This window comes from Aquitalea aquatica, from assembly GCF_013911085.1.
In the GTDB taxonomy this organism is placed as follows: Bacteria; Pseudomonadota; Gammaproteobacteria; order Burkholderiales; family Chromobacteriaceae; genus Aquitalea; species Aquitalea aquatica.
The window spans coordinates 1-55,683 of the sequence record NZ_JACERN010000041.1; the positions used below are offsets into that span (position 1 = coordinate 1).

A 55,683-nucleotide genomic window follows, 5' to 3' on the forward strand; every position below is an offset into this window, starting at 1 on the left:
AGGGTCAAAGCGCTGCATGAAATCACGGCGCAGCTTAAATAAGTGGCTCATCTGGGTGCTTATTGGTTTTTGGTACGACATATTGTGTTTTCAGATGATGCCGATGGCAAGCTTAGTGTGGAGAGTGCGGCGGCAGCTTGTCGATGGCTTGCAGCAGCTGCCGGATATGGGCAGCGTGTTCGGCGTTGTCGCGTTCTTGTTGATAGGCCTGCTCCAATAGCGTGCGGGCCTGCTGCTGCTTGCCATTGCCCAGCAGTTGCTGCGCCAGCAGTACTTGCAGCGCGCTGTTGTGGGGTGTGCGGTCCAAGGTGGCTTGCAAGACGGGAATAGGGTCGGCCGGTTTGGGCTCCAGGCTGCTCAGGCTGAGTGCTACCGCATATTCGGTCAGCACCGTTTCGGATTCGCTGATGGCGCTGCCCAGCCGTGCATAGGCGCTGGCCGCGCCGTTGTAATTACCCTGCAGATAGTAGGCATGTCCCAGTTTGCGCCAGCCGGTCAGGTCGTATGGACGTTCCACCAGGTGTCTGGCCAGCCTGTTGATCATTGCCTCATTGCTGTCGCTTGATTGCGGCAGGAGCGGCTGCCGTAGCAGATCGGGTCTGCCCAGTGCCAGATAAGTCGTGGCGGTGAGCAGAATCACCATGGCCATGCCCAGATAGATGCCGTGTGCCCGGTAAGGCGTGGCAAGGGGCGGGATGGGGGAGCTTGCTTCGCTCAACAGCCGGCGCGCCAGTTCCTGCTGCAGTGCCTGGTATTGGGCGGCATCCAGTTCACCTTGTTGCTGCTGGTGATTTAGTTGTTGCCACTGTTCTGCCAGTACTTCTTCTGGCAGCAAGGGCGGACTGGGCTTGTTGCGTCCGCTGCCAAGCAATGGCCAGCTGAAACACAGCAGGATCAGCAACACCAGTACACCGCTGCATAGCAGCAAGCCGGTCATGTGTGGTCCTCGGTTTTATTCTGTTGCAGCAGCGCTGCCACGCGCGCCGCTTCGGCCGGGTCCAGTGGCGGGCTTGCGCTGGCAGGGCGGCGGCTGAGTTGCCACCAGAGCACGGTACCAGCCGCCAACAGCAGGCCAGGGCCGCCCCATAGCAACCAGGTATACGGTTTGACCGGTGGTTCATACAGAATGAAATCGCCATAGCGCTGGGTGAGAAAATCAATCACCTCGTCCTCGCTACGGCCTTGGGCCAGCATGGCATGTATTTCGCGGCGCAGATTGACTGCCAGCTGGGCCTGGGAGTCGGCCAGGGTTTCGTTCTGACAAACCAGGCAGCGCAGGCCCTGGGTCAGTGCCTGTTGCCGCTGCAGCAGCCTGGCATCGTCTGCCATGAGTGGTGCGGCGGCCAGCCAGCCTGAGCAGGCCAGCAGCAGGGCGGGAAGGTATCTGATCATGCTTGCAGTTTCCGGATCAGCGGCAGCAGGATGTCGCGTGCGTCTTGCGGGCTGATGCTGCCCAGATGTCGATAGCGCACGATGCCCGCCTGGTCGATGACAAAGGTTTCCGGCACGCCATAAACACCGTAGTCGATGCTGACGCGGGCATCGCGGTCCATCACCGACCACAGATAGGGATTGCCCGCCTTGGCAAGCCAGGCGCGGGCGGCATCCGGTACGTCCTGTTGGTTCAGGCCGACGATGGCCAGGCCGTCATGTTGTGCCAGCTGCATCAGGGTGGGGTGTTCGGTGTGACAGCTCTCGCACCATGAGGCCCAGACATTGAGCAGCCATACCCGGCCACGCAGCATGGCCGGGGAAAATGTTTGTGCTGGTGCATCCAGCCGCGGCAGCACGAATAGTGGTGCGGGGCGGCCTATCCAGCTGGATGGCAGTGCGTGCGGATCGCGCTGCAGCCCGTGCAGGAAAACCCATAACAGGCCGAGAAAGCCCAGCAGCGGCAAGACAAGCAGCCAGCTTTTGCCGTGTTTGGGCTTCATGATGCTGTACCTGCTCTGCGGTAGCGACGGTCGACCGCCGCCAGCAAGCCACCCAAGGCCATCAGCGCGGCACCGGCCCAGATCCAGCTGACCATGGGTTTGTAATACAGGCGTACCCCCCAGCTGCCATTGTCGATGGGATCGGCCAGCGTGGCGTAAAGATGGCTGAATGGTCCGGCTGCAATGGCGGCCTCACTGATCGGCATGTCCGGCTGTGATTGATAGCGGCGTTTTTCCGGCATCAGCACCCGCAGCGGCTTGCCTTGCTGCCACACCTGAATGCGGGCAGTGCTTGTCAAATAGTTGGGGCCCAGGCCCTGCTCGACGCTCAGCAGGCTGAACTGATAGTCGCCCAGTCGTACCGATTGGCCTATCCCGAGCTGGGTGTCGGTTTCCAATGAATAGGCAGCAGACAAGGCAATGCCGGCGGTGGTCACGGCCAGCCCGAGATGGGCCAGATGCATGCCTGCGGTCGCCATGCTCAAGCGTTTGCCACCACGCAGACGCTGCTGCAGCGCATGGACAATGCTGCTTGCTATCCACAGCGCGGAGAACACGCCTAGTACCGTTAGCACGGATGGTGGCGAAAACAGGCCGCTCCACAGCAGGGTCAGCCCGCCGCAACAGAGCAGTATCCTGCCTAGCGCGGGTAGCAGTGCTGCCAGCTTTTGCTGCTTCCAGCGCAATTGCGGGCCGAGCCCGGTACATAACAGCAGTGGCAGGAAAATGGGTAGCAATACCTGGTTGAAGTAAGGTGGGCCGACGGACAGCTTGCCCAAGTCCAGGGCATCCAGCAGCAGTGGGTACAGCGTGCCCAGCAGTACCGAGGCGGTGGCAACGCATAGCAGGATGTTATTGGCCAGCAGCAGGGCTTCGCGCGACAAGGGGGCAAACTGGCTGTCGCCGTGCAGTCTGTCCGCCCGCAGCGCATACAACAGCAAGGAGGCAGCAATGATCAGCGCCGTCAGCAGCAGAATCAGCAAGCCGCGCCGTGGGTCGCTGGTAAAGGCATGTACCGAACTGAGCACGCCGGAGCGCACCAGAAAGGCCCCGATCAGCGCGAAGGAAAAAGTGAGAATGGCCAGCAGCACGGTCCAGCGCTTGAATACGCCGCGCTTTTCTGTGGCGGCCAGCGAGTGCAGCAAGGCGGTGCCAAGCAACCACGGCATGATGGAGGCATTCTCGACCGGGTCCCAGAACCACCATCCTCCCCAGCCCAGCTCGTAGTAGGCCCAGAGGCTGCCCAGGGCAATGCCTGCTGTCAGAAACATCCAGGCGCAGATGGTCCACGGTCTGGCCCAGCGCGCCCAGGCGGCGTCGATGCGCCCGCTGAGAAGCCCGGTGATGGCAATGGCAAACACCACAGCGAAACCGGCATAGCCCATATAGAGCAAGGGAGGGTGAAAGATCAGCCCTGGGTCTTGCAACAGCGGGTTCAGCTCCCGGCCATCGACCGGAATGACCTCCAGCCGTGCAAACGGGTTGGCCGAGGCAGCCAGCAGCAGGGTGAAGCCGGCGTTGATCAAACCCATGGTGGCCAGGATCTGCGCACGCGTGACGGCAGGCAGACGCCGTGAGCACACCGCCACGACCAACGTCCACAGGCTCAGCAGCAGTGTCCACAATTGCAGTGAGCCTTCATGGCCGCCCCAGGCCGCACCCAGGCGGTAGGGGAGCGGCATGGCAGTATTGGCATTGTGTGCGACATAACGCACGGAAAAATCATTGCCGGCGAAAAGTAGCAGCAAGCAGGCAAAGCTGCCGCTCATGGCCAGCCATTGCAATAGTGCCAGCGGCCGGGCCAGCGCCAGCAGCAAGGCGTGACGGTGGTGTGCTGCATAAAACAGCAGCAGGGCCATGACCAGCGAGCACGATGCGCCGGTCAGCAATAACAGCAGGCCAAATTCGGGCAGAAACGGTGGCATCATCATTGCGGCCTCTGCTGGCTGGCAGCAGCCTGTGTCATCGCTTTCTGGGCTTCGGGTGGCAGGTATTTTTCATCATGCTTGGCCAGTACCTGCTCGGCCTGCAGCACGCCGTGTGCATCCAGCCGGCCTTGCACCACCACGCCACGTCCCTCGCGAAACAGGTCGGGCAGGATGCCACGATAGTTCACCGGCACGGCATGGGCGGTATCGCTGATGCTGAAGCTGACATTCAGGCCGCCTTCCTTGCGGCTGAGGCTGCCCTGTTCCACCAGCCCGCCCACACGAATCAACGACATGCCACTTGCCAGCCCCTGCCGTAGCTCGCTTGGCGTATGAAAAAACACCAGGCTTGCTGCGCAAGGCGTTGAGTATCAATGCGGCCGCCAGTGCGCTGACCAGCAGGCCACCGAGCAGCAGTATGAGTTTTTGCTTGCGCTTGGGATGCATGGTGTCCTATTGCCCGGTGTGCCAGCCACGGTCAGGTGCTGTGTTGGGCTGCTGGCGCAGCCTGTGGTGTAGGCTGTGCTGGCTGTGGCGCAGCCAGCACAGTTCGCCCAGTACCATGAGCAGCGCCAGCGCAACGGCACTCCACACATAAAAGCCGTAGCCGCCCATGGCCATGAAGGCGGAGAGGGAATCCCACTTCATCTGCATGCTCCTGTCAGTTGCTTCACCCAGCCGGTGTCGGCCTGCCGCTGCAGAATCAGCAGGCGCAAGCGACTGAAACTCATCGCCAGGCTATAAGCCCAGGCGGCCAGCGTCATCAGCACCAGGCCCAGCAAGACCTGATCGGACATGGCCGGTGCTTGACCCATGGTGATGGAAGGACCCTGGTGCAGGGTGTTCCACCAGCGCACCGAGAAGTAAATGATGGGAATGTTGATGACGCTGAACAGTGCAAACAGTGCGCAGGCCCGATCAGCACGGCGTGGATCGTCGATGGCGGCACGTAGCGCCAGCAGCGCCAGATAGAGAAACAGCAGAATCAGTTCGGAAGTCAGGCGGGCATCCCATACCCACCAGGCCCCCCACATCGGTTTGCCCCACAGTGCACCGCTGAGCAGCGACAGTGCCGTCATGGCGGCTCCGGTGGGGGCCAGTGCCGTCATCAGCATGAAGGACAGGCTGGTGTTGAGCACCAGACCGACGGCTGCCCAGAGTGCGATGGCCAGGTAGATGATCATCGACATCCAGGAGGCCGGTACATGGATAAAGATGATGCGATAGCCCTCGCCCTGCTGGACATCACCCGGTGCCAGCAGCAAGCCGGTAAGCAGCCCGGCCACGCCCAGCAGCAAGCTGATAGCCCACAGCGCGGGCAGGATGCGACTGATCAGCCGGTAGCAGTGTGGTGGAGAGGCATAACGTCGCCAGTTGAAAGTCATGCTGTCACTCGCAAGCCAGCCGCAGGCAGGCTGCGGTGGCTAGGGGAGAGAAGAAAACAGTCAGCAGGGTCAGCGCCAGCAGGATGGACAGCTCGGCCTCCACGCTGCGGCCGGCCTGTGCACCGGCTACCGCCAGTGCGCCAAAAATCAATACCGGCAGAAATAGCGGCAGAATCAGCAGCCCCAGCAGCATGCCGCCATTGCGCGTTCCCAGGATCAGGGCCGCACCCGGTGCACCAATGAATAGCAGTGCCAGCGTACCCAGTGCCAGCGTGCCGGCCAGCATGGGCAGTACGCTGGCCGGTAGCTCCAGCTGCAGGCCCAAGAGCGGTGAGACGATGACCAGCGGTAATGCTCCGCACAACCAGCGCGCGACGATTTTGGCACTCAAGGCCAGTGGCAAATTGAGTGGCATGAATAACAAGGCTTCCAGCGCACCATCCCGCCAGTCGCTTTCCAGCAGTTCACCCAGCAGCAATAGGCAGGCCAGTACGGCGCATACCCACAGCACGCCAGGGCCGATGGCCTGCAGCGTGGTGGCAGAGGGCGAGCTGGCCAGTGGAAACAGCGTGACGGTCATGATGAAGAAGAACAGCACATGCAGGGTTTCACCTGGACGGCGCATGGCCAGCCGGATGTCGCGCAGGCATAGTGTGCGCCACTGCTGCCAGTTCATGCGGCAGACCCCAGCCATAGTTGTGCGGTGCAGGCCGGTAGCGCTGCGTGGTGGCTCAGGATGGCGATGCCGCCGTGCCGTACATGCTGCTGCAGCATGTCCCACAGCAAGGTGCAGCCTGGTTCATCCAGTGCATTGAATGGTTCGTCCAGTACCCAGAGCGGTGCCGCACGTAGCTGCAGCAAAGCCAGTGACAGGCGCTGGCGCTGGCCTTGCGACAGGTCGGCAGAGGCTTGTGCAGCACTGGCTTGTAGTCCCCAGTGTTGCAGTAGCAAACGGATTGCCCCGGCCGATGGTGGCTGCTGATGGAGTGCCTGGCAGTCGGCAAGGTTTTCTGCCGCGCTCAAGGCATCCTTGAAGCCGGGGCGCTGGCCCAGCCAGCCAACCCGTTGGCGCTGTTCCGCACCATCTGCCGCTTGGGCTACACCTTGCCACCACAGGCTGCCGTGTTCTGCACGGGCTAATCCGGCGAGAATGCGCAGCAGCGAGGTTTTGCCGCTGCCGTTATGGCCGCGCACATGCAGAATATCGCCTGCTGCCAGTTGCAAGGACAAATGCCGGAACAGGGTATGTGCGCCTTTGCGGCAGCTAAGTTGACGTGCTTCAAACATCGGCATGTGGCAACTCTTCTGCCGCCAGCTCTTGCAGGACTTGCAGTAACAGACGGCTCAAAGCCGGATAGAAAGGTAGCTGAGCCGGCGTGTGCTGCGCCTTGCTGACAAAGCGCGGCAGCCACTGCAGCATGCTGGCGATATGTGTGGCTTCCTCACTTTCCCGTCGTGCCGTTGCCAGCCAGGACAGCAGTTCCAGTTGTAGTGCCAGGTGGTCGGCTGCTTCGGCAAACTGGCTGTCCACTCCCAGGCCAAGTGCATTCAGCTGATGTCGCATGGCCTTTTCTGCCGGGCCAAACAGCTGTGGGCTGTCGCCCTGATAGCACGAGGCATAAGGCGCTGCGCAACTGTGCAAGTCCAGCAGAAAGCTGCTGGTGAAGTCGGCTGCCAGATCCAGTTGGGCTGCCGAGCTGACACGCAAACTATCCAGCGCCCGGCGCATGTCCTGTATTTCCGTGGCGAAACCGGCCTCTTCCAGAGTGCTGAGCAAGGGTTCGGCAGCTCCGTCCAGCCAGGCTTGTAGCTGTTTTGTGCTCAGTTCACGGGCATACAAGGTGGCAAACCAGGCGTAAAGTGCCGCGCGCTGATCGGTGGAGCTAGCGGTTTCTGTCATCGGGGTAGCACCTCTTGTGGACCACCAAACGCCGTCACTGCGGGGGCGGTGCCACGAAATTTTTCTACTTGCACGACACAGGTATTGGGGCTGACTGCTTGCGCCAGCCGTGAGCTGCCAATGTCCTGGGTAAGGACATTGGGGTCGCCATAGGTATCCAGCGCGCCGACCTTGGGGCCGGTTGGCGCATACCATGCGCCTTCTTGCAGGCGTACCACGCCCGGTGGGTAGTCTGCAGAGACATGGGCGCCAGCGATGACCTGGCCGCGGTCATTGAATACCCGCACCAGATCGCCGTGCCGTATGCCGCGTTGGCGCGCATCTTGCGGACTCATGAACAAAGGTTCCCTGCCTTGGATGGCATAGCTGGCCCGCAAGATTTCCGAGTCGCATAGCTGCGAGTGCAAGCGCTTGTCGGGGTGGGCAGATTGCAGCCACAAGGGATAGCGCTGTGATTTGGGGCCGCCGTGCGAACGCTCGCTTTTTTCCATCCACACCGGATGCCCGGGGCAGTCCGGATAATTGAAGTTGGCAATCTTGCGGCTGAATATCTCGATAAAACCGGAGGGGGTGCCAAGGGCATTGAGTTCGGCATCGGCGCGAAAATCAGCATGGCGTACCCAGGGCTTGCCGGCAGGAAACAGGACATAGCCTTTTTTCCAGAACTCACGAAACGGCGGCATGGGGAATTTCTTGCTGTTTTCCTTGCGGCAGTTTTCATAGAGGAATTCCAGCCATTGCATTTCATCCATGCCACGGCTGTATTCCTTGTCGCGGCCAAAGCGCCGGGTCAGTCCTTTGAAAATTTCAAAGTCTGTTTTGGAGTTGAACAGTGGATCGACCAGCTTTTGCATGGCAATCACGCCGCGCCCGCTGTACGAACCATAGGCGTCAATGTCATTACGCTCGAATTGGGTACAAGCCGGCAGCACGATATCGGCAAAACGGCAGGTGGCTGTCCAGGTGAAATCAACCGCGACCACGGTTTCCAGCTGGCGGAACGCCTGCTTCATGCGGTTTTTGTCCTGCTGGCGATGCCACTGGTTGCAGCCGCAGTAAATGGCCATCTTGTAGGGCGGCAGTTTCACCTTCTGCCCGTTGTAGTCGATGACCTTGCCGGGCTCAAGCAGGGCGTCGATGGCGCGTGCACACGGGATGGTTTGGCTGTAGCCACGGTAATCCACGCTTTGGTACTTGGGTTTTTTGCCCGGGTCCAGATTCAGCGGGAAGGCACCGGGCATGGCGGCACCGGAGGAGGGCACACCGATGGAACTATAGTGGTGCGCATAGCTGATCCCGCCACCAGGCAAGCCAATCTGCCCCAGCATGGCGGCGAGTACCGCGCCCATCCAGAAGGGTTGTTCACCATGCTGCTGCCGTTGCATGGCCCAGCCGAAAATCAATTGCGTCCGGCCCTTGGCCAGCAGCCGTGCCAATTCCTTGATGCGCTTGGCGTCGATGCCGGTGATGCGTGCGGCCCACTCGGCGGATTTGGGTGTCTTGTCTGCGCCAGTGCCCAGCAGATAGGGCAGGAATTTCTCGAAGCCCAATGTGTAATTGTCGAGAAACTTCTGGTCGTGCAGCTTTTCGCTGTAGAGGGTGTGGGCCAGCCCCAGCATCAAGGCCACATCCGTCAGCGGATTGACATACTGCTTCTCGCAGTTGAGGTAGTTCTGGGTTTTGCTGCTGACCGGGTCGATGCTGATGACACGGATTTCCTTTTTGGCCACCTTGTGCTTGAGTTGCTCAAGATAGGCGTAGGCTTCATGTGTCTCGCAATTCCAGCCTACCTGCAGGTTTTTGATGGGATCACTACCCCAGAACACCAGGGTCTGTGTTTCCTTGAGAATGATTTCCCAACTGGTACCTTGCGAATACACCTCGGTAGACCCAAGAACGTAGGGCAAGATTACCTGGCCGGCACCGGTGGAGTAATCACCAGCAGTGGACAGCGTATGGCCGTGCATATTGACTGCACGCAGCATGTGATTGCCACAGCTGTGAAACTGGCCGGTCTGCCGCCAGCCGACCAGGCCAGTGTGCATGGCCCAGGGGCCATGGTCGCGCTGCACCCGTTCCAGTTCCTCGTAGAACATGTCCAGCGCCTGATCCCAGGTCACGCGGACAAAACGGTTGTCGCCGCGCTGGCTAGTATCGCTCAAATGGCGTTTCTTCAGCCAGTCCAGTCTGACCATGGGATAGCGGATGCGCGATGAGCTGTATACTAGGCCGATAATCCCCTGGATCATCTCGGTCGGGTATTTGTCGTATTCGAAGGGTTTGACTTCGACAATCTTCCCCCCGGCTACCCGAGCGCGGATCGCGCCCCAGTGCGAACCGCTGATACGCCATGCATCGGTTCCCTGAGCGGTACTGCTGGCCTGAGCCTCGCTGGTTCGCGGCAGCAGCAGGCTGGGGCTGACGAGTGCCGCAACAGACGTCAGCGACAGGCATTTAAGGAATTCTCTGCGAGAGTGCATGCTGTTCTGCCCTGTTGATTAATGTCCGGCTTGCTTGAAGTCTGACGAGTTGCTCTGCAAGTATTTCAGCACCAGTGCCTGGGTATCCTTGTCCATGCTGGTGAAGCCGACCATGCCTCCGAACAGCCCCGGCCAGGTATTGGCATCGAAGTGGGCCTCATCTGGCTGTTTGTGGCAGACGCTGCAGCTGGATTTGTAGCTGTCGCGGGCGACTGACCAGAGTGGGTCAATCTTTTCCACCACTTCACCCTTCTTGATCCAGAACACTCCACTGGTTTTTTGCCAGACCAGACCTGTGTTCGGGTCCTCCCTGCTCTCGGTTACCTTGATGCGCTGGGCGTCCTGCGCCACATTCTTTTCCAGTGTGGCCTGGGTGATGTTCTTGCCGAAATGGCCATACCATACGCGTCCAAAACCCTTGCTCTTGCGCCAGGCAGAGATCTCCACTTGCTGTGCGTCCCCCTTTTCTTGCAGAACTTTTACGGCAGCGGCGATTTCCAGTTTGCCCGCCGTCTGGCTGAGTGCTTCATCCAGATAGAGCGTGCGCGGGAAAACGTTGTAGTAAACGGCCCCCTCTTTGGCGCTGACACTGCTGGCTGCTTGCATCAGGCCATCGAAAGCCGGATTGCGGCTGTTACCGGTGGCTGGTTTGTGATGGGCAATGCCTTTGTGACAGTCCAGGCAGCTTTGATTACGCTGTGCCGCACCACGCATGGCTTCGCGTGAGGTTTCGCGCATTTTTTCAAAGTCCATGCTTTTGTAGTCGTGGCAGCTGCGGCACTCTTTCGAACCATTGGCCCGGAAGCGCGCCCATTCGTTTTGCGCAAGGCGCAAACGGTTTTCCTCGAATTTTTCCGGGGTGCTGATTTCGCCGGTGATATGCGACCACACTTCAACACTGGCCTTCATTTTGCGGGCCATCTTGTCGGTGAAGTCATGTGGTACATGGCAGTCCGCGCATTTGGCGCGTACGCCGGAGCGGTTGCTCCAGTGCACGGTGTCTTTCAATTCGTGCAGATTGGCTTGCATGGTGTGGCAGCCCACGCAAAATTCTTCGCTATTGGTCACGCCCATGACCGACGTGAAGCCTTGCCAGCTCAATACGCCTGCGATAAATCCCACGGTGACCAGAATGCCGAGGCCAATTTTGGCCGCAGGTCTGCAAAACAAGCTCACAAGGGCATGCCATAGCTTTTTCATCTGATATTCCAACTAGCTGATATAGGGGGAGGGCGAATGCAGCCGGACTGCGTTATGGGCCGGGAGGTCCGAGAAACAGCAGCTGCAGGCCCCAGACGGCAAAGCCATAGAGCGCCACGACGCCAACTAGCAGGATGGGAAGAAGAACAAAGGAAAGAACAAGGAGTTTTTTCCATTCAGCCATGCACATCGGATTTTTTCTGGGCATGAGATAGTTCCCCGGAGAAGTTTGACTAGCAAATCGCTGCTTTGGGTGCGGTTCATTGCACTGGCGATATTGATTGGGGAGTGTCTACCGGGAATACCCATACTGAAACTGTGCTTTTTTTCTGGCCGTGGTCTCTTGTGTGGGGCTGAATAAACTGCGTAGGTAAAAATCTGAAGTGGAAATACCTAAGGAGGAGGGCGGGATGCTGCTCGTGCAAGGGAGATGCTGCTAGCACCAGCCGGGTACGAGGTAGCCGTTGGCGATGTCGCAGGCAGGGCTAGTGCATGCCCCGGTAGCGAGCGAACTCGACTGAGGCATGCACTGCTTTGATAAAGAAACAATCATGGCGCGAGCACGCCATCGGGGTGTATCAGCGTGTGTTGTCTGCCAGTGTGGCCAGCACGGAGAAGTAATCCGGGAAGGTCTTGGCCACGCATTTCGGGTCGTTGATGATGACAGGCGCGCCCAGTAGCGAAACCAGCGAGAAACACATAGCCATGCGATGATCGTCGTAAGTGTCGATCTCGGCATCGGCGGTGAGGCTGGCAGGTGGAGTGATGCGGATGTAGTCCTGGCCCTCTTCCACCGTGGCACCCAGCTTGCGCAATTCGGTGGCCATGGCGGACAGGCGGTCGGTTTCCTTTACGCGCCAGCTTTCGATATTGCGCAAGGTAGTGGTGCCATCGGCTGCCAATGCAGCGATGGCAATGGTCATGGCGGCATCGGGGATGTGATTCAAGTCGACATCGATGGCCTTCAGCTTGCCTGTGGCAGTCGCCTCGATCCAGTTGTCGCCCATGGTGATGGCTACGCCCATCTGGCGCAGTGTGTCGGCAAACTTCACATCTCCCTGGATGCTGTTGTTGCCGACGCCTTCCACTCGGACCGGGCCGCCAGCCAGTGCGCCAGCCGCCAGGAAGTAGGAGGCGCTGGATGCATCGCCCTCGACGTGGACTTCTCCGGGCGAAATATAGTGCTGGCCACCGGGGATGACGAAGCGCTGCCAACCCTGGCGCTCAACGCGCACGCCAAAGCGCGACATCAGGTTGAGGGTGATTTCGATATAAGGCTTGGAGATCAGCTCTCCCACCACTTCGATGGTGACGGTTTCTCCCGTCAGTGGCAGCGCCATCAGCAAGGCAGTCAGGAACTGGCTGGAAACATTACCCTTGACCGGAATTACCTCGCCAGCGCGCAGGTTGGACGGGCTGATGGCAAGGGGCGGATAGCCGGGATTGCCCTGATAGCTGATCTGGGCACCGGCAGCGCGCAAGGCGTCGACCAGATCGCCAATTGGCCGTTCATGCATGCGTGCCACGCCGGAAAGCTGGTAGTGGCCCTGCATCAGTGCCAATGCTGCCGTCAGTGGGCGAAATGCCGTGCCAGCATTGCCCAGAAACAGGTCGGCGCTCTTGACCGGAAACTCGCCACCCACACCTTGCACCCGGAAATCACGGCTATTGCCCAGCTGTTCAACGCTTACACCAAGCAGGCCTAGTGCAGCCAGCATGTGGCGGATGTCATCCGAATCCAGCAGGTCGCGTACCAGCGTCGTGCCGCTGGACAGCGCAGCCAGCAGCAGGGTGCGGTTGGAAATGCTTTTGGAGCCGGGCAATTTGATGGTGCCGGCAAGGTGCGGAGTCGGAGTAAGGCGGAGCTGTTCCATGGCGTGGCGTCGAGTCTCTGTAGGTGTCGTGAATTGTCCGGGTATTGTCATCACGCGCGCTCAGTGCAGTTGCAGACAAGGCTGGCGGCGTTGCGGCCTATCACTGTAAAGGGCAGAGGGGTAACGTGCAAACTACAATCTTGTCGTCTTGCCGCTTTGTTTGCTGCGTTGCGACAGAAAATCCCGCCAAAGCCGTTCCTGCCGTTCAGCGGCTGCGTTAAAATCAACGGTTTGGCGACGGGTCAGCCCGTCGTCGTGTGCTACAGGATGCAAGTCAAGCCCATGTCAGTTCCCGTTATCACCATCGACGGCCCTTCCGCTTCCGGCAAGGGTACTGTCGCCGCCATCGTTGCCCAGCGCCTGGGTTTTCATTACCTCGACTCTGGCTCGCTCTACCGCCTGCTTGCCCTGCATGCGCGCACGCACGATGTGGCATGGGATGCCGAGCAGCCGCTGGCCGCGCTGGCCACCACCTTGCCAGCTGCTTTCGAGCAGGGGCGGGTGTGGCTGGATGGCAACGATGTCAGCGAAGACATCCGGGCGGAAGAAATTGGTATTGGCGCATCGAAAGTGGCAGCTCTGCCCGCAGTACGTGCTGCGTTATTGCAGCGACAGCGTGATTTTGCCGTACTTCCGGGCCTGGTGACCGATGGCCGCGACATGGGTTCGGTGGTGTTTCCGCAGGCCGCGACCAAGATTTTTTTGACGGCCAGCGCGGATGAACGTGCAGCGCGCCGCCATAAGCAGTTGATCGGCAAGGGGGAATCTGCTAACCTCCCACGGATTCTGCAGGACATTATCGATCGGGACACGCGCGATGCGGCCCGGGCGGTAGCGCCGCTGCGCCAAGAGCCGGACGCCTTTCTGCTCGACACTACGGAGCTCACCATCGACCAGGCGGTCGAAACGGTCCTTCGTTGCTTCGGGCAGTCCCAGGCCTCCGGCATATGATTTTTTAAAGGGCAACGCTTGCTGCACTGCAAGAAGCGCCCTGTGTTCAACCCTAACCCCGCACGCCGCAAGGTGTGCACCGAGAGTAAGCTTGATGACTACCCTCTCTATGGAAAACTTTGCCCAGCTGTTCGAAGAAAGCCTGACCCTTCACGACATGCGCGTGGGCGAGGTGATCACTGCCGAAGTCGTTGCAGTTGATTCCAACTTCGTAACTGTAAATGCCGGCCTGAAGTCCGAATCCCTGATTCCGGCCGAAGAATTCAAGAACGACGAAGGCGTTGTTGAAGTTGCCATCGGCGACTTCGTGACTGTTGCCATCGACGCGCTGGAAAACGGCTTTGGCGAAACCAAGCTGTCCCGTGAAAAAGCCAAGCGTCTGGCTGCATGGGTTGAGCTGGAAGAAGCGCTGGAAACCGGTAAGATCCTGTCCGGCCTGATCTCTGGCAAGGTCAAGGGTGGCCTGACCGTTATGGTCAACGGCATCCGCGCCTTCCTGCCGGGTTCCCTGGTTGACGTGCGTCCGGTGAAAGACACCACCCCGTACGAAAACAAGAACATCGAATTCAAGGTTATCAAGCTGGACCGCAAGCGTAACAACGTGGTTGTTTCGCGTCGTTCGGTTCTGGAAGAAACCCTGGGCGAAGAGCGCAAGGCTCTGCTGGAAACCCTGAAAGAGGGCGCCGTTATCAAGGGTATCGTCAAGAACATCACCGACTACGGTGCGTTTGTTGACCTGGGCGGTATCGACGGCCTGCTGCACATCACCGACCTGGCATGGCGTCGTGTGAAGCACCCGTCCGAAGTTCTGGCTGTTGGCGACGAAGTCGAAGCCAAGGTCCTGAAGTTCGATCAAGAGAAGAACCGTGTATCCCTGGGTCTGAAGCAACTGGGCGAAGATCCGTGGGTTGGTCTGTCCCGTCGCTACCCGGCCAGCACCCGTCTGTTCGGCAAGGTAACCAACCTGACCGACTACGGCGCATTTGTTGAAATCGAACAAGGCATCGAAGGTCTGGTACACGTGTCCGAAATGGACTGGACCAACAAGAACGTACACCCGTCCAAGGTCGTTCAGGTTGGTGACGAAGTTGAAGTCATGATCCTGGAAATCGACGAAGACCGTCGTCGTATCTCCCTGGGCATGAAGCAGTGCCTGGCTAACCCGTGGAACGAGTTTGCCGACAACTTCCACAAGGGCGACAAGCTGAAGGGCGCCATCAAGTCGATCACCGACTTCGGTGTGTTCGTTGGCCTGCCGGGCGGTATCGACGGCCTGGTTCACCTGTCCGACCTGTCCTGGAACGAAACCGGCGAAGACGCCGTGCGCAAGTTCAAGAAGGGTGACGAGGTTGAAGCCGTTGTTCTGTCCATCGACGTGGAAAAAGAACGCATCTCCCTGGGCATCAAGCAACTGGAAGGTGATCCGTTCAACAACTACGTTGCCATGAACGACAAGGGCGCTCTGGTCAAGGGTACCGTGAAGGCTGTTGATGCCAAGGGTGCAGTTATCTCCCTGGACATGGACGTTGAAGGCTACCTGCGTGCTTCCGAGCTGTCCCGTGACCGCGTGGAAGATGCCCGTACCCTGCTGAAGGATGGCGAAGAAGTGGAAGCTGTGATCATTGCCGTGGATCGCAAGTCCCGCAATATCAGCCTGTCCATCAAGGCCAAGGATGCTCAGGAAGACAGCACCGCCATGAAGAACCTGTCGGTTGACAGCGCTTCGGCTGGTACTACCAACCTGGGTGCTCTGTTGAAGGCCAAGTTGTCCGGCTCCAACGAGTAATTGCATCATGACCAAGTCTGAGCTGATCGCGCGGCTGGCAGAACGTCTTGCCGAGCGCAATTCTCAGTTGGTCTACAAAGATGCTGAGCTGGCTGTCAAAACCATTCTGGATGCGATGGCCAGCAACCTGGCACAGGGTAGCCGCATTGAAATCCGCGGCTTCGGTAGCTTCGACCTGAACTACCGTCCGCCCCGTGTGGGCCGTAACCCGAAATCAGGTAGCAGTGTCTCGGTTCCTGAGAAATATGTGCCGCATTTCAAGGCCGGCAAGGAATTGCGCGAACGGGTGGATCTGTCCCTCTTGGAGCAGACCCAGGCCTGATTGCCGCGAATCCCGGTCTAGCAAGCCAAATCAAAGCGCCGCTTTTGCGGCGCTTTTTCTTTGTTTGACTCTCCTCTTGCTTGGGTTGCAGCACACTATCGTTTAAACTTGCACTCCGGTAACCCTCTCCGAGTAAAGAGCATGCGCTACATCGTGCGTATCATCGAATTGGCCCTGCTGGTTTTCCTGATTGCCGTCACCGTGCAAAACAGCCACATGGTCGAGTTCAAGTTGTTCTTCGGCCAGTTCTGGTCGGCACCGTTGATTGTCTTCCTGCTGGTGTTCTTTGTTGCAGGCGCTGCTGTCGGATTGCTGGCCACCTTCTCCTACTATCTGCGCATGCGCAAAGAGCTGTCCCAGCTCAAGAAGGAATTGCGTAACCGTCCGCCCAGCAGCAAGGTCGCCGTCGATCCCAGCGACGCACTGGCCGACTAGGCCTGTTCTGTTCAGGCCCTGCTGCCATGCGCGCGGGGCCGGCCTCTTACCCTCCTTGAAGGAAGCATTCTTTGGAACTGGATTTGTGGTGGCTGCTGTTATTCCCGGCCTTCTTCGGTCTGGGCTGGCTGGCAGCGCGGGTGGACATGCGTACCGTATTGAAGCAGGCCAAGTCGGTGCCCACCGGCTTTTTCCGTGGTCTGGATGCTCTTGTGGATGACAAGACCGACATCGCGGCGCGTGCTTTGGCCGAGGTGTCGCGCCAGCAGGGTTCTGCACCTGAACTGCAACTGACCCTGGGCAAGCTGTATCGCAAGCGTGGCGAGAACGACCGGGCCATTCGTCTGCATCAGCGCATGCTGGAGTCGTCCGACCTGCCTGCTGAACAACGCGACATCGTGCGCAACGAGCTGGCGCAGGATTTCCGCAAGGCTGGTCTGGTGGATAGGGCCGAAGAAATCTTGCTGAAACTGTTGGGCGGCAATATGGCGCTGGCAGCGCGACGTCAGTTGCTGGATATCTACCAGCAGGATCGTGACTGGAAAAAAGCCATTGAAACCGCCAAGGAACTGCGCAGCGATGCCCACTCGTTTCAGCACGAAGTGGCGCAGTTTTTCTGCGAACTGGCGCAGGGCGAGCTGTACCGCTCCAATTATCCGGCGGCCCGCACCCTGGTGGCCGAAGCCATGCAGGCCAATCGCAAATGTGTGCGTGCCAGTCTGATTCTGGGCGATATCGAATTTGCCGAAGGCAAAATCGAAGCAGCCATTGCGGCATGGCAAAACATCGAGAAACAGAATTACGAATACTTGTCGATGGCGGCAGAACGCTTGTTCGACGCCTACGAGAAACTGGACAAGCCGCAGGAAGGTATTGCCCTGCTGCAGGGCTACCAGAAGACTTTCCCGCAACTCGAGCTGACCGACCTGCTGTATCAGAAACTGTCGGCCTACGAGGGCGAGGAGCGGGCGTTGGAAGTAGCCCGTCAGTCGGTCCATGCCCGTCCTAATCTGATGGGCGTTTACCGCCTGATCGAAGCGCAGATGGACGAGCTGTCGCCAGAAGGGCGCATGGATGCCGAAGTGGCCCGTGCCCTGATCCAGAAACACGCGGCGCGCCTGACGGTGCACCGCTGCAAGTGTTGCAATTTCCGCTCGCGGGCCTTCTTCTGGCATTGCCCCGCCTGCGGCGAGTGGGAAAGCTTTACGCCCAACCGCTCGGAAACTCATTGATCGTATTCAGGAGAAGACATGAATCCGCTAATTGCCGCCGGTCAGGACCTGCAACCGGCATCTCCTGTCGTCGTGGCGCTGGATTTTGCCGATGCGCCGTCGGCTCTCGAATTTGCAGCCCGCCTCGATCCGCAGCAGTGCCGGCTCAAAGTGGGCAAGGAATTGTTTACCTCGACCGGGCGTGGCCTGGTGGAAAGCCTTGCCGCGCGAGGCTTTCAGGTATTTCTTGATCTGAAATTCCATGACATTCCCAACACCGTGGCCCATGCCTGCAAGGCTGCTGCCGAGGCCGGGGTATGGATGGTGAATGTGCATGCCTCCGGTGGCCGCCGCATGATGGAAGCGGCGCGCGAAGGGCTGGCGCAATACAGTCAGCGCCCGCTGTTGATTGCCGTCACCGTGCTCACCAGCATGGAAGCGGCCGATCTGGCGGAAATCGGCATCACCGCCTCGCCGCAGGAGCATGTATTGCGGCTGGCTACCCTGACCCGCGACTGTGGCCTGGATGGTGTGGTGTGCTCGGCACAGGAAGCGCCGATGCTCAAGGCCGCGCTGGGCAAGGAGTTCCAGCTGGTTACGCCGGGCATCCGCCTGGCAGATAGCGCTGCCGATGATCAGCGCCGGGTGATGACCCCGGTGGCAGCACTGGAGGCCGGTGCCGATTATCTGGTGATCGGTCGCCCTATCACCCGTGCCGATGTGCCGCTGGATGTGCTGCACAAGATCAACCGCGATATCGCGCTTTACCGGGCAGAGCAGGCATGAAAATTACCGTTGTCGGTTCCGGCTATGTCGGTCTGGTGACCGGTACCTGCCTCGCCGAAGTGGGCAACCATGTGCTGTGTCTGGATGTGGACCCGGCCAAGATTGCCACCTTGCAGCAAGGTGGTATCCCCATTTACGAACCCGGCCTGGACGACATGGTGCGGCGCAATGTCGAGGCCGGCCGTCTGTCCTTCACCACGGATATCCCCGCCGCCGTTGCCTTTGGTGAAGTGCAGTTCATCGCCGTAGGCACCCCCCCGGACGAAGATGGCTCAGCCGATCTGCAATACGTGCTGGCTGCCGCGCGCAATATCGGCCTCTACATGAGCGAGCCCAAGGTGGTGGTGGACAAATCCACCGTACCGGTTGGCACGGCCGACAAGGTCAAGGCGCAGATCGCCGCCACCCTGGCGGAACGCGGTGCCGACATTGCTTATAGCGTGGTGTCCAATCCCGAATTCCTGAAGGAAGGCGCGGCCATCGAGGACTTCATGAAGCCCGACCGCATCGTGGTCGGTGCCGAGGATGAACGCGCCATCGAGCTGATGCGCCGCCTGTACGCACCGTTCCAGCGTAATCACGACCGTATCCTGTTCATGGATGTGCGCTCGGCCGAGCTGACCAAGTACGCTGCCAACGCCATGCTGGCCACCCGTATTTCCTTCATGAACGAGCTGGCCAATCTGGCGGAAGATCTCGGTGCCGATATCGAGCTGGTGCGGCGTGGTATTGGCTCTGATCCGCGCATCGGCTACCACTTCCTGTATCCGGGGGCCGGCTATGGCGGCTCCTGCTTCCCGAAAGACGTCAAGGCGCTGGTGGCCAGTGGTCGCGAGCAAGGCCACGCCATGCGCGTGCTGACGGCAGTGGAAGAGGCCAACGAAGCGCAAAAGCGCCGGCTGGTGGACAAGCTGGTCAAGCGTTTTGGCGAGGACCTCCGTGGTCACCATTTTGCGCTGTGGGGCTTGGCCTTCAAGCCGAATACCGATGATATGCGCGAGGCTTCCAGCCGCGTCATCATTGCGGAACTGATCCGCCGTGGCGCTACGGTTGCCGCTTATGATCCGGTTGCCGCCGACGAAGCACGCCGCGTCATGGGTGATCTGCCGGGGTTGCGCTTTGCCGACGACATGATGGCAGCCCTGCATGGGGCAGATGCCTTGCTGGTGGTCACCGAGTGGAAGATGTTCCGGGCGCCGGACTTTGACGCCATCAAGGCCAGCCTCAAGCATCCGGTGATTCTGGATGGCCGCAATATGTATGACCCGGCTTGGCTACGCGAGTTGGGTTTCGACTATCAGGCGATAGGACGCTAAAACCGTATGAATCTGTTGCAAGAACTGGGGTTGGACCGTGCCACGCTGAGCGCAGATCTGGCCCATGCACGTGTGCTGGTGGTGGGGGACGTGATGCTGGACCGTTACTGGTTTGGTGATGTCTCGCGCATTTCGCCGGAAGCACCGGTGCCGGTAGCCCGTATTGGTCGCATGGAAGAACGCGCCGGCGGAGCAGCCAATGTGGCGCGCAATATCGCCAGTCTGGGAGGCAAAGCCTCCATCCTGTCGGTGGTGGGCGATGACGAAGCAGCCACTGCACTGGAGCGACTGATGCTGGAAGACGGCATCACCACCTTGCTCAAGCGTGATGCTGCCATTTCCACCACCATCAAGCTGCGTGTGGTGGCGCGGCAGCAGCAATTGATCCGGCTGGATTTCGAAGATGCACCCAGCCGCGAAATCCTGGCAGACAAGCTGGAACAATACCAGGCCGTATTGGCCGAGCATGATGTGGTCATTTTGTCCGACTATGGCAAAGGCGGCCTCACCCATGTGACTCGCATGATCGAACTGGCGCGTGCCGCGGGCAAGCCGGTGCTGATCGACCCCAAGGGCGATGATTATGCCAAGTATGCTGGTGCCACCCTGCTGACACCGAACCGCAGCGAGTTCAAAGAGGTGGCCGGCAGCTGGCACAGCGAAGAACAGCTGATAGCCAAGGCCCAGGCGCTGCGTGCCGAACTGCAGCTGGATGCCCTGCTGGTTACCCGTAGCGAAGAGGGCATGACCCTGTTCCGTGCCGAAGGTGCCTTGCACCAGCCTACTTTCGCGCGCGAGGTATACGACGTGTCCGGTGCGGGTGATACGGTGATCGGCACCATGGGCCTGGCACTGGCGGCGGGGTTGTCGCTGCCGCTGGCCATGAGCCTGGCCAATGCCGCTGCTGGCATTGTGGTGGGCAAGCTGGGTACGGCCGTTTGCACGCAGCAGGAATTGTTTGCTGTTTAACGCTGATCGCAAGGCAGGAGTAGGTGCATGACGACAGTACTGGACGAGGTAGTGCAATGCTGGTTTGGTGGCCGTGCGCCAGAGCAGATGCAGCAGCCGCAAGCCAAGTGGTTTCGCAAAGATCCTGACTTCGACCAGCTACTGCAGCAACGCTTTGCCAATACGTGGCAAGCGGCCATGGCCGGGCAGCTGGCCATGCCCTCGGCAGACGAGCTACTGGATCTGCTGGGCTACATCATTCTGACCGATCAGCTGTCACGCAATATGTATCGCGACACCGGCCAGGCCTTCGCTAGCGACACGCTGGCCCTGGCTGCAGCACGACAGCTGGTCGATGCTGCGGCTGACCAGGCCTTGCCACCGATGGCACGGGTGTTTGCCTATCTGCCCTTCGAGCATAGCGAACAACTGGCCGACCAGGATGTGTCGGTGGCGCTGTTCCAGACACTGGCAGCCTATCCGTACAGCGCCGAATTTATCGACTACGCCCAGCGGCATCGCGACATCATCCGGCGTTTTGGCCGTTTTCCCCATCGCAATGCCCTGCTGGGCCGCCCCAGCACACCGGAAGAGCTGGCCTTTTTGCAGCAGCCCGGTTCTTCTTTCTGAAAGGACGCACAATGACTATCGTGGTTACCGGCGCCGCCGGTTTTATCGGTTCCAATATCGTCAAGGCGCTGAATGCGCGCGGCATCACTGACATCATCGCTGTGGACAACCTCACCTCCGGTGACAAGTTCCGCAATCTGGTCGACTGTGAAATCGCCCACTATCTGGACAAGCACGATTTTCTGAATCTGCTGCTGGAAGGCGAGTTCGAGGGTGAGATCAGCGCCATCCTGCATCAGGGTGCCTGCTCCGACACCATGAACCACGACGGCAAGTACATGATGGATAACAACTATCAGTACACCCTGGCGCTGTTCGATTACTGCCAGCACGAGGAAATCCAGTTCCTGTTTGCCTCCAGCGCGGCTACTTATGGCAAGGGCAGCATCTTCAAGGAAGAGCGCCAGTACGAAGGCCCGCTCAACGTTTACGGTTATTCCAAATTCCTGTTCGACCAGGTACTGCGCCAGCGCATGAAGGAAGGCTTGTCTGCCCAAGCGGTTGGTTTCCGCTACTTCAACGTTTACGGCCCGCAAGAACAGCACAAGGGCCGCATGGCTTCAGTAGCCTTCCACAACTTCAACCAGTACCGTGAACACGGTAAGGTCAAGCTGTTCGGCAGCAATGATGGCTGGGGCAATGGCATGCAAAGCCGCGACTTTGTCTCGGTGGAAGACGTGGTCAAGGTGAATCTGTACTTCCTGGACAATCCGGGCAAGAGCGGCATTTTCAATCTGGGTTCCGGCCGTGCTCAGCCGTTTAATGACGTGGCGGTATCTACCGTCAATGCCTGCCGTCGCCACGAAGGCAAGCCGGCGCTGAGTCTGGACGAACTGGTGGCACAGGGCATCATCGAGTACATCGAATTCCCCGAGGCGCTCAAGGGTAAGTACCAGAGCTTTACCCAGGCCGATATCGGCAAGCTGCGCGATGCCGGCTACAGCGCGCCGATGCTGACGGTTGAGCAGGGCGTGGATCGTTATGTGGACTGGCTGATCAGCCGCTGATTGCTGCCCGCCATCCCGAAACCGCCATGCCCTGTGCTGGCGGTTTTTTTATTGCCAGCCTGTTGCCGCTTGGTTATTTGATTAGAAATAACGGTTCGACTGCCTCTTAGCACCAGGTCGTATAATGGCGCTCTGCCAAGGAGACTCACTCGTGTACAAGTATCTGGAAGACTTCGTCGGCCATACGCCGCTGGTTCGGCTCAAGCGCATGCCGGGGGACAGCAGCAATGTGGTGCTGCTCAAGCTGGAAGGCAATAATCCGGCTGGTTCGGTCAAGGACCGCCCTGCGCTGTCGATGATTCGCCGCGCCGAAGCGCGTGGCGACATCAAACCGGGGGATACCCTGATCGAGCCTACCAGTGGCAATACCGGCATTGCGCTGGCCATGGCAGCGGCGATGATGGGTTACAAGATGATCTTGCTGATGCCGGAAGGCTCCAGCGCCGAGCGCGTGCAAACCATGCGAGCCTACGGTGCCGAGGTGATTCTGACCACGAAGGAAACCTCCATGCCGGGTGCCATCGACGAAGCCCACCGCATGCAGCGTGCCGGGCTGGGAGTGATTCTGGACCAGTTTGCCAACCCGGATAATCCGCTGGCGCACTACGAAAGTACCGGGCCGGAAATCTGGGCGGACACCCAGGGTAAGGTCACCCACTTTGTTTCCAGCATGGGCACTACCGGCACCATCATGGGTAATAGCCGTTATCTGAAAGAACAGAATCCGGCCATCCAGATCATCGGCGTGCAGCCGGAAACCGGTAGCCAGATTCCCGGCATTCGCAAATGGGAAGACGAGTACCTGCCCAAGATCTGCGACTTTAGCCGTATCGATCAGCTGATTCATGTGTCGCAACAAGAGGCGGAAGACACAGCCCGCCAACTGGCGCGGGAAGAGGGCATCCTGGCCGGGCCGTCCTCCGGTGGCGCACTGGCGGTGGCGCTGCGACTGAACCAGCAACTGGAAAACGCGGTCATCGTGTCCATTGTTTGCGACCGTGGCGACCGTTATCTGTCCACCGGGCTGTTCCCTTTGTAAAGCAATGCCACCAGGATAATAAAAAGCCGTTCCTCAGGAGAACGGCTTTTGTTTTTTCAGCCTGAGGTGTCAGCGGTGGACATCGTGACTGACAAAGGGCTGCTCGGCGCTGGGCATGTTCAGCCAGCCGGGGCGGCGTAGACTGTTGCGAATGTCCTGATAACCGCTATGCCAGTGCTGGCGCATGGTTTGCAGGCCAAACTGGTAGTCCTTGTAGTGATCATCGTAAATCTTGTCCTGATAAATCAGATGCACCACGTTCAGGCGCTGGCAGTTGGCGGCGTGCCGGGCGGCCAGAAATGCTGGCGAGCCGTGTTCATGCTCGGGTACCAGCGCCATCAGCTCGGATAGCAGTTCGCGGTACTGTAGTTCCTGGCGCAGCACATCGGTCACCATGCGGGTGCGGCTGGAATACTGGATGTCCTTTTGCCGCATCGCCACTTCCTTCATATTGCCGGGCAAATTACCCCGCGCACTCCACAGGTCTACTTGGAAGGCCAGGGTGTTGTGGCGGTTTTCCTTGCTGATCAGCTGGCTTAGCGGTGTATTCGACACCACACCGCCATCCCAGTAGAACTCGCCGTCGATTTCCACCGCCGGAAAACCAGGCGGCAGGGCGCCAGAGGCAATGAAGTGCTCCGGTCGCAGCTTTTGCCGGGTATTGTCAAAATAGACAAAGTTGCCGCTGCGGACATTGACCGCTCCGACGGATACCCGCATCTGACTGCTGTCGTTGATACGGTCGAAATCGGCCAGTTGCTCCAGCGTCTGCTTGAGCGGGCTGGTATCGTAAAAACTGATTTCCGCCGGACTGCTGGCATGTTGCAAGGCCCAGGGCAGGCGTGGCCGGTAAAAGCCGTTTTGTCCCTCCAGCATCGAACGCCAGGCTTCCCAGCCGGCCAGCAGGTGCTGCATGCTGGCTGGCCAGTGCTCGGAGTCCAGCATGGCCAACGGTGTGGCAGGCAGGATGGGCGGCTGGCAGATGGTTTCCCAGAAGCGGCGCAACTGGTCGACACGTTTATTGGGCGGATTGCCGGCAATGATGGCGGCGTTCAGTGCGCCAATGGAAATGCCGGCCACCCAGTTGGGGTGTAGTTCGGCTTCGGCCAGTCCCTGATACACGCCGGGCTGGTAGGAACCCAGCGCGCCACCGCCCTGCAGCAGCAGGGCAACGACATTGTATTGATGGCCGGCCGGCAGGCTGGCACTGTGATAAAGGTGGTGTTGCGGATCGTAGCCAACGCTCATGCAATACTCCGTTTGCACATTCCTGTGCGCTTGTTGCTGGTCTGCGAAAGGAGGGGGCCGCCTGTTGCCTCCTTGTCAAGACACTGGCAGCCCCGTGCATTACCGCTTATTGCATATACCAGCCGTGGCTGACCACCACCGACTGGCCGGTCAGTGCCGCGCTGGGGAAGGCTGCCAGGAACAGCGCCGTCTGGGCGATATCGTCCACTGTGGTGAACACGCCATCCACCGTGTCGCCCAGCATCACGTGCTTGATGACTTCCTCTTCGCTGATGCCCAGTGTCTTGGCCTGTTCAGGAATCTGCTTTTCCACCAGCGGGGTGCGCACAAAACCAGGGCAGATCACATGCGAACGAACATTGAATTCAGCCCCTTCCTTGGCCAGTACCTTGCTTAAGCCCAGCAGCGCGTGTTTGGCGGCGACATAGGCCGATTTCAGCTTGGACCCTTCATGCGAGTGCACCGAACCCATGTAAATGACGGTACCGCCGCGCTTGTCCTTGTACATGTGGGGCAGGGCGGCGCGGGTAGTGAGGAAGGCTCCATCCACATGGATGGCCTGCATTTTTTTCCAGTCGGCAAAGCTGAAATCCACTAGCGGGCTGATGATCTGGATGCCGGCATTGGAAATCAGGATATCCAGCTGGCCAAAGGCATCCACTACCGCCTGGGTGCCGGCGATGACGGCTTCCTCGTTGGTGACATCCATGGCTACGCCCATGGCCTTGCCACCGGCCGCTTCGATTTCGCTGGCCGTGGCCTGGGCCGCTGCCAGATTGATATCGGCGATGGCTACAGCTGCGCCTTCGCGGGCATAGGTTTCGGCAATGGCACGGCCGATACCGCTGGCGGCGCCGGTAATCAGGGCAACTTTTCCTTGCAGTTTCATGGGGCTTCTCCTGTGTCAGACCAGATAATCAAATTCGACCTTGCCCAGACCCAGCGTCAGGTCGGCAACATAATGTTTGGCGCCCAGTATTTCCAGCACCGGCAGTTCCGCTACCGGAGCCAGTGCATGGGCAAACAGTGACAGCGCTGCCGGGCCGCTCCATGCGCCGTGTACGGTGACATCCAGCATGGGAAAGCTCACCAGCTCGCAGATGCGTGCCGTGCCATCGACATGGGGGATGATTTTCAGCAGGTAGTTCGGTGTCGTGCGCAGACTTTCGGCAATGGCCTGCCCGTCCAGTTCCCGGTGCTTGTAACCCATGGTACCGGTGGCCACGCGCACCGGACCGTAGTTCAGCTCACCCACCAGGGTGTCGGTGTGTACTTGCAGGCGCGGGCTGGCCATCTTCTTGGGAAAGCCCCACAGCTCGCGGCCGCCGGCGGTTGGCGGGTGGTCATTCAGGTACATGGCATGGGTGTAGTTGCCCGGTTTGCCCTGGTAGGAAACCGGAATCACCTGACCGCTTTCGGTGTAATCGCCAAAGCCGGTGGAATCCGGCATGCGGATGAATTCGAAATTGACTACCGGCTCGGTCATCTGTAGTGGCTCTGGAATGACTGCGCGCAGTTTTTCCGGATCGGTACGGTAGCTGATGATGAAGAATTCCCGCTGGTAAAAGCGGTAGGGGCCGGGTGGAAAGGCCGGGCTGCTAAAGGGCATGGCAAAGGCTTGCCGACGAATCTGTTCGATATTCATGGCCGTACCTGTAAGGAAGTCGTGCGTTGCTGGGGTGTAAGTCGCCATGGACAGCCGGCGACAGCCTGTTAAGAATGTCTGGTGAGGCGGGGCATAACCAGATGGTGATGGCCGGCCTAATTGTCAGGGATGATTGATTGCAACTGCGTGTCCGGCATTGTTTTTCACTTGACCGGCAGCGTGCCGATTCGGGTTATCATGCGCTATTAATCGCCGGACGGGCAGGGCCCGCGGTATGGCTTCATTGCGCCGGTGCTCACCTGCGCCACAACACCAACAACAGAACAGCACACATCATGTCCCAGCATACCTTTTCCCCGGAGGGCAACGCCCTGACCAGCCCCAAGGCCTGGTATCAGGCCGCCAGTGAAAAGCCCGGTTTCATTCATGACGCAGCACAGGCAGCTGCCATCGAAGAGCTTGATGCGCTGTGGCATCAGTTGCTGGAGTTCAAGGACAAGCGCAACCGCTTCCTGGGCCGCAGCCTGCGCAGCCCGGATGTGCCGCGTGGCCTGTATTTCTGGGGTGGAGTAGGGCGGGGCAAGAGCTTCCTGATGGATGCCTTCTATGCCTGCGTGCCCTACCGCCGCAAGCGCCGCATCCATTTTCATAATTTCATGGCCGAAGTGCACCGCGAGCTACGCCTGCTGGCTGGCAGCAAGGACCCCTTGCTGGCCTATGCCGACAAGATCGCCCGTGAAACCCGGCTGCTGTGTTTTGACGAATTTCATGTCAGCGACATTGCCGATGCCATGATGCTGGGCCGCTTGCTCAGTGCCTTGTTCGAGCGTGGCGTGGTACTGGTGACCACGTCCAACTATCCGCCGGACGGTCTGTATCCCAATGGCCTGCAGCGACAGAACTTCCTGCCCACCATCGAATTGATCAAGCGCGAACTGAATGTGCTGAACGTGGATGGCGGCAATGACTATCGCCTGCGTGAGCTGACACGCGAACCCTTGTTCATGGTGCCAGACGATGCCGCGGCCGAGGCACGCATGGAGGCCATGTTTACCCGGCTGAGCAGCGAGACGCTGATCGCCAAGCAGGAAATCGAGATTTTAGGCCGGCATATCCCGGTGAAGAAGCTGGCACCAGGCATGATCTGGTTTGATTTTCCGGCCATCTGCGACGGCCCGCGCGCGCAGACCGATTACCTGGAAATCGCTACCGAATTCCACACGGTGTTCATCAGCGGCATTCCCAAGCTGCAGGCCAAGGATGCTTCCATTGCGCGGCGCTTTACCTGGCTGGTGGATGTGTTCTACGACAACCGGGTGAAGCTGATTGCTTCGGCTGCGGTGGAAATCGACGATATCTATACCGATGGGGTGCAGGCCAGCGAGTTTTTCCGTACCGCCAGCCGGCTGACCGAGATGCAGTCCAAGAGCTATCTGGAGCTGCCGCACCAGAGTGCGGGCCAGACCCACGACCAGCCGCCGCCGGGCGTGGTGATCTGACGCTTGTTCCGGTGTGTAACGGCCAGATTTTCTCTGGCCGTTTTGCTGTCAGGCTGCCGGAATATCGTCGATCAGGGCAATCAGGTCGGTCACACCGACCTCGGCACCCAGTTGGCTGAGCAGGGTGCTTGCCTGGCCGCGATGATGGGTCTGGTGATTGAAGAAGTGCAGCAGCACGGCGTGAAAGTTCTTGCGCTGCGCCACGCCCTTGGTGTTGTGATAGGACAGGGCAAAGTCGAGGTGCTCTTCCTGTAGCTCGGTGCACAGGCTAATGATGCTGTGGTCCAACAGTTGGCGGTGGGTCTGCAGGGCAGGTAGCTCGGCAAACAGCAGGCCGTCCAGCGAGGCTGGGCGGGGAATATCCAGCACGGGCTGCAAGGCGGCAAAGGCGGCCGGATGGCCGGCAAAGCGCTGCAGCCATAGGGTGTCACCGACTGCGATATGGTTGAGCGTGCCAAGCAGGGAGCCGAAAAACGCGCCCAGGTCGCGTGTGATGGCCTCGGGGGGCAAGCTGGCTGCCGCTGCATACAGCTTGTCGTTCATCCATTGGTTGTAGCGGGCCAGCAAGGCCAGTTGGCTGCAGCGCGTCATGCGTTTCTCCTGAAAACAGCACCATACCGCAGCCTCTGCGAGAATGACAGGCAAAACAAAAGCGGCCCGTGGGCCGCTTTTTGCATGACATCAAGCAGGCGATCAGGCGCGCTTCTTGAATTCGCCGGTACGGCTGTCGATTTCGATCTTTTCGCCGGTGACGACGAAGGCCGGAACCTGTACTTCGAAAGTGGTGCCAACCAGACGAGCCGGCTTCAGAACCTTGCCCGAAGTGTCGCCACGTACGGCCGGCTCGGTGTATTCCACTTCGCGAACCACGGTGGTCGGCAGTTCTACGGAAATAGCCTTGCCATCGTAGAAGGTAACCTGGCAAACGTCTTCCATGCCGTCAACGATGTAGTTGAGTGCATCGCCCAGGTTGTCGGCTTCAACTTCGTACTGGTTGAATTCGCTGTCCATGAAGACATACATCGGGTCAGCAAAGTAGGAGTAGGTGCAATCCTTGCGATCCAGAACCACGACGTCGAACTTGTCGTCAGCGCGGTAAACGGCTTCGGAGCCGGTGCCGGTCAGCAGGTTCTTCATCTTCATTTTCACAACGGATGCGTTGCGGCCGGATTTGCTGAATTCGGCTTTTTGCACGACCATCGGGTCGTTGCCTACCATGAATACGTTGCCAGCGCGGAGTTCTTGTGCGGTTTTCATTGCTTGTAAAGTCCCAAACTCTTGATTGAACTCGGAAATCGGTTTCCGAAAAACGGGCTATTTTAGCCGGTTTTGTATGAATTGCACCAGCCGCATCCCCAAGTCTCCTTGCTTGAGCAACTTGTCCGGCCAATTGCGACTGTGCTGGTGCCATTGTGGCAGGCAGTTTTCCAGTTGCTGCCAGGCTGCCACCATGCCCTGGCCATGGTTCCAGGCATGGCTTGCCGCCTGCAGGGCACTGGCGGTTTCTGCGTCAATACCTCGACAGTAGTGTGACAAAAAGGCATCAAGCTTCACCATGTGGGCTGCATCTTCCTGGGGATAGATGTGCCAGATGAAGGGTCGACCAGCCCATTGTGCCCGCACAAAGCTATCTTCGCCGCGCACAAAGTTGATATCACACGACCACAGCGTCAGATCGTAACTGTCCTGATCGGTCATCGGCAGCACATGCACAGTCAAGGCCCCACGCGTGGCATGTTGCCCTGCCTGTAGCGGCTGTCCCAGTACGGCTTCGACATCAGCCAGCACCTTGCCCTCCGGCACCATGCAGTGCACCGGCATCGGGCTGCCTGTCCAGTACTCCAGCAGCTCGCGTGCGGCCGGGTTTTCATAGGCAAACAGGCTGACACGCCATTCCTCCGGCTGCTTTTCCGGGATGTCGAACATCTGCCAGAAGGCGCGTTGTGCCAGTTTGTCTTGTTGCCAGCGCTGACGGGTGGCGATCAGGCCGTCCTCACACAGCAGGCCGCCGGTGCTGTCGCTAAAGCCGGGAAAGAAAAAGTACTTGGTCAAGGGCAGGCGCGGGTGGGGCGAGGCCATGCCATGGCAGCCCTCCACCCAGTCTTCCGCCGACAGGTATTCCAGATTGATCCACACCGGCGCGGTGGCTGATGCGGCCATGGCCTGCTCAACGGCGTCTGGCAGACGGCAGCCAAAGGCTTCGATGACGACCTGCGCTGGCTGATAGCCGGCAAAGCCGTCGCCCTGACTCCAGCGGCGGATTTCGATGTCGTCCACCTGCTGTAGTGGGCTGGCCGGGTCCAGTAACGGGGCGATGCGGGAAAAACTCGCCAGATCATCCACCCACAGCCGCACCGGGTGGCCAAAGTCGTGGGCCAGTCGGCGGGCCAGTCGCCAGGCCACACCGATATCACCGTAGTTGTCGATGACGGTACAGAAAATATCCCAGCTGAGGCGTGCGGTGTGTGGCATGGCGGCGTGATGAAATGAAGGCAGGCGCAGCATAGCACGGGCTGCTTTGCGCTGTGCTGGTGTGGCTGGCGGTCAGGCTGCGCGAACAACTTTGCTAACAACATGCGGGTAACACTATTTGATAAAACAGTTAAAATGAAAGCTGATGCCTACAAGAAGAGTGTCATGAGCACAACTGATCAGAATTCTGGAAATCCCCCGTCGCTGGGCAAACCATCCCGTTGGCGGCGCTGGCTGGCCGGCCTGCTTGGCATCATCGTGCTGGCCTGGGGCTTTCTGGCGGGTATTGCACCGGGCATCGTACAAAGCCAGGCCAATAAATGGGCTGCCGGCATTGGTCGCCAGCTGAGCTTGGGTGAAGTCTCCATCAATCCGTGGAAAATGGCGGTGGAAATACACCGGCTGCAACTGGCCGAGGGTAAGGGTGAGCCGCTGTTCGCCGCCGACCGTGTCTATGTCAATTTCGATCCCACTGCGCTGCTGCTGGGGCGCTGGCAGCTGTCGGAATTCGCAGTGGACGCGCCCAAGCTGTGGGTCAAGCGTGACGGGCAAGGGCAGTGGAACTGGGCGCGCTTCATCAGCGATGCCAGCGGCCCGCCCCAGCCGAAAAAACAGGACAGCACCACACCAAAATTCCTGCTGCAGGCACTGGCCATCCGCAATGGCCAGATCATGGTCAATGACCAGATGGCAGGCAGTAACGAGCAGTTCAAGGTATCGCCGCTGAATCTGTCGCTGACGGATATTTCCACCCTGCCAGAAGCCGGTGGCTATCGCCTGCATGCCGCCCTGGGGGATGGCACCCAGCTGGACTGGAAGGGCAGCCTGCAATTGCAGCCTTTGCAATCGACCGGCCAAGCCAGCATCCGCGGCTTTACCCTGGCCAGCGTGTGGGACTACATCAAGCCGCAGTTCAATATTGCCAAGCCGCAAGGCGAGCTGTCGGCCCAGGCCAGTTATCACTTCGATATGAGCGGCAAGCGCGCCCAGCTGCAGATCAGCCCCTTCAATGCCCAGCTCAAGGGCTTGTTGATGCAGGCGCCGGCCAGCCAGCACCATTTTTCCCTGCCCACCCTCAATGTCAGCGGCGGCAGCTTCGATCTGCAAGGCAGCCGCCTGGCTATCAAGCAAGTGGCGCTGGAAGGCGGTAGCCTGGATGCGATGCGCATGCAGAACGGTATGATCGACTGGATGCTGGCGCTGCCGCAAAAGTCAGCTGCAGCACCGGCCACGCCTGCACGCAAGGAGGCAGCGTCGCCATGGTCGATTGCGGTGGACGATATCAAGCTGGCCAACTGGCAATATCGGCTGACCGATGCCGGTTTTGCCACGCCCTTGCAGTTGTCGGCTCGTTTGCCGCTGTTGCATGCCCGTTTTGCGCTGGACCCCAAACAGGGCTTTAGCGTTGACCGGCTGGCGGCCGAGCTGGCTGACATCAAGCTAGGCAATGGCGAGCGGGAGGAGCAGATCACGCTGGCCAAGGCCACGCTGCAGCCTTCACGCATTGTGGAGCACGGCCTGCTGATCGAACCGGGCGCGCTGGATTTGCAGGGCCTGGGCGTGGCCGTGGAGCGCAACAAACAGGGGCAGTTAAACCTGGCCCGGCTGTTTGCACGCGGCAAGGCCAATCCGCCCGCCAGCCAGCCAGCAAGTGCCGACAGCAAGAGCCAGCCGGGCTGGCAGTTGCATTACCCCGCGGTCAAGCTGACGGATGGCCAGTTGGGCTGGACCGACCAAACCCTGCCACGTCCGGTGACTGCCACGCTGCGCGCGCTGAACGCCACCTTGCAGCCTGATGCTGCCGGCCAGCTGGCGCTGGAACTGGCCGGTCAGCTGGAGTCCGGCCAGCTCAAGGCTGCGCTGCAGCTGGACCCGGCCACGGCCGCCGTCAAGGGCAAGGTAAATGCCCAGGCGCTGCCGCTGGCGCCGTTTGCACCGTATGGTTTGTCCGGTACGCCGCTGCGCATGAGTGGCGGCCAGCTGAATGCCCAGCTGGATGTGGAGTCCGCTAGCAAAGGCTGGAAAGTGGCGGGTACTGCCGGCATCAGCAGCCTGGCCATCATGGAGCCGGGTGAGAAGCTGCCGCTGCTGGGCTGGCGCAATCTGCGGGTCAACGGTATCCGTGCGCAGAGCACCCAGGCCGTGCCGCTCAGCGTGGCGGTACAGGATGTGCAGCTGGAAGAGCTGTCTGCCCGACTGATTCTGGATGCTCAGCGCCAGCTCAACTGGCAGCGCATTTTTGCGGCCAAGGCGGCTGCCACGCCGAAAACCGCAGCGACCGCCAAGCCGTCAGCTGCCAGTAGCATTCCGCCGGTGGAAATCCGCAGCATTCATCTGAATCGCAGCAAGGTGCAGTTTGCCGACCAGAGTATGAAGCCGAACTTTGCCACCCAGATGCACCATCTGCGCGGCTCGATCCAGGGCTTGTCCACCCGCCCAGGGCGCACCGGCACCATCACCCTGGATGGCGATGTCGATCAGTATGGCGATGTACGGGTGCGCGGCGCGCTGGCACCGCTGGCGGTGACCGACAACACCGATGTCACCCTGTCTTTCCGCAATATTCCGCTGAACAACCTCAATCCCTATTCCACCAACTTTGCCGGCTGGCGTATCAATGACGGCCGGCTCACCGTCGACCTGCACTACCTGCTCGACCATCGTCAGATGAAGGGGCAGAACCGGGTGGTGATCAACACCATCCAGCTGGGCGACGAGGTGCCGGACTACAAGGGTACGCGCCTGCCACTGCGGCTGGCCGTGGCCTTGCTTGAAGACAGCGATGGCAAGATCGATCTGGACCTGCCGGTGGCCGGTAGCCTGGACGACCCGCAATTCAGCTATGGCCAGATCGTGTGGAAAGCGCTGGTGAATGTGCTGACCAAGGTGGTGACTGCACCGTTCCGGGCCCTGGGGGCGCTGCTGGGCGGCGATGGCTTCGACAATGTGTTCTTCATTCCGGGTGAGGCCAATGTGGCCCCGCCGGAGCGCGAGAAGCTGGAAAAGGTGGCTGCGGTAATGGCCAAGCGGCCCAAGATGCAGTTGCAGATTGCTGGCAGTTTTGATCCGGCGGTCGACAGCAAGGAACTGGCCCGTGCCCGTATCGACAGCGCCATCCTGCAGACAGCCGGGCGCAGCCTGTTGCCGGGCGAGCCGCTGCCGGTTCCGGATCTGGCCGACCCAAGCATGCTGGATGCCATCAAGACGGTGTACGCCAAGCGGCTGGGTCGCCTCAAACTGATGGGGCATACCCTCAATCCGGGTGGTCCGGCGGGCAGTGCACTGGCCAAGCTGTTGCGGGGTGAACTGGTTGCGGCCGAAAAAGTGGACGATGCAGCCTTGCAGACACTGGCGCGCCAACGAGCCGAAAATGCCCGCAAGGTGATGATGCGGATTGACAACACTTTGGCCGAGCGCATCACGCTGGGCGAACCGGCCAAAACCCGCGCCGAACGGGACGGCATCGCCATTGGCATCAAGCTGGGCAGCAAGTAGACGGTAATTCGGCTTGATGTCCATCAATAAACGGCGTAACTACATATGGTGTAGTACGCCGTTTTCTTTTGCCACATATTGTGAGTTTTGCGTAAGAATGGGCAGCCGCCTCATCGGCACACCCGTGGGCGAAGGGGCGGCGTAATGCCCTGGCAGCGGTTAAACTGTCTAGTCGATGCGACTGCGGTAATCAGGACAATTCTCAAATAAATCAGGAATCGAGGGGCCGGAATGAAGCGTGAAAACAGTGCGGTCATGCTGGAGCAGGATATCTCGCGTGAGGTATTGCTGGAAAAGTATGCCAAGGGCGATGAGCAGAGTGTCAGCGAAGTCAGACAACGGGTGGCGCGCGCACTGGCGGCGCTGGAGCAGGACCCGGCCCGCTTCGAGCCGCTGTTCTTCCAGGCGCTGGACAACGGCTTTATTCCCGGTGGCCGCATCAATTCCGCAGCCGGTACCGACCTGCGTGCCACGCTGATCAATTGCTTCGTGCAGCCGGTGGGTGATTCGGTATCCGAGCCCTCCAAAGGCAAGGTCGGCATCTACGAGGCGTTGTTGCAGGCGGCCGAAACCATGCGCCGTGGCGGTGGCGTCGGCTACAATTTTTCGCGTATCCGTCCCAAGGGCGCACGCGTCAAGGGCACCAATAGCCGCGCCTCCGGCCCCGTGTCCTATATGCGGGTATTCGATCGCAGCTGCGAAACGGTGGAGTCGGCAGGTGCCCGCCGTGGTGCGCAAATGGGGGTGCTGGATGTCAGCCATCCTGATGTGGAGGACTTCATCCATGCCAAGGACAAGGGCGATCTGCGCAATTTCAATATTTCGGTAGGCGTCTCGGACGACTTCATGCGCGCGGTGGAGGCCGGTGCCGAGTGGGAGTTGACCCACAGCGTGGAGCCCGCCACCGAAGCCTTCCCCGGCCACTACCAGCGCGCAGACGGTCTGTGGGTGTATCGCACCATTCCGGCACGCGAGCTGTGGCAGCAGATCATGGCGTCCACCTATGACCATGCCGAGCCGGGCGTGCTGTTCATGTCCAAGATCAATCAGGACAACAACCTGTCCTATTGCGAGGTGATCGAGTCCACCAACCCCTGCGGCGAACAGCCGCTGCCGGATTATGGTTGTTGCGATCTGGGTTCGGTGAATCTGTGCAAATACGTGCGTCAGCCTTTTGGTGCGAAGCCCAGCTTTGATTTCAAGGCTTTCGACAGCGTAGTGCGCATGTCCATCCGCATGCTGGACAATGTGCTGGACCTGACGGTGTGGCCGCTCAAGGAACAAGAGCGCGAAGCGCAGTCCAAGCGCCGTGTCGGCCTGGGTTTCACCGGCTTGGGCGATGCCTTGATCATGCTGAAAATCCGCTACGACAGCGAAGAGGGCCGTCGCTTTGCTGCACGCATCTCGGAAACCATGCGCGATGCAGCCTACGATGCCTCGGTGGATCTGGCCATCGAGAAGGGCGCTTTCCCGCTGTTCGATGCCGAGCAGTACCTGGCTGAGCCGCATTGCGCCAGCCGTCTGCCGGAGTCCATCAAGGCCCGCATCCGCAAGCACGGCATCCGCAATTCCCACCTGCTGTCCATCGCTCCTACCGGCACCATTTCACTGGCCTTTGCCGACAATGCCAGCAATGGCATCGAGCCGCCGTTCTCCTGGTTCTATACCCGCAAAAAGCGCATGGCCGATGGCAGTACCCAGGAATACCTGGTGGAAGACCATGCCTATCGCGTATATCGCATGCAGGGTGGCGACACCCAGGCGCTGCCCGACTACTTTGTCTCGGCGCTGGAAATGAGCGCGCTGGACCATATGCGCATGGTGGCTGCGGTGGCCCCCTACATTGACACGGCAATCTCCAAAACGGTGAACGTACCCGCGGATTACCCGTTTGCCGATTTCGAAAGCCTGTATCTGGAAGCCTGGCGCAATGGCCTGAAAGGTATTACCACTTACCGTCCCAACAGCGTGCTCGGTTCTGTATTGTCCATCGAACCGGCTAAGGAAAGCGCCAAGGAAGCCCCGCAAGATCTATCCGCCAGCCAGGATGGTGATCCGGATCGCCGCATTACCCTGAACACCGCGCCCAGCCCGGCGCTGGCCAGCCTGAAATGGCCGAACCGGCCCAAGCTGAAAGAGGGCAACCCGTCCTGGACCTATATGGTGGAAGGCCCGGCTGGTGATTTTGCCGTGGTAGTGGGGCATGTGGAAAATGGCCGCATCACCCCATTTGAGTGCTGGGTGAATGCGACGGAAGAGCAGCGTGGCCTGGGCGCCATTGCCAAAACCCTGTCCATGGACATGCGCTGCCGCGATCACGCCTGGCTGTCGGCCAAGCTGGAGGCGCTGTCGCATACCAATGGCGACAAGCGCTATGCCTTCGAACTGGGCGAGCGCACCGTCTATGCCACCTCGGCGGCAGCGGCGCTGGGTCAGGTCGTGCGCCATCGGGTGGAGCAGCTGGGGGCACTGACGGCCGAGCAGCACGAGCCAACCCCGGTGATGGATGCGCTGTTTGCCCGCAAGGAGCCCAAGTCCGGCACCGATGGCACCATGAGCTGGTCGGTGGATATAGCTAACCCGCAAACCGGTGACGACTTCGTGCTTTTCCTCAAGGAATTGGTCTTGCCCAATGGCCAGCGTCGTCCCTACTCGGTATGGCTGGCCGGCAATTACCCCCGCGAACTGGACGGTTTGTGCAAGATGCTGTCGCTGGATATGCGCGTGATTGATCCGGCCTGGATCGGCATGAAGCTGCGCAAGCTGCTGAGCTATGCCGAGCCGCAGGGCGATTTCTTTGCCCGCATTCCCGGGATGGAAAAGTCACAAAGCTGGCCTTCCACCGTGGCCTACATGGCGCAGCTGATGATTCATCGTTATGCCATGCTGGGGGTGTTGACCCGCGATGGCGTACCGCTGGAGGAAATGGGGGTAATGGTGCCGGAGCAAAGCGATCTGTTCAGCCCAGAAACCACTGCCCAACCACTGCTCAAGCCGCTATCCGGCAAGCCCTGCCCCGAGTGCGGCAACCATGCGCTGATCAAAAAGGATGGCTGCGAGTTCTGCACCGCCTGCGGCCATGTGGGAGCTTGCGGCTGAGTCTTGCCGTAGTCTGATCAAGAAAACGCCGATCTGTTCAGGATCGGCGTTTTGCTTTGTATCGTCCAGGTGAGGGGGGCTTATGCCATTCGGCAGGCTGCCAGCGTGGGGGTGTTCAATTAACAGGAAGGTGACATGACGCGTACTCAGACCAGCTTGTTGGTGCGGGCAAAGTCAGTCAGATCCACCACATTGGAAATGCCCAGCTTTTCGAAGATATTCACCTTGTAGGTGCTGACCGTCTTGTTGCTGATGAACAGCCGATCGGCGATGTCCTTGTTGGACAGGCCCTGTGCCAGATGCTGCAGCACAGCCAGTTCACGGTCTGATAGCTTGTCGATGCGGCTGTCCAGCTGGCTTTCGCCATTGAGCTTGGCCCCGGACACCACATCGCGCGGGAAAAAGCTGTAGCCAGCCATGATGGCGTCCGAGGCGGACAAGATGGCGTTCAGGTCCTTGCTCTTGCTGACAAAACCATCGGCCCCGGCCTGCATCGAACGCGAGGCGTATACCATTTCGTCCTGAGCCGACAAGACCAGCAGCTTGATCGTCGGGTGCTGGCCCTTGATGCGCTTGATCAGTTCCAGACCGCTGATGCGCGGAATATTGAGGTCGATGATGATGAGATCAGCCTTGTGTTCCCTGACCAGTTCGATGACAGACTGGCCATTGTCAGTTTCCCCGATGATTGAATACCGCCCTGACTTCTCCAGCACCGAACGCACAGCCAGGCAAATGGCCGGATGATCATCAACAATGATGACGCTTTTCATGACTAATCTCCAGAATGTATCAATTGAAGTAATATTTTTCTAGCATTCGACTGAAGGAGAGTAATTATTTTTTCTTAAAAAAGTCATAAGAAAAATCTAGTATTCAATCAGAAATTTCCCATCAGCAATCAGTATGTTGATAAGGATAATGTAACAATTATAAAAACCCAAGTATTGCGTTTCAGGTGATTTGAATGTCCAGCCAGTCCTCCGGAAATAAAACCTTCCCGCTGAAGATATTGATTGTAGAAGATCATGCGATACAACGCATGGTATTACGCCAGTTGCTGAGAGAATTGGGAGCCATCCTGATTGATGAGGCTGAAGATGGTTATCAGGCTTTGTCATGCCTGGAATCATCTTGCTATGACTTGGTGATCTGTGATCTGGATATGCCAAATCTTGATGGCATTCAGTTAATGAGACATTTACGCTTATTGGATAATTTGCCGCAGCTTATTTTTTGCAGTGTGCAGGCGGCTGATATCCTGCAAAGTGTACAGCGCGTTGGCGGCTACCATGAGTTGCCGGTGCTGGGCTGCCTGGCAAAGCCGCTGTCGCGGGCAGTGCTGTCGCCACTGCTATTGCGCGTGCTGCAGTCAAGGACAGCTGAGGCTGGGAGTGTTGCCGGGCGTTACCATTTTTCTCGCAACGAGTTGCAGAACGGACTGCGCGCGAAACAGATTCAGCCTTGGTATCAGCCCAAGATCGACCCACAGACCTCACGCGTGGTCTCAGTCGAGGCGCTGGCGCGCTGGCAACATCCCGAACTGGGCCTGCTCGGCCCGGCCCTGTTTCTGCCGCGTATCGATGAAACCGGGCTGAGTGAGCAGCTGCTTTGCAGCATGCTGGAACAAGGAGTAGGTGATTGTCGCCATTGGGATATGCAATTTCCGGAATTGAAACTGGGCGTGGCCATCAATATCAATATGCGTGAATTTGATCAGCCAGGCATGCCGGATAAATTGAAAAAAATAATGCAGGGCGGTCATTTACCACCGTCGCGGATTACTATTGAATTAACTGAAACGCAGCCATTGGATAATTTGAGCTGCTCGCTGGAAAACGCCATTCGGCTACGAGTCATGGGTTTTAATTTGGCGCTGGATGATTTTGGTGCGGGTTATTCAGGCTTTCACCATTTGCGGGAAATTCCGGCCAACTCCGTCAAAATAGATCGTACGCTGGTGCACCATGCGGCCGGTGATCCCACTGCAGAAAAGCTGCTCGGCTTTGCCGTGCGCATGCTGCAAAGCCAGAATGTGGCGGTGGTGGTGGAGGGCGTGAGCCGGCAGCAGGATTTTGACCTGGTCAAACAGCTGCGTGTCGACCTGGTGCAGGGCTTCCTGCTGGCCGAGCCCATGCCGCCGGCCCGCCTGGCTCAGTTCATTGGGGGCAGGCACGGCATGCTGGTGGCCTGAGGTACGGCGCTATCTGCTCAGGCCTGCTGACCGGTAGCGGCCAGCACGATTTCGCGAATAGCCACTCTTTGTGGCTGCTGATAGGCAAAGCGAATGGTTTCCGCCACATCCTCAGCCGCCAGCACTCCGCCCATTTCCTGCTTCCACTGCTGATAGCCCTGCTTGATGGCTTCGTCGCTGGTGTGGCTGAGCAATTCGGTTTCCACCGCGCCGGGGGCAATGGTGATGACTCTTACATTATGGCCGGCCACTTCTTCGCGCAGGTTCTCTGAAATGGCATGTACGGCAAACTTGCTGCCGCAGTAGGCCACATGGCCTGGGAAGGTTTTGCGTCCGGCAATAGAGCTGACATTGATGATGGTGCCGTGACGGCGTGCCACCATACCTTGCAGCACGGCATGAATGCCATTGAGCAAGCCCTTGACGTTGACTTCCAGCATGCGCTCCCACTCCGCGGGGTCTTGCTGAGTCATCGTGCCCAACAACATCACGCCAGCATTGTTAACGATGGCATCGGCCGGGCCGAATTGCTGTTCGGCCTCTGCCACTGCTTGCAGGACGGCGGCGCGGTCGGTGATGTCCACGGCACGGCACAGGGTGTGTGGCAATTGCAGGGCTTGCAGCCGTTCCAGCCGGCGTGCCAGCAGGAGCAGCGGATGGCCATGGCTGGACAGCAGGCGGGCAGTGGCGGCACCAATGCCGGAGCTGGCTCCGCTGATGATGATGAGAGGAGGGCGCATGATTCTTCCTTGTATAGATAATTTGCATGGATAAAAGCTGGATACAGTGTAAAAATTAATCCAATAGCTGAAAAATGATTAATTTCTCTGGTTGGTATCGGTTTTATCTATGGATATACGGCAGCTGAAGGCTTTTATCGCGGTATTCGAGGAGCGCAGCATCACGGCCGCCGCGCAGCGGCTGTGCATTACCCAGCCTACCTTGTCAGTGACCATTCGCCAGTTGGAAGAGGACTTGGCGACTACCTTGTTCGAGCGGCTGGCGCGTGGGGTGGCAGTCACCGAGGATGCCCGGCTGTTTTATCCGCAGGCACGGCAGCTGGTGGATCAGGCCGATGGACTGCTACGGCTGTTTCGCCAGCGCCATCATTGCCAGCCGCTGGAGTTGGGTATCGAGGCTGATCTGGGGGCCGTGCAGGTGGCGACGCTGCTGCGTGCGGCACGGGCAGCCATTCCGGGGCTATTGCTCAGTGTGGTGGAAGGTTGTGCCGGCGATGCCAGGCTGGCCGCAGAAGAATTGCGCTGCGAGGACGAGCTGTTTCTACCGCTGTGGGAGGAGACCTTCGTGCTGGCCTTGCCACGCGAGCACCCGCTGGCGCAGCGCAGCGAACTGGCCATGACCGACCTGCACCAGCAGGACTGGATCACCAGCCCGCAGCATGCCTCGCATCAGCGGCTGCTGGCCATGCATGGTGAGGGTGCCGCCGGGCTGATGCTGGCAGCACATGCCGGCTCATTGCGGCTGGCGCTACGCATGGTGGAGGCCGGATACGGTGTGGCGTTATTGCCCCCTTCCTTGCTGGAAGGCAATGCCAGCGTAGTGGGGCGGCCGCTGAGCGGCCCTGGGCTCACCCGCCGCCTGGGCCTGTGCTATGCGGCGCAAGCGCTGGAAAAGCCTGCACTGCGAGCTTTGCATGATTATTTGCAGGCTGCCAGGCAGACTGAAGTCGCGTGAGTGTGAGGCCGTGCGTTTGCCAGAGAGCATTCTTGACAAGTTCGCCTATATTTTGCATATTAGTTGATATTGTCAATTGATTAAAACGTGGCGACGCTGCTTGCTGGCCACTACAAGGAAAACCCGGATGGCCGAATTAAGCCCTGCCCGTGAACGTGGCCTGCTCTGGCTGCTGGCGCTGACCCAGTTCACCATCATCATGGATTTCATGGTGATGATGCCACTGGGGCCGCAGATCATGCAGGCTTTTGCCATCAGCCCGGCGGCCTTTGCCACGGCCGTATCGGCCTATTCCTGGTGTTCCGGCCTGTCTGGTCTGTTCGCTGCCACCTATATCGACCGCTTCGACCGCCGTCGCCTGCTGCTGGTGATTTACGGCCTGTTTGCCTTGTCGAACCTGGTGTGCGCCACGGCCAGCAATTTCCACATGTTGCTGCTGGCCCGCGCTTTTGCCGGCCTGAGCGGCGGTGTGCTGGCCTCCATCATCATGACCATTGTCAGCGACATCATTCCGGTGACACGCCGCGGTGCGGCCACCGGGGTGATCATGACGGCGTTTTCGCTGGCCGCCATCGCCGGGGTACCGGCTGGCATCGTGCTGGGGGCGCATCTGGGCTGGTCCTCGCCCTTCTACCTGCTGGTGGTGCTGTCGCTGCTGATCTGGCTGGCCGCCGCCTGGCTGGTGCCTTCACTCAGGCTGCATCTGCAAGTGGCTCCGCCTCCGCTGCGTCAGGTGCTGCCGGAGCTGTGGCGTTTGCTGAGCGATACGCGCCATGTGCAGGCTTTCGGCCTCACCTTCATCATGATGGTGTCGCACATGATGGTGATTCCGTTTATTTCGCCGGTACTGGTGGCCAATCACGGCATCGCGCCGCAGCAGATTGCCTGGATTTACATGGCCGGTGGCGCGGCCACTTTCTTTACCTCGCGGCGCATTGGCCGGCTGGCCGACCGCTATGGCAAGCATCAGCTGTTCCGCATCATGGCCTTGTTTTCCATGCTGCCCATCCTGTTTGTCACCCATTTGCCGACGATTCCCTTCCTGGCCATCGTGGCGTTCTTTCCCGTGTTCATGGTGGCGCTGTCCGGCCGCATGATTCCCTTGCAGGCGCTGTTGACCACAGTGCCGGAGCCGCAGCGGCGCGGTGCCTTTCTTAGCGTCAACAGTGCCATTCAGTCACTGGGCAATGGCTGTGGCGCCTGGCTGGGTGGCTTGTTGCTCAGTGCCGGCAGTGGTGGGCAGATCATCGGCTACGGTGGCAATGGCTGGTGGGCGGTACTGCTGGTCGGGGTGGCGTTGTGGTGGGTGGGCCGGGTGCATGCCTTGCCGGCACTGCGCTCGCAGACTGCGGCGTCCTGACGCCTTGTCCTGCCACGACCTGGCGTGAAAGCAATGTTTAATATGGATGTGCTGGTTGTGGATTTGCATGTGCAGCTAAAATGCCGGCTGCGTTTGGTCAGTATCGCCGTGATGCCGTGCTCGGGGGCGCAGGTGTCAGATGTGAAGGCAATGACCGGATGTCGTCGACAACAGCTTAAAACCATAAGTCATGCACAAAAACAAAGAAATGGCTGCCAGGGTAAACCGGCAAGCCAGGGGACGAGGGAGTTTGGCGGGCGGCCTGGCATTGGGGCTGGCATGTTGTGCCACGCCGTTGCTGGCTGCTGAAGTCCGCAATGGTCTGGGTACGGTCAAGCCTGCGCTAGGGCCTGGCATGCAGCTGGAGCTGGATGCCGCTACGCTGGATCTGCGGGGCTGGCTGGGGGCCGGTACGGTGCTGCGCGCCGCGAATCCGGACCCGGCGTTGACCGCAGGCACCAATATGAAAAGCCTGAATGACGGTGATCTGAATTACCGTAGCGGCGATGCGGTTTCCACAGCGCTGGAAGCTTATCTGCAAGCCGATATGCAGTATCGCGGCCTGGGCCTGCGGCTGGCCGGCAAGGGCTGGTATGACTACGCCCTATCACGGCAAGGGGTGGCGCATGGCAATGTCCCCAATCACTACCAGGCGGGGGAACCGCTAAGCGATGAGGGCTTTGTGGCACTGGGGCGCTTTGGCAATGTGGTGCTGGATGATGCTTATCTGTATGGCATGAGTAGCCTGGCTGGTCGGCCACTGTTATTGCGCGCAGGGCGCCAGACCATTCCCTGGGGCAGCCCCACGACGGGCGGCGTGCTGTCGCAGGTCAATGCGATCGATTATGCCGCGCTCAGCCGCGCCAGTTCGGTGTCCGCCGAAGCCGGCATTCCCGATTGGGCGCTCTATGGCAAGCTGGACCTGAGCGAACGGCTGAGCCTGGACGGTTTTTACCAGTTTGCCTTTGCCCCCAACGTTTATCCGGGCTGCGGCACTTTTTACTCTACTGGCGATTATGTGCAGCCAGGTTGCAATGCACTGACGCTGAACGGCAGCTTGTTGTCGGCAATTTACCACCGCAGCATCAGCACCACCGATGCGCTGTCGCTGGGCAATGCGCTGGACTCGGTCAGCCGTGCGCCAGATAGGCTCCCGGCGGGGCGGCAGTATGGATTGGGCATGCATTACCTGCTGGATGGCGTGGGCCTGTTTGGTTTTTACGCCGCCAATATCGATAGCAAGGTGGGCTATACCGGGGTGCAACATAATAGTGCCGGCGTGCTCACGCCCTTGCTGGCCAATACGGGGCAGGCTCAGCCGACTGGACTGAGCAGCCAGTACTACCGCAGTTTTCCGGCCGATCTGCACCTGTTTGCCGTCAATTTCAAGACTGGCCAGGCCGCACGTGGCGCGGTGTATGCCGAGCTGGCCTATATCCCGGATCAGCCACTGGCCTGGAACGGTGCCGATTTTCTCAATGGCCTGCTGCTGGGGCGCGGGCCCCTAGCGCGGTTGGTCCAGCTGCCGGCTGGGGCCTCGGCAGATGGCTATGATCGCTTTCGGGTGATGAATCTTAGCCTGGGGGCCAGCCATGTGCTGGGTCAGCTTGGGGGAGGGACGGTCAAGCTGTCGGCCGAATTGGGTTCCAAATATGTTGTCGCACTGCCGGACCCTGCGGTGATGCGATATGGCCGGGGGGGCTGGGGTATGGCTCCCAGCCTGAGCAATCCCAATTGCACGGCTGATGCAGCCAGCTGCCGGCTGGATGGTTTTGTCACCAGCCACGCCTGGGGCATGCGCGCCCGGCTGGAAAGCCGCTACGCAGGCCTCTGGCATGAGCTCACACTCACCCCGGCGTTGACGCTGGGGCAGGATGTGCGTGGTTATTCCTATGACGGGCTGTACTCGCAAGGCCGCTTCAGCGCCATGCTCGGTCTCAGCCTGGAAATGCGCCGCAGCTACCAATTGGACATCAACTACCTGAAAACCGGTGGTGGTGATTACAACCTGCTGCGCGATCGCAGCCTGGTTTCTCTGAGTCTGGGCATGCGGCTTTAACCGGTGCAGCGGCCAGCCAGCGGCGATTTGCCGGCTACCGGTTGCCTCGTTACACTTGCAGGCCTGCTTGGCAGGCAGCTTGCTCCGCTTGCCTGCACTGTCTTCCATTTTGATTGCCGCTCCATGAACGAACAACTCGCGCTCAACAAGATCAACCAGGCCATGCAGCAACTGCAGCAAGGAAAGCCGGCGGTGGCCAGAGACGGTTTGCTGCGGGTGTTGAAAGCCTACCCGGACAGCCCGGAAGTCAACTTTTTGTTGGGGCTGGCACTGGTGCGGCTGAGCCAGGGCAAGGCTGCCCTGGCTCATTTCAACCGCGCTATCGCCCTGCAACCTAACCTGGCCGAGGCTTATGTCAATCGCGGCATCCTGCTGAAAAACCAGCAGCAGCTGTCGCAGGCCCTGCGCGATTTTGATCGCGCCATCGCCTTGCGTCCTACCATGGCTGAAGCTTACAGCAACCGTGGCAATGTGCAGTTGCTGTTAGACCAGCGTACAGCTGCGCATGAGAGTTTTGTCACCGCATTGCGTCTTGATCCGCACAATAGCGATGCCATGGTAAATCTGGCGGCGCTGCTGGCGGAAAATGGCGAGTATGTGGCAGCACAAGCGCTGCTGGACAAGGTACTGGCTCGTTTTCCTGACGATGTACTGGCCCGCTACGACTTGTCCTGGCTACTGCTGCTGCAAGGCGACTACGCCCGCGGCTGGCAGTATTACGAGGCACGCAAGCTGGACCCGCAGCTGTGCCAGCGTTCCGGCCTGCAACGCTTTGCCCAGTCAGAATGGCAGGGAGAGTCACTGCACGGCAAAACCCTGCTGCTCCACCAAGAGCAGGGACTGGGCGATACCATCCAGATGCTGCGCTATCTGCCCTTGCTACAGCAGTGCGGCGCACGACTGATCATGTTGCTCAATCCTCCGCTGCAGGCGCTGGTTGCCCAGATGGTAAGTGCAGTGCAGGTATTTACCCGGCGTGACCAGCTACCGGCTTTTGATCTGCACTGTCCGATGATGTCCCTGCCTCTGCGCTTTGCCACCACACTGGACAATATCCCGGCTGCAAATGCGTATCTGACGGTGACTACCGGGCAGCAGCAAGTTTGGGCCGAGCGGCTGGGTACACGCCAGCGCCAGCGTATCGGGTTGGTGTGGTCAGGTCTGGCACAGCACTTGAATGACCGGCAGCGCAGTCTGCAACTGGAGCAACTGAGCCGCCTGTTGCAGCTGGATGCCGAGTTTCATTCATTGCAGCGCGAATATCGCGAAGATACTGCTCTGGTGGCGGCGGCCGGTATCATCGACCATGCTGCCGAGCTCAATACACTGGAAGATACGGCCGGGCTGATCACGCAGATGGATCTGGTGATCAGCGTGGATACCTCGGTCGCTCATCTGGCTGGGGCGCTGGGCAAGGCTTGCTGGGTATTGCTGCCATTCAATCCGGATTTTCGCTGGGGTCTGGGCCGCAGCGACAGCCCGTGGTATGCCAGCATGCAGCTGTTTCGCCAGCAGGCGGCAGGCGAGTGGCTGCCCGTGCTGGACGAAGTGGCCAGGCAGGCTGCCCGGCAGCTGGGGGTAGCCGATGGCGGTGCCGGCTCAGTCGTCGCGGGTCAGCACTTCTAGTACTTCGATTTCAAACAGCAGATTGGAGTGGGGCGGTATCCGCGTACCAATCTGCCTGTCCCCATAAGCCAGTGCAGCTGGAACCCACAGCCGGCGTTTGCCACCTACGCGCATGCCCATCAAGCCGATATCCCAGCCCTTGATGACGCGGCCGGTGCCGATCACGCACTGGAAGGGGCGGCCCTTGTCGTGCGAGGAGTCAAACTGGCTGCCATCTTCCAGCCAGCCGGTATAGTGGGTGGTAATCAGCGCACCGCGCACCACCGCTTTGCCCTCGCCCAATTGCAGGTCTTCAATCTTCAGTTGTTGATCCATGGTCATCTTCGCTACGCAAGTCGGGAAAACAGCCGCAGCAGCGGCCATTGCTGGCGCATTCTAGCCTGAGTCGGCTTGTGCACGCAGCAGCAGCACCGCGTGGTTGGACGCCGTACCCAGTTTGCATTGGCATCAGCAGGCCTTGGTCACCTAGCCGCAGGCTGGACCACGGCGTACTCAGGCTGCGATGACGCAGTTGCGGCCCAATGTCTTGGCCTGGTACAGCGCATTGTCGACTCGCATGATCAGGCTTTCCACGCTTTCCTCGTCCAGATGCTGTGCAACGCCCATGCTGATGGTGATGGCCGGCAGCTCTGCCGTCTGGCCGCTGGCCACGGTTTCGCGCAGGCATTCAGCCAGATGCAGTGCATTGTGCTGACTGGTTTGCGGCAGCAGGATGATGAACTCCTCACCTCCCCAACGGCACACACTGTCGACGGCACGTACCCGCGCTTGCAAGGTATCAGCCAGCCATACCAGCACCTCGTCACCGGTGAAGTGGCCATACTGGTCGTTGATACGCTTGAAATTGTCAGCATCCAGCAGAATCAGGCTGAAGCCGTTACCAAAGCGCTGCTTTTCCAGAATGGAGCGTTCCAGCTGCCGTAGCAGGTAGCGGCGGTTCCATAATCCGGTGAGCGGGTCGCGTAGCGCTGCCTGTTCCAGTTCGGCTTTCAGCCTTTGCTGCTCGGTGATGTCGTGAATCACGCACAGCATCAGCCGCTTGCCTTGTATCACCACAGGACCGGCGTAGGTCTGTACATCGCGCAGGCTGCCATCTGCCAGCCGGTGTATGAAGCTCAACGGTTTGTGGCCGCCCGGCAGCAGGGATATTTGCTGCATGACCGGCAGGATGGCGCGGCCCTGAGTATTGATCTCCCAAGTGTGCTTGGCGGTGAAGTCGGTTCGGGAATAGCCATAAAAGCGTATCGCTGCTTCATTCACATTGACAATGCGACCTTCATCTTCCGGGTCGATCAACAGCATGGGGGCGCTATTGGTTTGCATCAGCAAACGGTGAAAATCGTCTTCCAGTAGCGCGTCGTTGGCTGTGGCTGGGTGGGCGGCCGTCATGGTGCCGGCGGGGGGGCTGGCTTCGACCAGGATGGCGTCGGCGTGTTCGGCCATCTCCAGCCAACGCAGATGGCAGCAAAGTGCCTGTTGCTGATCCTGCTGTTGTATGGTCCAGATTTCCACCACTTGTTCGCGGGCCAGGATGGCCGGCGTGTAGTCGGCCAGCGCCGGGTGCACGCAGGCTGACAGACTGCCGTGGCGCATGTCGCTAATGCTCCGCCCGGCTTCCAGTGCCATCGCCGCCGGATTGGCGTGCAGCACTTCCTCGGTTGACGGGCGAATAATCCATACCGGCGTCTTGAGCTTGTCAAGCAATGCAAATGGGTTCATGGCGGCAAGCAGTTCTAAAGGCCGGGTAGTCAGTTTATGTTTGACATACTAGATGGCCTTTCCTGGCACTTCAACATGACTCCATTCTCCCATGGCGGCGGCGGAGAGCCGCGTTGATGAATTACAGCGCAATCCGCAGAGTGTGGTCTGGCAGCTTCTGCGCAATAATGCAGGGTTGGCGGCCATTGTGGCCGCATGGCTGGAGGCTTTATGCAACAAGTGGTGGCGCAGCATGGTTTTACCTTGCCCTTGCCGGCGGATTATCACGCTGCCACGGTGCTGGCCTATCATGGCCGCGACCCGGCCGGGCCGGCTGAGCGCTGGCAGGGTCATTCCTTGCAAAAAGGCTTGTTGCTGCATGCTGCCCCGCTATTGCTGCAGCTGGAGTTCGATACCGGGTGCGTGCATGTCGTTTTCAGCGGATCAGCGCTGCTGGACTGGCCGCTGCTACAGAATGAGGCAGAGCAGGTGGTGCGCCGCATGCTGGGGCTGGATGGCCAGCGTGAAAACTGGCAGGCGCTGGTGGAGAGCCGGCCCGCCGTGGCGCGGCTGCTGGGGGGCCGGCCGGCCTTGTGGCTGCCGCTGACGGCGGAGCCGTTCGAAGCCTTGTGCTGGGCCATCATCGGCCAGCAAATCAATCTTTCCTTTGCTACGGCACTGCGGCGCAGCCTGATTCAGCTGGCTGGTGTGCCGATTGCCGGCAGCACGCTGCTGGCCCATCCCGGCCCGGCCGAGGTGGCGGCGCTGCAGCCGGAGCAGCTCACCAGCCTGCGGTTTTCCCGTTCCAAGGCGGCTTATCTGCTGGGCGCGGCGCGTGCCGTGCTGGATGGCAGCCTGCCTCTGGCCGAGCTGGCCGGCCAGAGTGCCAGCGAGGCCGAGCGCCAGTTGCTGGCGCTGCATGGAGTGGGGCCGTGGACGGCGCGCTATGTCATGCTGCGCGGGCTGGGTTTTGCTGATTGCGCCCCCATCGGTGACAGCGGTCTGGCTACCGCCCTGCAACGTTTTCATGCCCTGCCACAGCGGCCGGATGCCCGCCAGACCGAGCAGCTGATGCAGGCATTCGCCCCTTGTCGCAGTCTGGCCACCCTGCATTTGTGGGCCAGCCTGTCGGAGAACACATGAAATATTCCGCTCCCGATCTGTTTAGCGCACCCGTGCCGGAGAGTGTGGCCCAGGCCACCCACCACGCCACCCACCACGCCGTACCGTCTGCGCCGCTGTTTGCCCAGGGTGGCTTGTGGAGTGACACACCGCCTGCGGTACTGCCCACCCGCGATGAAGCTGCCAAGCCGGTGTTGCAGGCTCCGCAGCATGCCGCCTGCCATGGCGTGGTGGCCACCCGCTTTGGCCCGGCCATGGTGTGGCTGGACTTGCAGGGCCGGCTGTTGCGGCTGGATTTTCATCTGGAGCAGGAGTTGCAGCGAGCGCAGCTATCGGGCAGCCGGCGCGACGATGCCGCCGTGGCCGAGGTAGCACGCCAGTTGCACGAGTACGAGCGTGGTGAACGACGCAGTTTTGATATCCCGCTGGCAGCACGCGGCAGCGCCTTCCAGCAACAGGTGTGGGCGGCCTTGTGCTGCATTCCCTATGGCGAAACCATGAGTTATGGCGAGCTGGCCCTGGCACTGGGCAAGCCCGGTGCCGCCCGCGCCGTGGGGCGGGCCAATGCCACCAACCCGATTGCGCTGATCGTGCCTTGTCACCGCGTGCTGGGAGCCGATGGCAGCCTCACCGGCTATGCCGGCGGTTTGCCGCTGAAATCGGCACTGCTGCGCTTCGAACAGGAAAATACCGTGCCGGGGCTGTTTGGCACGGCCGGCCAGCTGTAAGTACCGGGCACTATCCCAGCCGCTGGCTGGGCCGTGCCAGATAAAACCACTCCTGCCCGCTCTGCGCGGCCGGGTTGGGAAACACGATGCAGCCATCATCCAGTGCCAGTACCGGGCTGCCATCATGACGCCGGCCGATCAGCTCGCCCTTGCGGATCGGGTCGAAGCTGGCAAAGGGACGGCTGAAACAGTCGTCGTCATGCAGCTTGTCCACTACCTCGTACAGACTCAGCGTTTCCATGGCCGCCGGCGCTGCCGGTGCAGCTGCGGCCGCCATGCCCAGATGGTCCAGCGTGTTGCGGATGGCCTGATAGGCTACATCGGGAGCTGCCGGGTCCTGATGCTGGCCGCACTCCAGTGTCACTGCCCAGCCGCCGTTGGCGCGCATGAATTCGGTAGTGCCCATGCCGTAGCGGGCGTCGGTATTCAGCTGTCGCTGGCGGTTTTCACTGTGGCCGAACAGCGCCAGCCGCCGTTGCACCCCCAGCGCATAGGTCGATAGCCAGCCATCCACCAGCCGGCCCACGCCCAGCCGTGCGGCCAGTGCTTCTTCCTGTGCGGCATGGGCAAAGGGTTCCAGGCTGTCCTGATTGTCGCGCGGGCCGATAAAGACAAAGGCTTGGCCGGGCGACTGGAAGGAGTGCAGGTCCAGCAGCACTTCATGGCTGGCCAGCAGCGGGCACAGCCAGTTGGCGACGTGATCTTCGAAATCCTGCGGTGCGGCCACCGGTGCCAGATTGCGGTTCAGGTTGCGGTCGGCCCCGCGCTGTCCCAGCTGGTAGGCGAGGGTGTTGACCACCGGCACCAGTGTCAGGCTGCCGCATTGCAGCCGCAGCTGTCCTTGTTCCAGCTCGGCCTGGATGCGCCGGATGCCGGCACTGCCGCAGGTTTCATTGCCATGCACCGCACCCAGCACAATCAGCTTGGGGCCCTTGTCCGGCGCGGTGTAGTGGATGGAGTGGAAATGCAGTGGCTGGCTCATGGTGGTTTCCGGCAACGGTGATGATGGCGAGTTATTCTGCAGGGCTGGGCTGGGTGTGTCGCAATGCTTTACAGCAATGGCCCCAGCATGGCTACGGTGTTGTTCCACAGCCGGCGCCACAGCGGCCAGGCGGCGACTTCGGCCGGGCTGACCAGGCTGCAATGCGCCAGATAAGCTTGCTGGCGTGCGCGCAAGCTGGCGGTCAGCTCGCGGCTGTGGCAGAGCAGATTGTTTTCGTAATTCAGCTCGAAGCTGCGGCGGTCCAGATTGGCCGAGCCGATCAGGCAGATATCCTCGTCCACCGTCATCAGCTTGCTGTGCAGCAGGCCGCCGTGGAATTCGGCAATCACCACGCCGGCATCCAGCAGTTCGGCGTAATAGCTGCGGCTGGCGGCACTCACTACCAGCGAGTCATTGCGTGCCGGCAGCAGCAGGGTAGTGGCCACGCCGCGCTGGGCGGCGGCGCACAGCGCGCTTTGCAGGGCTTCATTGGGGACATAGTAGGGCGTGGTGATGGTGAGCTGGCGGCGTGCGCTATACATCAGCGCCACAAACAGTTCCGGCATGGCCGAGTGGCGGGCGGTGGGCCCGGTGCCGATAGCCTGGGCCAGCAGCGGTGGTTTGTCCGTTGCCAGTGGCGGAGGCGGTGTGGTGGCCAGCAAGGGGCCGAGATCTTCCTGGCAGGCCAGCATCCAGTCGGTGGCGAACAGCCGCTGGTTCTGCTGCACCACCGGCCCGCGAATGCGGATGACGGCATCCACCCACGGGGCAAAGCGCGGCTTGATGCGGAATTCCGGGTCGGCACAGTTCTGGCTGCCGCAGTAGCCGGTGAAGTGGTCGACGACCACGATCTTGCGGTGATCGCGCAGGTCGATACGGCCGCTGAACGGGCGCAGCAGCGGATTGCCCACCGGCAAGGCAACGGCCAGATGCACGCCGGCGGCTTGCATCTGCTGCCAGAGCGGCGAGTGCAGCAGATCGCGCGATCCGACATCGTCCGCCATCGCACGGCAGTGCACGCCACGGGCGGCAGCGCGCATCAGTGCCTGTGCGATCTTGCTGCCGTTGTGGTCGGGTAGCCAGATGTAAAACAGCAGATGCACATGCGAACGGGCGGCATCGATGTCCACCACCATGCTGTCGATGACTGCATTGGAATCGGCCAGCAGCTGTGCCTGATTGCCGCTGCAGGGCGCGAAGCCACTGATGGACTGGCCAACATGAAACAGCTGGGCCTGATCCGCCGGCAGCGGCAGTTCCGGCCATGTTCGCTCCAGCGCCGGCAGTGGCGGCAGTTGTTGCTGGATACGGGCCAGCTTGGCCATGCGGCGGTGGCCAATGCTGACCTCACCCAGCAGCACATAAGCCGTGATGCCGATAAAGGGCAGGGTGGCCACCACCACTGTCCAGGCGATGCGGGCGGCCGGGTCGCGGTAAGGGCGCAGCAGAACGCGCAGGATCAGCAGCAATTGCAAGCTGATGTGTAGCAGCAGGATCAGGGCAGAGGTAGCGCTCATGGCTGGCATCATGCCAGAGCTGTGGCCGCTGCGTCCAAATACGGCGGCCAGCCGTGCATTGACGCTGGCTGACGGCCTGCACACAATGGCCGCAACCGGGAAAGAGGCAAATAGATGAAACAGCAGCGCGGCAGGGTAAGGCAGGTGGAGGTAGGCGGGCGCATCATACATGTGCACAGATTGCCGCTGCGGCTGGCACACGATATCTATCACGTGAGCATGACCATGAGCTGGCCGCAGTTCTATGTGTGCATTGCCGCCTTGTTCTTTGTGCTCAACCTGCTGTTTGCCGGGCTGTACCAGCTGGAGGCCGGCAGCATTGCCAACCAGTTTCCGCAGGATTTTCGTGGGGCGTTTTTCTTCAGCGTGGAAACGCTGGCCACCGTAGGCTATGGCGACATGCACCCGCAAACGGTATACGCCCATGTGGTGAGCATGCTGGAAATCTTCATCGGGATGATGAGCCTGGCGCTGGTGACCGGGGTGACCTTTGCCCGCTTTTCCTTGCCACGTTCGCGCATCGTGTTTTCCTTCCATCCGGTGATCCGCCCCATGGATGGCCAGCAGGTACTGATGCTGCGGGCGGCCAATGCGCGGCAGAACGTGATTGTCGATGCCCAGGCTCAGTTGCATCTATTGCTCAACACCGTCAGCAGCGAAGGCACCCGTCTGCGTCGGCTGCACGACCTGAATCTGCAGCGCCAGCATCATCCCATGTTCGTGTTGAGCTGGACGCTGATGCATGTGATCGACGCGCACAGCCCGCTGTTTGGCCGTAGTGCCGAGGAGCTGGCGCAATTGCAGGCCGGTTTTATCCTGTCCATCAGCGGTAGTGATGAAATCACCCGTCAGCCCATGGCGTCGCGGCATATCTTCCAGCATGGCGACATCCGCTGGAATTACCAGTACCAGGACTTGCTGTATACCGATGAGCATGGCGAAGACCATGTCGATTTCGGTCTGCTGCACAATATCTCCCCCATGCCGGACAGTGCACTCGATGGCGAGCAAGCCAGCGGCTGAACCATCTCCGGCCGCTTTCCCTTACAATAAGCCCGCCTGTCGCTCAGGCCCTGCCTGCCTCGATGCCGGCAGTCCATAACAGCGGCGGCCCACCGGGCCAGCTGCAGCAAAACATGAAGGAAAAACCATGGCGGGAGCCAGCCTGCTCACTCTGCTGGATGATATTGCCACCGTGCTGGACGATGTGGCGGCCATGACCAAGGTGGCCGCGCGCAAGACGGCCGGCGTGTTGGGGGATGACCTGGCGCTGAATGCGCAACAAGTGTCCGGGGTGCGTGCCGAACGCGAATTGCCCGTAGTGTGGGCGGTGGCCAAGGGCTCCTTGCGCAACAAGGCCATTCTGGTGCCGCTGGCCCTGGCCCTGAGCGCCTTTGCCCCCTGGGCGGTGATGCCGCTGCTGATGCTGGGTGGGGTGTATCTCTGCCTGGAGGGGATGGAAAAACTGGCCCATCCCTTATTGCATGACAAGGCTGACGATGCCGCACACGAGGCCGAACTAGAGGCCATGCTGGCCGACCCGGCCATCGACCCGCTGCAGGTCGAGGCGGACAAGGTGCAGGGAGCCATCCGTACCGACTTTGTGCTGTCCGCCGAAATCATCGCCATCACGCTGGGTACGGTGGCCAGTGCGGCATTCACCTCGCAACTGGTGGTGCTGGTGGGCGTGGCGCTGATCATGACCGTGGGGGTATACGGTTTTGTCGGCCTGCTGGTAAAACTGGATGATATCGGCCTTTACCTGCTGCAACAGGGCGGGCCGCTGCGCAGCCTGATCGGCCGTATCCTGATTCATGGCATGCCCTGGCTGATGAAGGCGCTGGCTGTGATTGGTACCGTGGCCATGTTCATGGTGGGCGGCGGCATCATCAGCCATGGCTGGCCGCTGCTGCACCATGCCATCGAAGGGGTGGTGCACCCGCTGTCGCATCTGCCCAGCATCGGTGCGCTGGCTCGCCTGTTGTTACCAGCCATTCTCGATGTGCTGGTAGGCATGGTGGCAGGCACCCTGGCGCTGGGTCTGCTACTGGGCTGGCAGCGACTGCGGCGCTAGAGCCGGCGCTATCTACTTCGTGCTGGCAGGCTTTAATTCCGCTCCTGCTGTAGGGGCAGTTTGCTGCTGTGTTTTATCGCATCCAGGATGATGGTGGATTTCACGCTGCGCACCAGCGATAGCTGCATCAGCCGGTTCATCACGAAGCGCGACAGCGAGGGCAGGTCTGCCACCACGATGCGCAGCAGGTAGTCGGCCTCGCCAGCGGTGGCATAGCATTCCAGCACCTCGGGCAGGGCATCGATGGCCTGGGCGAATTCGCGCAGCGAGCTTTCACTGTGGCGCTCCAGGCTGACATGGGCGAAGGCCATCACCGACAGGCCGATTTTCTCTGGCAGGATGCTCACCTGATACCCCTGTACCACGCCGTGTTCTTCCATGCGCTGGATGCGGCGGCCTATCTGCGAGGCGGACAGGGCAATCTGCTGCGCCAGCTTCTGGTGGGTGCTGCGGGCATCCTGCTGCAGGGCCTGCAAAATCTGCCAATCAAAGCGATCCAGTTCCATTGGTGCAGATTCTCCGCGTAATTTGGCTGCTTGATGCGGCAAGTATGCAAATATTTTGCTGACAAGGCAAAACTTGCGGACCCGCCGCACGCTGTCGCCTCTACACTGAAAGCATCCCCACCCGCCGGATTTGCCGCCATGAACGACCGCAGCGATTTTGTCGTCCCCGATATCACCACCCGCAAAAACCAGGGACTGCGCCACGATCCTGTCGACTACACCCTGCCGCAGCCGCTGGAGCGCTATACCGCCGAAGACCACGCCACCTGGGCCACGCTGTACCGCCGCCAGTGTGCCATGTTGCCAGGGCGCGCCTGTGACGAGTTCATGCAGGGCCTGCAACAGCTGGAAGTGGATGCCGACCGCGTGCCGGACTTTGCCCGGCTGAATGAAAAGCTGCTGGCTGCCACTGGCTGGCGCATGGTAGCCGTGCCGGGCCTGATTCCGGATGATGTATTTTTCGAGCACCTGGCCAATCGCCGTTTCCCGGTAACCTGGTGGCTGCGCGAACCGCATCAGCTGGATTACCTGCAAGAGCCGGATGTGTTTCATGACCTGTTCGGCCATGTGCCGCTGTTGATCAACCCGGTGTTTGCCGACTACCTGCAGGCGTATGGCCAGGGTGGCATGAAGGCAAAGAACCTGGGTTTTCTGCCGGTACTGGCGCGCTTGTACTGGTACACCGTGGAGTTTGGCCTGATCAATACGCCGCAAGGCATGCGCATTTACGGTGCGGGTATTCTGTCCAGCAAAACCGAGTCGCTGTACTGTCTGGAAAGTGCCAGCCCCAACCGTATCGGTTTCGATTTACAGCGGCTGATGCGTACGCGCTATCGCATCGATACTTTCCAGAAAACCTACTTTGTGATCGACAGCTTTCAGCAGCTGTTTGAGGCTACCGCTGTCGATTTCGCGCCGATCTACCAAGCCCTGCAGGCTTTGCCCACGCTGGGAGCAGGTGATGTGGATGCTGCCGACAAGGTGTTTCACATCGGCAACCGGGAGGGCTGGGCGGATAGCGACGATCTCTGAGAAGCTGCCCACGATCTGAGCGCCAGGCGTCGCATTACGCAGAACAAGGCCGGCACCCCATGGGGTGCCGGCCTTGTTCGTTTACTCGCCTCGGTGGAGGTGCTGGCTTACAGCGCTGCTTCCACCCGGTTGCGTCCAGTGCGCTTGGCCTGGTACAGCGCCTGGTCGGCTGCCTTGATCAAGGCCTCTACATTGGCCTGGGCCGGTCTTTTCTCAGCCACCCCGATGCTCACCGTCAGGCATAGCGCCAGCCCCGACGCCACCATGCTGCGGTTGGCCAGGGTAGAGCGAATGCGCTCGGCCACCTGAATGGCGGTGGACAGCCGGGTGTCCGGCAGGATGATGAGGAATTCCTCGCCACCAAAACGACAGATGATGTCGGAGCGGCGGCAGAACAGCCGCAGGATGCCGGCGAATTCCTGCAGGATGGTGTCGCCCACATCATGGCCGTGCTCGTCGTTCACCACCTTGAAGTGGTCGATGTCCAGCATCAGTGCTGATAGTGGCTGCTGGCTGAGCTTGGCCTCGTCCCAGATCTG

At 60.1% G+C, this 55,683-nt stretch carries 52 protein-coding genes (1 of these 52 only partly in view); 24 read left to right on the top strand and 28 right to left on the bottom strand.

What is annotated here, in order from left to right:
* Positions 1 to 112: 112 nt before the first annotated feature.
* The 14 genes from ccmI to aroA all read right to left on the bottom strand — a co-directional run bounded on the left by ccmI (position 113) and on the right by aroA (position 12,701).
* On the bottom strand, positions 113 to 937 hold the full coding sequence (gene ccmI / locus H2Z84_RS17330; protein WP_181837058.1) for a c-type cytochrome biogenesis protein CcmI: 825 nt from the start codon (positions 935 to 937) through the stop codon (positions 113 to 115).
* Positions 934 to 1,392: a cytochrome c-type biogenesis protein gene (locus H2Z84_RS17335; protein WP_181837059.1), complete on the bottom strand. Its 459-nt coding sequence runs from the start codon at positions 1,390 to 1,392 to the stop codon at positions 934 to 936. Before H2Z84_RS17335 ends, ccmI begins: the two co-directional genes overlap by 4 nt.
* Positions 1,389 to 1,934: a DsbE family thiol:disulfide interchange protein gene (locus H2Z84_RS17340; RefSeq protein WP_181837060.1), complete on the bottom strand. Its 546-nt coding sequence runs from the start codon at positions 1,932 to 1,934 to the stop codon at positions 1,389 to 1,391. The genes H2Z84_RS17335 and H2Z84_RS17340 overlap by 4 nt, the downstream gene beginning before the upstream one ends.
* Complete coding sequence (locus H2Z84_RS17345; protein ID WP_258869457.1) at positions 1,931 to 3,865, bottom strand: heme lyase CcmF/NrfE family subunit; 1,935 nt, start codon at positions 3,863 to 3,865, stop codon at positions 1,931 to 1,933. The genes H2Z84_RS17340 and H2Z84_RS17345 overlap by 4 nt, the downstream gene beginning before the upstream one ends.
* Positions 3,862 to 4,158: a cytochrome c maturation protein CcmE gene (locus tag H2Z84_RS17350; RefSeq protein WP_258869458.1), complete on the bottom strand. Its 297-nt coding sequence runs from the start codon at positions 4,156 to 4,158 to the stop codon at positions 3,862 to 3,864. The genes H2Z84_RS17345 and H2Z84_RS17350 overlap by 4 nt, the downstream gene beginning before the upstream one ends.
* A 157-nt stretch (positions 4,159 to 4,315) precedes the next feature.
* Complete coding sequence (ccmD, locus tag H2Z84_RS17355) at positions 4,316 to 4,510, bottom strand: heme exporter protein CcmD (RefSeq protein ID WP_181837061.1); 195 nt, start codon at positions 4,508 to 4,510, stop codon at positions 4,316 to 4,318.
* Positions 4,507 to 5,247 (bottom strand): heme ABC transporter permease CcmC, encoded by a 741-nt coding sequence (gene ccmC / locus H2Z84_RS17360; RefSeq protein WP_181837062.1) that lies wholly within the window; start codon positions 5,245 to 5,247, stop codon positions 4,507 to 4,509. The genes ccmD and ccmC overlap by 4 nt, the downstream gene beginning before the upstream one ends.
* 4 nt (positions 5,248 to 5,251) lie before the next feature.
* Positions 5,252 to 5,923, bottom strand: coding sequence for a heme exporter protein CcmB (ccmB, locus tag H2Z84_RS17365; protein ID WP_181837063.1), 672 nt, complete (start codon positions 5,921 to 5,923; stop codon positions 5,252 to 5,254).
* On the bottom strand, positions 5,920 to 6,540 hold the full coding sequence (ccmA, locus tag H2Z84_RS17370) for a cytochrome c biogenesis heme-transporting ATPase CcmA (protein ID WP_181837064.1): 621 nt from the start codon (positions 6,538 to 6,540) through the stop codon (positions 5,920 to 5,922). The genes ccmB and ccmA overlap by 4 nt, the downstream gene beginning before the upstream one ends.
* Complete coding sequence (torD, locus tag H2Z84_RS17375) at positions 6,527 to 7,147, bottom strand: molecular chaperone TorD (RefSeq protein WP_181837065.1); 621 nt, start codon at positions 7,145 to 7,147, stop codon at positions 6,527 to 6,529. The genes ccmA and torD overlap by 14 nt, the downstream gene beginning before the upstream one ends.
* A complete protein-coding gene (gene torA, locus H2Z84_RS17380; RefSeq protein ID WP_181837066.1) occupies positions 7,144 to 9,627 on the bottom strand; it encodes a trimethylamine-N-oxide reductase TorA in 2,484 nt (827 codons plus the stop codon). Before torA ends, torD begins: the two co-directional genes overlap by 4 nt.
* Before the next feature lie 18 nt (positions 9,628 to 9,645).
* On the bottom strand, positions 9,646 to 10,827 hold the full coding sequence (gene torC, locus H2Z84_RS17385; protein WP_181837067.1) for a pentaheme c-type cytochrome TorC: 1,182 nt from the start codon (positions 10,825 to 10,827) through the stop codon (positions 9,646 to 9,648).
* Between the two features lie 52 nt (positions 10,828 to 10,879).
* Positions 10,880 to 11,035, bottom strand: coding sequence for a periplasmic nitrate reductase, NapE protein (locus tag H2Z84_RS17390; RefSeq protein WP_181837068.1), 156 nt, complete (start codon positions 11,033 to 11,035; stop codon positions 10,880 to 10,882).
* A 370-nt stretch (positions 11,036 to 11,405) separates the two neighbouring features.
* Positions 11,406 to 12,701 (bottom strand): 3-phosphoshikimate 1-carboxyvinyltransferase, encoded by a 1,296-nt coding sequence (gene aroA / locus H2Z84_RS17395; RefSeq protein ID WP_181837069.1) that lies wholly within the window; start codon positions 12,699 to 12,701, stop codon positions 11,406 to 11,408.
* A 282-nt stretch (positions 12,702 to 12,983) separates the two neighbouring features.
* On the opposite strand from aroA, the gene cmk reads away from it, so the two are divergent.
* The 11 genes from cmk to cysM all read left to right on the top strand — a co-directional run bounded on the left by cmk (position 12,984) and on the right by cysM (position 23,132).
* Positions 12,984 to 13,652: a (d)CMP kinase gene (cmk, locus tag H2Z84_RS17400; protein WP_181837070.1), complete on the top strand. Its 669-nt coding sequence runs from the start codon at positions 12,984 to 12,986 to the stop codon at positions 13,650 to 13,652.
* 94 nt (positions 13,653 to 13,746) lie between these two features.
* A complete protein-coding gene (gene rpsA / locus H2Z84_RS17405; protein ID WP_103525166.1) occupies positions 13,747 to 15,438 on the top strand; it encodes a 30S ribosomal protein S1 in 1,692 nt (563 codons plus the stop codon).
* Between the two features lie 7 nt (positions 15,439 to 15,445).
* Entirely contained in the window at positions 15,446 to 15,760 is a 315-nt protein-coding gene (locus H2Z84_RS17410; RefSeq protein ID WP_045846200.1) for an integration host factor subunit beta, read from the top strand.
* Positions 15,761 to 15,901: 141 nt separating this feature from the next.
* Positions 15,902 to 16,195 (top strand): LapA family protein, encoded by a 294-nt coding sequence (locus H2Z84_RS17415; protein ID WP_181837071.1) that lies wholly within the window; start codon positions 15,902 to 15,904, stop codon positions 16,193 to 16,195.
* 71 nt (positions 16,196 to 16,266) lie between these two features.
* Complete coding sequence (gene lapB / locus H2Z84_RS17420; RefSeq protein WP_103525164.1) at positions 16,267 to 17,427, top strand: lipopolysaccharide assembly protein LapB; 1,161 nt, start codon at positions 16,267 to 16,269, stop codon at positions 17,425 to 17,427.
* Between the two features lie 18 nt (positions 17,428 to 17,445).
* Positions 17,446 to 18,192: an orotidine-5'-phosphate decarboxylase gene (gene pyrF, locus H2Z84_RS17425; RefSeq protein WP_103525163.1), complete on the top strand. Its 747-nt coding sequence runs from the start codon at positions 17,446 to 17,448 to the stop codon at positions 18,190 to 18,192.
* Positions 18,189 to 19,508, top strand: a complete 1,320-nt coding sequence (locus H2Z84_RS17430) for a UDP-glucose dehydrogenase family protein (protein ID WP_181837072.1) — start codon at positions 18,189 to 18,191, stop codon at positions 19,506 to 19,508. Before pyrF ends, H2Z84_RS17430 begins: the two co-directional genes overlap by 4 nt.
* A gap of 6 nt (positions 19,509 to 19,514) precedes the next feature.
* Positions 19,515 to 20,477: a D-glycero-beta-D-manno-heptose-7-phosphate kinase gene (gene rfaE1, locus H2Z84_RS17435; RefSeq protein ID WP_181837073.1), complete on the top strand. Its 963-nt coding sequence runs from the start codon at positions 19,515 to 19,517 to the stop codon at positions 20,475 to 20,477.
* 27 nt (positions 20,478 to 20,504) lie between these two features.
* Positions 20,505 to 21,086, top strand: a complete 582-nt coding sequence (locus H2Z84_RS17440) for a DUF924 family protein (RefSeq protein ID WP_181837074.1) — start codon at positions 20,505 to 20,507, stop codon at positions 21,084 to 21,086.
* 11 nt (positions 21,087 to 21,097) lie between these two features.
* The gene (gene rfaD / locus H2Z84_RS17445) at positions 21,098 to 22,093 is read left to right on the top strand and encodes an ADP-glyceromanno-heptose 6-epimerase (protein WP_181837075.1); all 996 of its coding nucleotides are present in this window, start codon (positions 21,098 to 21,100) and stop codon (positions 22,091 to 22,093) included.
* A gap of 124 nt (positions 22,094 to 22,217) precedes the next feature.
* Positions 22,218 to 23,132, top strand: coding sequence for a cysteine synthase CysM (gene cysM, locus H2Z84_RS17450; RefSeq protein WP_181837076.1), 915 nt, complete (start codon positions 22,218 to 22,220; stop codon positions 23,130 to 23,132).
* 69 nt (positions 23,133 to 23,201) lie between these two features.
* Here cysM and H2Z84_RS17455 read toward each other — a convergent pair whose 3' ends face one another.
* The 3 genes from H2Z84_RS17455 to H2Z84_RS17465 all read right to left on the bottom strand — a co-directional run bounded on the left by H2Z84_RS17455 (position 23,202) and on the right by H2Z84_RS17465 (position 26,025).
* On the bottom strand, positions 23,202 to 24,380 hold the full coding sequence (locus H2Z84_RS17455; protein WP_181837077.1) for a DUF3734 domain-containing protein: 1,179 nt from the start codon (positions 24,378 to 24,380) through the stop codon (positions 23,202 to 23,204).
* Between the two features lie 106 nt (positions 24,381 to 24,486).
* Complete coding sequence (locus H2Z84_RS17460; RefSeq protein WP_181837078.1) at positions 24,487 to 25,269, bottom strand: 3-hydroxybutyrate dehydrogenase; 783 nt, start codon at positions 25,267 to 25,269, stop codon at positions 24,487 to 24,489.
* Between the two features lie 15 nt (positions 25,270 to 25,284).
* A complete protein-coding gene (locus H2Z84_RS17465; RefSeq protein WP_181837079.1) occupies positions 25,285 to 26,025 on the bottom strand; it encodes an acetoacetate decarboxylase in 741 nt (246 codons plus the stop codon).
* A gap of 296 nt (positions 26,026 to 26,321) precedes the next feature.
* Between H2Z84_RS17465 and zapE the strand changes: the two genes are divergently transcribed.
* Positions 26,322 to 27,485 carry a cell division protein ZapE gene (zapE, locus tag H2Z84_RS17470; RefSeq protein WP_181837080.1) on the top strand — a complete coding sequence of 388 codons (1,164 nt, stop codon included), beginning with the start codon at positions 26,322 to 26,324 and terminating at the stop codon, positions 27,483 to 27,485.
* Between the two features lie 48 nt (positions 27,486 to 27,533).
* On the opposite strand, the gene H2Z84_RS17475 is transcribed toward zapE, so the two are convergent.
* The 3 genes from H2Z84_RS17475 to earP form a co-directional block, all read right to left on the bottom strand.
* On the bottom strand, positions 27,534 to 28,076 hold the full coding sequence (locus tag H2Z84_RS17475; RefSeq protein ID WP_181837081.1) for a DinB family protein: 543 nt from the start codon (positions 28,074 to 28,076) through the stop codon (positions 27,534 to 27,536).
* A 102-nt stretch (positions 28,077 to 28,178) separates the two neighbouring features.
* A complete protein-coding gene (efp, locus tag H2Z84_RS17480) occupies positions 28,179 to 28,742 on the bottom strand; it encodes an elongation factor P (RefSeq protein ID WP_103525153.1) in 564 nt (187 codons plus the stop codon).
* 57 nt (positions 28,743 to 28,799) lie between these two features.
* Positions 28,800 to 29,990, bottom strand: coding sequence for an elongation factor P maturation arginine rhamnosyltransferase EarP (gene earP, locus H2Z84_RS17485; protein ID WP_258869462.1), 1,191 nt, complete (start codon positions 29,988 to 29,990; stop codon positions 28,800 to 28,802).
* Between the two features lie 132 nt (positions 29,991 to 30,122).
* Here earP and H2Z84_RS17490 point away from each other — a divergent pair, with 132 nt between their 5' ends.
* Together H2Z84_RS17490 and H2Z84_RS17495 are read left to right on the top strand one after the other, a co-directional pair.
* On the top strand, positions 30,123 to 33,452 hold the full coding sequence (locus tag H2Z84_RS17490; protein ID WP_181837082.1) for a DUF748 domain-containing protein: 3,330 nt from the start codon (positions 30,123 to 30,125) through the stop codon (positions 33,450 to 33,452).
* Positions 33,453 to 33,683: 231 nt separating this feature from the next.
* The gene (locus H2Z84_RS17495) at positions 33,684 to 36,551 is read left to right on the top strand and encodes an adenosylcobalamin-dependent ribonucleoside-diphosphate reductase (protein ID WP_181837083.1); all 2,868 of its coding nucleotides are present in this window, start codon (positions 33,684 to 33,686) and stop codon (positions 36,549 to 36,551) included.
* 146 nt (positions 36,552 to 36,697) lie between these two features.
* Here the strand turns inward: H2Z84_RS17495 and H2Z84_RS17500 are convergent, their stop codons facing one another.
* A complete protein-coding gene (locus tag H2Z84_RS17500; protein WP_181837084.1) occupies positions 36,698 to 37,324 on the bottom strand; it encodes a response regulator transcription factor in 627 nt (208 codons plus the stop codon).
* 194 nt (positions 37,325 to 37,518) lie between these two features.
* Here H2Z84_RS17500 and H2Z84_RS17505 point away from each other — a divergent pair, with 194 nt between their 5' ends.
* Positions 37,519 to 38,745 (top strand): EAL domain-containing response regulator, encoded by a 1,227-nt coding sequence (locus tag H2Z84_RS17505; protein WP_181837085.1) that lies wholly within the window; start codon positions 37,519 to 37,521, stop codon positions 38,743 to 38,745.
* Between the two features lie 17 nt (positions 38,746 to 38,762).
* On the opposite strand, the gene H2Z84_RS17510 is transcribed toward H2Z84_RS17505, so the two are convergent.
* On the bottom strand, positions 38,763 to 39,485 hold the full coding sequence (locus H2Z84_RS17510; RefSeq protein WP_181837086.1) for an SDR family oxidoreductase: 723 nt from the start codon (positions 39,483 to 39,485) through the stop codon (positions 38,763 to 38,765).
* Between the two features lie 109 nt (positions 39,486 to 39,594).
* On the opposite strand from H2Z84_RS17510, the gene H2Z84_RS17515 reads away from it, so the two are divergent.
* From H2Z84_RS17515 to H2Z84_RS17530, 4 genes are all read left to right on the top strand, one after another.
* Positions 39,595 to 40,440, top strand: coding sequence for a LysR family transcriptional regulator (locus tag H2Z84_RS17515; protein WP_181837087.1), 846 nt, complete (start codon positions 39,595 to 39,597; stop codon positions 40,438 to 40,440).
* Between the two features lie 127 nt (positions 40,441 to 40,567).
* A complete protein-coding gene (locus H2Z84_RS17520; RefSeq protein WP_181837088.1) occupies positions 40,568 to 41,800 on the top strand; it encodes an MFS transporter in 1,233 nt (410 codons plus the stop codon).
* A 190-nt stretch (positions 41,801 to 41,990) separates the two neighbouring features.
* On the top strand, positions 41,991 to 43,859 hold the full coding sequence (locus H2Z84_RS17525; protein ID WP_181837089.1) for a DUF1302 domain-containing protein: 1,869 nt from the start codon (positions 41,991 to 41,993) through the stop codon (positions 43,857 to 43,859).
* A gap of 123 nt (positions 43,860 to 43,982) precedes the next feature.
* Positions 43,983 to 45,485, top strand: coding sequence for a tetratricopeptide repeat-containing glycosyltransferase family protein (locus H2Z84_RS17530; RefSeq protein WP_181837090.1), 1,503 nt, complete (start codon positions 43,983 to 43,985; stop codon positions 45,483 to 45,485).
* On the opposite strand, the gene H2Z84_RS17535 is transcribed toward H2Z84_RS17530, so the two are convergent.
* Together H2Z84_RS17535 and H2Z84_RS17540 are read right to left on the bottom strand one after the other, a co-directional pair.
* Positions 45,459 to 45,800, bottom strand: coding sequence for an FKBP-type peptidyl-prolyl cis-trans isomerase (locus tag H2Z84_RS17535; protein ID WP_181837091.1), 342 nt, complete (start codon positions 45,798 to 45,800; stop codon positions 45,459 to 45,461). The genes H2Z84_RS17530 and H2Z84_RS17535 overlap by 27 nt on opposite strands.
* 177 nt (positions 45,801 to 45,977) lie before the next feature.
* Positions 45,978 to 47,204 carry a GGDEF domain-containing protein gene (locus tag H2Z84_RS17540; protein ID WP_181837092.1) on the bottom strand — a complete coding sequence of 409 codons (1,227 nt, stop codon included), beginning with the start codon at positions 47,202 to 47,204 and terminating at the stop codon, positions 45,978 to 45,980.
* A 210-nt stretch (positions 47,205 to 47,414) separates the two neighbouring features.
* Between H2Z84_RS17540 and H2Z84_RS17545 the strand changes: the two genes are divergently transcribed.
* Together H2Z84_RS17545 and H2Z84_RS21495 are read left to right on the top strand one after the other, a co-directional pair.
* On the top strand, positions 47,415 to 48,326 hold the full coding sequence (locus tag H2Z84_RS17545; RefSeq protein WP_181837093.1) for a DNA-3-methyladenine glycosylase family protein: 912 nt from the start codon (positions 47,415 to 47,417) through the stop codon (positions 48,324 to 48,326).
* Positions 48,323 to 49,033 (top strand): methylated-DNA--[protein]-cysteine S-methyltransferase, encoded by a 711-nt coding sequence (locus H2Z84_RS21495; RefSeq protein WP_309545496.1) that lies wholly within the window; start codon positions 48,323 to 48,325, stop codon positions 49,031 to 49,033. Before H2Z84_RS17545 ends, H2Z84_RS21495 begins: the two co-directional genes overlap by 4 nt.
* A gap of 10 nt (positions 49,034 to 49,043) precedes the next feature.
* Here H2Z84_RS21495 and H2Z84_RS17555 read toward each other — a convergent pair whose 3' ends face one another.
* Positions 49,044 to 50,015, bottom strand: a complete 972-nt coding sequence (locus H2Z84_RS17555; RefSeq protein ID WP_181837094.1) for a M14 family metallopeptidase — start codon at positions 50,013 to 50,015, stop codon at positions 49,044 to 49,046.
* Positions 50,016 to 50,083: 68 nt separating this feature from the next.
* On the bottom strand, positions 50,084 to 51,532 hold the full coding sequence (cls, locus tag H2Z84_RS17560; RefSeq protein WP_220272900.1) for a cardiolipin synthase: 1,449 nt from the start codon (positions 51,530 to 51,532) through the stop codon (positions 50,084 to 50,086).
* A gap of 114 nt (positions 51,533 to 51,646) precedes the next feature.
* Between cls and H2Z84_RS17565 the strand changes: the two genes are divergently transcribed.
* Both H2Z84_RS17565 and H2Z84_RS17570 read left to right on the top strand, forming a co-directional pair.
* A complete protein-coding gene (locus H2Z84_RS17565; protein WP_181837095.1) occupies positions 51,647 to 52,555 on the top strand; it encodes an ion channel in 909 nt (302 codons plus the stop codon).
* Between the two features lie 127 nt (positions 52,556 to 52,682).
* Positions 52,683 to 53,606, top strand: coding sequence for a DUF808 domain-containing protein (locus H2Z84_RS17570; protein WP_181837096.1), 924 nt, complete (start codon positions 52,683 to 52,685; stop codon positions 53,604 to 53,606).
* A 32-nt stretch (positions 53,607 to 53,638) separates the two neighbouring features.
* On the opposite strand, the gene H2Z84_RS17575 is transcribed toward H2Z84_RS17570, so the two are convergent.
* A complete protein-coding gene (locus tag H2Z84_RS17575) occupies positions 53,639 to 54,112 on the bottom strand; it encodes an Lrp/AsnC family transcriptional regulator (RefSeq protein WP_181837097.1) in 474 nt (157 codons plus the stop codon).
* Between the two features lie 138 nt (positions 54,113 to 54,250).
* Between H2Z84_RS17575 and phhA the strand changes: the two genes are divergently transcribed.
* Entirely contained in the window at positions 54,251 to 55,144 is an 894-nt protein-coding gene (gene phhA / locus H2Z84_RS17580; RefSeq protein WP_181837098.1) for a phenylalanine 4-monooxygenase, read from the top strand.
* 107 nt (positions 55,145 to 55,251) lie between these two features.
* Here phhA and H2Z84_RS17585 read toward each other — a convergent pair whose 3' ends face one another.
* Positions 55,252 to 55,683, bottom strand: the end of a protein-coding gene (locus H2Z84_RS17585; RefSeq protein ID WP_181837099.1) for a diguanylate cyclase. 1,470 nt of this gene lie beyond the right edge of the window; only the last 432 of its 1,902 coding nucleotides appear in the window; the start codon falls outside the window, past its right edge — the gene reads right to left on this strand; it ends in the stop codon at positions 55,252 to 55,254.

What these genes read in the sequence shown, in the direction of transcription:
- ccmI (WP_181837058.1), bottom strand. Translation starts at nt 937, where the DNA reads ATGACCGGCTTGCTGCTATGCAGCGGTGTACTGGTGTTGCTGATCCTG.
- H2Z84_RS17335 (WP_181837059.1), bottom strand. Translation starts at nt 1,392, where the DNA reads ATGATCAGATACCTTCCCGCCCTGCTGCTGGCCTGCTCAGGCTGGCTG.
- H2Z84_RS17340 (WP_181837060.1), bottom strand. Translation starts at nt 1,934, where the DNA reads ATGAAGCCCAAACACGGCAAAAGCTGGCTGCTTGTCTTGCCGCTGCTG.
- H2Z84_RS17345 (WP_258869457.1), bottom strand. Translation starts at nt 3,865, where the DNA reads ATGATGATGCCACCGTTTCTGCCCGAATTTGGCCTGCTGTTATTGCTG.
- H2Z84_RS17350 (WP_258869458.1), bottom strand. Translation starts at nt 4,158, where the DNA reads ATGTCGTTGATTCGTGTGGGCGGGCTGGTGGAACAGGGCAGCCTCAGC.
- ccmD (WP_181837061.1), bottom strand. Translation starts at nt 4,510, where the DNA reads ATGAAGTGGGATTCCCTCTCCGCCTTCATGGCCATGGGCGGCTACGGC.
- ccmC (WP_181837062.1), bottom strand. Translation starts at nt 5,247, where the DNA reads ATGACTTTCAACTGGCGACGTTATGCCTCTCCACCACACTGCTACCGG.
- ccmB (WP_181837063.1), bottom strand. Translation starts at nt 5,923, where the DNA reads ATGAACTGGCAGCAGTGGCGCACACTATGCCTGCGCGACATCCGGCTG.
- ccmA (WP_181837064.1), bottom strand. Translation starts at nt 6,540, where the DNA reads ATGCCGATGTTTGAAGCACGTCAACTTAGCTGCCGCAAAGGCGCACAT.
- torD (WP_181837065.1), bottom strand. Translation starts at nt 7,147, where the DNA reads ATGACAGAAACCGCTAGCTCCACCGATCAGCGCGCGGCACTTTACGCC.
- torA (WP_181837066.1), bottom strand. Translation starts at nt 9,627, where the DNA reads ATGCACTCTCGCAGAGAATTCCTTAAATGCCTGTCGCTGACGTCTGTT.
- torC (WP_181837067.1), bottom strand. Translation starts at nt 10,827, where the DNA reads ATGAAAAAGCTATGGCATGCCCTTGTGAGCTTGTTTTGCAGACCTGCG.
- H2Z84_RS17390 (WP_181837068.1), bottom strand. Translation starts at nt 11,035, where the DNA reads ATGCCCAGAAAAAATCCGATGTGCATGGCTGAATGGAAAAAACTCCTT.
- aroA (WP_181837069.1), bottom strand. Translation starts at nt 12,701, where the DNA reads ATGGAACAGCTCCGCCTTACTCCGACTCCGCACCTTGCCGGCACCATC.
- cmk (WP_181837070.1), top strand. Translation starts at nt 12,984, where the DNA reads ATGTCAGTTCCCGTTATCACCATCGACGGCCCTTCCGCTTCCGGCAAG.
- rpsA (WP_103525166.1), top strand. Translation starts at nt 13,747, where the DNA reads ATGACTACCCTCTCTATGGAAAACTTTGCCCAGCTGTTCGAAGAAAGC.
- H2Z84_RS17410 (WP_045846200.1), top strand. Translation starts at nt 15,446, where the DNA reads ATGACCAAGTCTGAGCTGATCGCGCGGCTGGCAGAACGTCTTGCCGAG.
- H2Z84_RS17415 (WP_181837071.1), top strand. Translation starts at nt 15,902, where the DNA reads ATGCGCTACATCGTGCGTATCATCGAATTGGCCCTGCTGGTTTTCCTG.
- pyrF (WP_103525163.1), top strand. Translation starts at nt 17,446, where the DNA reads ATGAATCCGCTAATTGCCGCCGGTCAGGACCTGCAACCGGCATCTCCT.
- H2Z84_RS17430 (WP_181837072.1), top strand. Translation starts at nt 18,189, where the DNA reads ATGAAAATTACCGTTGTCGGTTCCGGCTATGTCGGTCTGGTGACCGGT.
- rfaE1 (WP_181837073.1), top strand. Translation starts at nt 19,515, where the DNA reads ATGAATCTGTTGCAAGAACTGGGGTTGGACCGTGCCACGCTGAGCGCA.
- H2Z84_RS17440 (WP_181837074.1), top strand. Translation starts at nt 20,505, where the DNA reads ATGACGACAGTACTGGACGAGGTAGTGCAATGCTGGTTTGGTGGCCGT.
- rfaD (WP_181837075.1), top strand. Translation starts at nt 21,098, where the DNA reads ATGACTATCGTGGTTACCGGCGCCGCCGGTTTTATCGGTTCCAATATC.
- cysM (WP_181837076.1), top strand. Translation starts at nt 22,218, where the DNA reads ATGGCGCTCTGCCAAGGAGACTCACTCGTGTACAAGTATCTGGAAGAC.
- H2Z84_RS17455 (WP_181837077.1), bottom strand. Translation starts at nt 24,380, where the DNA reads ATGAGCGTTGGCTACGATCCGCAACACCACCTTTATCACAGTGCCAGC.
- H2Z84_RS17460 (WP_181837078.1), bottom strand. Translation starts at nt 25,269, where the DNA reads ATGAAACTGCAAGGAAAAGTTGCCCTGATTACCGGCGCCGCCAGCGGT.
- H2Z84_RS17465 (WP_181837079.1), bottom strand. Translation starts at nt 26,025, where the DNA reads ATGAATATCGAACAGATTCGTCGGCAAGCCTTTGCCATGCCCTTTAGC.
- zapE (WP_181837080.1), top strand. Translation starts at nt 26,322, where the DNA reads ATGTCCCAGCATACCTTTTCCCCGGAGGGCAACGCCCTGACCAGCCCC.
- H2Z84_RS17475 (WP_181837081.1), bottom strand. Translation starts at nt 28,076, where the DNA reads ATGACGCGCTGCAGCCAACTGGCCTTGCTGGCCCGCTACAACCAATGG.
- efp (WP_103525153.1), bottom strand. Translation starts at nt 28,742, where the DNA reads ATGAAAACCGCACAAGAACTCCGCGCTGGCAACGTATTCATGGTAGGC.
- earP (WP_258869462.1), bottom strand. Translation starts at nt 29,990, where the DNA reads ATGCTGCGCCTGCCTTCATTTCATCACGCCGCCATGCCACACACCGCA.
- H2Z84_RS17490 (WP_181837082.1), top strand. Translation starts at nt 30,123, where the DNA reads ATGAGCACAACTGATCAGAATTCTGGAAATCCCCCGTCGCTGGGCAAA.
- H2Z84_RS17495 (WP_181837083.1), top strand. Translation starts at nt 33,684, where the DNA reads ATGAAGCGTGAAAACAGTGCGGTCATGCTGGAGCAGGATATCTCGCGT.
- H2Z84_RS17500 (WP_181837084.1), bottom strand. Translation starts at nt 37,324, where the DNA reads ATGAAAAGCGTCATCATTGTTGATGATCATCCGGCCATTTGCCTGGCT.
- H2Z84_RS17505 (WP_181837085.1), top strand. Translation starts at nt 37,519, where the DNA reads ATGTCCAGCCAGTCCTCCGGAAATAAAACCTTCCCGCTGAAGATATTG.
- H2Z84_RS17510 (WP_181837086.1), bottom strand. Translation starts at nt 39,485, where the DNA reads ATGCGCCCTCCTCTCATCATCATCAGCGGAGCCAGCTCCGGCATTGGT.
- H2Z84_RS17515 (WP_181837087.1), top strand. Translation starts at nt 39,595, where the DNA reads ATGGATATACGGCAGCTGAAGGCTTTTATCGCGGTATTCGAGGAGCGC.
- H2Z84_RS17520 (WP_181837088.1), top strand. Translation starts at nt 40,568, where the DNA reads ATGGCCGAATTAAGCCCTGCCCGTGAACGTGGCCTGCTCTGGCTGCTG.
- H2Z84_RS17525 (WP_181837089.1), top strand. Translation starts at nt 41,991, where the DNA reads ATGCACAAAAACAAAGAAATGGCTGCCAGGGTAAACCGGCAAGCCAGG.
- H2Z84_RS17530 (WP_181837090.1), top strand. Translation starts at nt 43,983, where the DNA reads ATGAACGAACAACTCGCGCTCAACAAGATCAACCAGGCCATGCAGCAA.
- H2Z84_RS17535 (WP_181837091.1), bottom strand. Translation starts at nt 45,800, where the DNA reads ATGGATCAACAACTGAAGATTGAAGACCTGCAATTGGGCGAGGGCAAA.
- H2Z84_RS17540 (WP_181837092.1), bottom strand. Translation starts at nt 47,204, where the DNA reads ATGAACCCATTTGCATTGCTTGACAAGCTCAAGACGCCGGTATGGATT.
- H2Z84_RS17545 (WP_181837093.1), top strand. Translation starts at nt 47,415, where the DNA reads ATGCAACAAGTGGTGGCGCAGCATGGTTTTACCTTGCCCTTGCCGGCG.
- H2Z84_RS21495 (WP_309545496.1), top strand. Translation starts at nt 48,323, where the DNA reads ATGAAATATTCCGCTCCCGATCTGTTTAGCGCACCCGTGCCGGAGAGT.
- H2Z84_RS17555 (WP_181837094.1), bottom strand. Translation starts at nt 50,015, where the DNA reads ATGAGCCAGCCACTGCATTTCCACTCCATCCACTACACCGCGCCGGAC.
- cls (WP_220272900.1), bottom strand. Translation starts at nt 51,532, where the DNA reads ATGAGCGCTACCTCTGCCCTGATCCTGCTGCTACACATCAGCTTGCAA.
- H2Z84_RS17565 (WP_181837095.1), top strand. Translation starts at nt 51,647, where the DNA reads ATGAAACAGCAGCGCGGCAGGGTAAGGCAGGTGGAGGTAGGCGGGCGC.
- H2Z84_RS17570 (WP_181837096.1), top strand. Translation starts at nt 52,683, where the DNA reads ATGGCGGGAGCCAGCCTGCTCACTCTGCTGGATGATATTGCCACCGTG.
- H2Z84_RS17575 (WP_181837097.1), bottom strand. Translation starts at nt 54,112, where the DNA reads ATGGAACTGGATCGCTTTGATTGGCAGATTTTGCAGGCCCTGCAGCAG.
- phhA (WP_181837098.1), top strand. Translation starts at nt 54,251, where the DNA reads ATGAACGACCGCAGCGATTTTGTCGTCCCCGATATCACCACCCGCAAA.